We start from the raw sequence: 56,496 nt of genomic DNA, 5'->3' as shown, positions 1-56,496 counted from the left end.
AAAAATAGTCAGGAAAACGTGTCGGGTATTCTGCTTTTTAACGGCACCCACTTTTTTCAGCTATTAGAAGGACCTGAAGAGAAGGTTGAGGAAATTTACCGTCTTATCTGCGCAGACCCGCGGCACCATAACCTCGTGGAGCTGCTCAGGGATCATGGACCGATGCGGCGCTTTGGTAAAATTGGCATGGAACTCTTTGATTTACGAGAGTTTGACCGCGATGAAGTGCTGCAGGCTGTGCTGGATAAAGGGACCACAAAATATCAGCTCACCTATGACGACAGAGCGCTCCATTTTTTCCGTACCTTCGTCGAAGCCACGGAAAAGGAAAACTATTACGAAATTCCTGAGGCTGAAAGCTGGGAGTTTGTGATAGAAGACGCTGCCTGCTACCCTGAAACTCCGCTGCAAGAGGCCGAATGCAGCTTTGCTTTTCAGCCGGTCATCGATCCGTTTGCCAAAGAGGTCGTCTCCTACGAAGCGCTGCTGCGCACGACTTCCGGTGATTCGCCAGCGGTCTATTTTGACGGACTTTCGCGAGAGGAAATCTACTGGACGGATCTCCACAGCAAGCGCATTGCCTTCGCCATGGCGGGACTTTTGCACCTCCGTGGACGCACGTTGTCGATTAATCTGCTGCCCATGACGCTGGTGAATGTTCCCAACGCTGTCGAATTTCTGTTAGCGGAAATTGAAGCCAGCGGTTTGATCCCTGAGCAAATTATTGTGGAATTTACCGAAAGCGAAGCCATTTCCCGTCTTGATGAATTCACCGATTCCGTACGTAAGCTCAAGTCTGCGGGAATTCGCGTGGCTATCGATCATTTTGGCGCCGGGTTTGCCGGGCTGTTGCTGCTGGCTCAGTTTCAGCCGGACCGCATCAAGATTAATCGCCAGCTGGTCAAAGATATCCATAAGCACGGCCCAAAACAGGCAATCGTTCAGGCGATTATTAAATGCTGTCATTCCCTGGAAATCGCCATTTCTGCGGTGGGTATCGAGCAGGCGGAGGAGTGGATGTGGCTGGAGTCAGCGGGGATTACGCATTTCCAGGGAAATTTATTTGCCAGTCCGTGTCTGGGAGGCATTCCGCCGGTAGCATGGCCAGAGAAAAAAGTAGCGTGTGAGCTTCTTTAAATTTTGACCCCGGCTCAGCGCAGCGTGTCGGTTAAAAAGCGGTGTATAACGGTAAAATAAGCCCTGTTTTTTTGCCCAGTATATCGGCGCCCGACCTGTTTATTTTAGCTGTACAAGAAAAGTTAATTGTACAACCAGGCTAAATTCGTTAATTTAGTCGGTAAAGTATTATCAGGTTAGAGGGCGCTAATGGCATATTACAGCATCGGTGAAGTTGCCGAACGTTGCGGAATCAACCCCGTGACTTTGCGTGCATGGCAGCGAAGATATGGTTTGCTAAAGCCGCAGAGAAGCGAGGGAGGACACCGCCAGTTTGACGAGGAGGACGTTCAGCGCATTGAGGAAATCAAACGCTGGATCGATCGCGGGGTCTCCGTGGGCAAGGTTAAGGCGCTTCTGGAAGGCCATCAACCTGAAACGCAAGACGCTGCCGTCCTGCTCCAGGAAGAGATGATGACGCTTCTGCGAGGTGTTCAGCCCTCAAAATTACGCACCCGCATCATGTCCCTCAGCCATGAATATCCCGTAGATAAACTGATTGACCGGCTCTTTGTCCCCGTCCGCAGTAAGCTCAATCTCGATCCGAACACCTCCATGGCGATTATCAGTATGCTGGACGGTATCCTGATTGATTGCGTAGCGTCCATTCTTGCGGAATCGCGCAAAAAGGTGGGGAAAGAGACGCTGTTGGTGGGGTGGGGTAATGAAGACCGTACCCGTCTGTGGCTGGAAGCGTGGCGTTTATCGCAGCGCGCCTGGCACGTCAACGTGCTGGCGGAGCCGCTGGATTCTCCTCGCCCGGAACTGTTTCCTGGTCAGCACATTTTTGTCTGGACCGGCCGCGCGCTGACCCCCTTGCAGGCAGAATTACTTAGCCACTGGCAAAGCCAGGGCTTCACCATTGAGTTTCACGGAGAGTAAGCGTCTTAGAGGGTTAGCAGCGGAACATTTTTAGAGATGTTATTCCGCCGCTTGTCTTCCTGAAGCATGGCAACATGCGCTGGCAGGTAAATTATCAGAAATTGAGCTGGGTCCAGGCTTTAAACGTTTCGCTGCGGCTAATATTAAAAAAATCTGTCCGACCCGAGCAGCCGAGCTTTTTGATTAAGGTCAGGCGAATTTGATAAATTGTTTTAATATGTAAATTCAGCGACTTCCCTATATTTGCCATCGCTTCACCATCGTTCATCAGGCGAATCACTTCTTTTTCGCGATTGGTAAAAACGATACTTTCAGATTCCCGGTCAGGCTTCTTACCGAACAAGGTGGGGCGGAGAATAAACGATTTTATCTCAGCGGGCGTTGAGCGCGCTGGGATTCTGTACATTGGTATTTCGCTCAGGAAGTTCAAATCATTACCGTCGGTGAGCAGGACAAAACGAACTCTTTTGCGATCGTAATGATGATTAAGCACCGCATAATAGTTATCGCTGGTGAAAAAGACATATTTTCCATGAAAACAGCCTGGTGATAATGAATCGAGTACAAGCTGTAATCCTTGACGAAGAAGGTTATTGTTAATCCAAAGATCGTAATGATTAAAAAAGTGACCTTGCTTGTCGTTATTCATTTGTCCTCCGAGGTAGAAGTGTTAATAATGGCTCAATTTAACAAATCACATATCATGCTTAGTGATGGTTTTTACCACGTAGCACATGCAGCGTTTGGATATATAAATCGGCGAGTATTTCATTTTTCTCGAGATTCAGGCGCCGCTGAACCTCAACGATTAAACGCTCGTGGCTAACGGCTTCGCTCTCCGTCTGGGTCTGCACCATGTGTTCGATATTTTTCAGCAAAGCAGAGTTAGAAATAAACTCTGCAGGAATAGTATTTTTAATCTGCATGGTATATCTCGGGTTATGTTAGACAATAAATCAACAAACAAAGATGCGGGATAAAAATCATCTTTGCTCTACGGTTCTTCACCATTTCAAAGGAAATGGTGTGCATTTTTTTAAATCATAAGAATGCTGTAATGCAGAATTTAAAACTTACGTAATAACTATAGTCACGATCTTCAGGATGTACAATTTTTCCGAATTAATTTTGTACATTTAGTTGGTTTTTTTAACATTGACTTATAAGATATTGTTTTGTAGAGTTATTTTTTGTAAAGATAATGTGAAAAAGTTGTACAGAACGGCGTCTGTACAGGGATAACCTACAGGATGAGGGGATAGCGGTGAAGAAGCGGGAAGGGCACAGCGGGAAGAGAAAGAGACAAAGGGGGAATAGCTTCCCCCTTTTGGCGTAAGCGTTACTGCTTCGGTTCAGCGACGACAAAGCTTCCCACGCCGCGGTTGTTGTATTCCCACATGCGGTTGAAGTTAGCGTCATTCAGGTTACGCTGCGGGTTGCCTTTGGCATCCGCAGTACCGGTGTTGCCGCTAAACGGACGGTTTGAACCGACGGCATCAGCCCACGGTTTGGCAATATTAAAGCCTTCATTAATGACGCTATCGCGAATAACGACCTGGCCATTGGTGTTGCCGTCAACGTCCAGAGAGCGGCCCAGCTGCGCGACGTTATCGCCGGAAGCGGTAAAGCGGCTGTTAATCGCCAGGAAGCCGTAGGTCACGCTCTTCAGGGTCGCTGGCGCAAAGACGTAGCCCTCTTTCTGGGTGCGCGAGTTGACCACGCGGAAGTCGGTATTGTCGAACACGACTGCCCCACGACCGGAAACGATATCGACGTCGCCTTCAATATAGCTGTTGCTGACCAGGGTTCGGGTCTGACGGTTATCCTGCAGGCGGTTTTGTACGCCGCTGTTGGTCACGAAAAAGGTGTTCTGGCGACCGAGGATATTCACCTTGTTAATCTGTACCCGATCGCCATCGCTACGCAGCGCCACGGCCTGATGAGTGCCCGCGTCTACGCTGTCGCCGAGGTTGTTGGCGATAGTCAGGTTCTGTAGCTGGAGATCGTTATTCTGCGACCAGAATACCGCTGAGCACATCACGCCAACGGTGGCGGCACGTCTGCTCTGGCAGCTGTCGTACATATACCAGGCCGGTTTGCCCGGCATATATTTGCCGCCCGGATTAACCTGGTGACGCCAGGAGACCGGATCCATTTCTGAATCAATCGCTGCGCTGATTTTTACATCAATCGGCTTCTCACCGGTGCCGTACAGGGTCAGCGCGCCAGGCGCCGCCGGAACGTATACGGTGCCCGCATATTCACCCGGCATGATGGCGATAAACTGACGACGATTGGAGTGGCGGGTAATCGCTGCATCCACCGCGGCCTGAATCGTGGTGTGGGTTACCCCCTGGGTACCCGCAGGACCCACGACAAAATCCGGCTGCGCCGGGAGGCTGATGGCGGACGGGCTCCACGCCGCGGCGTTAGGATCGAGAGACTGGAAATAGCTCGCCGGTAAGAAGTTTTTCGCCTCATCGGCGGTTAAAACTGGACGAGAGGCCGTGCCCGGCGCTGTTTGCGTTGAGGGCTGTTGATCGGCAGGCGTCGAACTACAGGCGGACAACGTCACGCCAAAGGCCAGCGCCAGCGCCAGGCGGGAAACGGAATATGTGTTCATGTTGCTCCGGGCAAGAATAAATTAAGGGTATAGGTCCTTTAAAGCCTGCTGTTTTATACCAACTTAAGCGAAACGGGAAGACGTAGCGCAAAAAAGTTGTTTCTTTACATAATAAGAGCCGGAAACGAGCCGCTTTTGATCACAAATAAATAACATTTGCCGGGGGCTGAGTTGACATTTCTCGCGGAATCAAAATAAATGTCTATACAACCCATGACAAGTTGACCGCTATGACACACACACCTTCCGAACGCCTAATCTGGCGAAACGTCCGCCTGGCCACGCTCGATCCGCGTTTCTCTCAGCCGTATGGACTCGTGGAGCATCATGCGCTGCTGGTGCGCGATGGACGCATTGAAGCTATTGTGCCCGAAAGCGAGGCGCCCGCAGGGCAGAGTATTGACCTCGGCGGCAGGCTGCTCACGCCGGGGCTGATTGATTGCCACACGCACCTGGTCTTCGGCGGCAGCCGGGCGCAGGAGTGGGAGCAGCGCCTCAACGGCGTCTCCTACCAGACCATTAGCGCCAACGGCGGCGGCATTAACGCGACCGTGCGCGCCACCCGGGAAAGCAGCGAGACGGAGCTGCTGGCGCTGGCCCGGCAGCGGCTGGCTCGTCTGCTGCGCGAAGGGGTCACCACCCTGGAGATCAAGTCCGGCTACGGGCTGGATCTCGCAAACGAACGTAAAATGCTGCGGGTTGTACAACAGCTTGCCACAACGCATACCGTTGAGATTTCCCCCACGCTACTCTCCGCCCACGCCACGCCGCCGGAATATAAAGGCGACCCGGACGGCTATATCAATCTGGTATGCGAAATCATTCTGCCCACGCTGTGGGAAGAGGGGCTATTTGAAAGCGTCGATGCCTTCTGCGAAAACGTCGGCTTTACACCCGCGCAGACTGAACGGGTTTACAGTACGGCCCAGGCATTAGGTATCCCGGTAAAAGGTCACGTTGAGCAGCTCTCTTCGCTGGGCGGCGCCGAATTAGTGAGCCGCTATAAAGGCCTGTCCGCCGACCATATTGAATACCTGACCCCAGAGGGCGTGGCGGCGATGAGCCGCAGCGGCACCGTGGCGGTGCTCCTGCCCGGCGCGTTCTATTTCCTTAACGAAACCCGCAGGCCGCCGGTTGAACTGCTGCGCGAATATCAGGTTCCGATGGCGGTGGCGACGGACTACAACCCCGGCACCAGCCCCTTCGCCAGCCTGCATCTGGCGATGAATATGGCCTGCGTGAAATTTGGCTTAACGCCGGAGGAGGTGTGGGCTGGCGTAACCCGTCATGCGGCGCAGGCGCTGGGCCGCCAGGCGAGCCACGGCCGGCTGGCGCCGGGCTTCGTTGCTGATTTTGCTATCTGGGACGCGGAGCATCCGGTTGAGATGGTTTACGAGCCGGGGCGCAGCCCGCTCTGGCAGCGCGTGGTGCGAGGAGAAATCGCATGAAGCTATGACAACCGACGGCCGCCGGGATTTGTCAGGGGCGCGACCACAGCGCGGAGGCGCGGCAAATCGCCCATTGGTGGCAGTAGCGATTCAGTATATTCTGGACGTTTCGCCGCCCATTCGCACAAGGAAGCCCGGCCATGTTCTCATCGCAACCTCGTTCCGCGCCTGCGCCTTTCTATGAAAAGGTGAAACAGGCTATTAGCGAAAAGATCCACAGCGGCGTCTGGCGTCCGCACGATCGCATTCCTTCGGAGGCGGAGCTGGTGGCGCAGTTTGGCTTTAGCCGGATGACCATCAATCGGGCGCTGCGCGAGCTGACCGATGAAGGCCGGCTGGTGCGATTACAGGGGGTGGGGACGTTTGTTGCGGAGCCGAAAGGGCAGTCGGCGCTGTTTGAAGTGCGCAGCATCGCGGAGGAAATTACCTCTCGTCATCATCAGCACCGCTGCGAGGTGGTGCTGCTGGAGGAAACGCAGGCGGATCTGATTCAGGCCGCGGCGCTCAACGTGGCCGCCGGTACGCGGATTTTCCATTCGCTGATGGTGCATTTTGAAAATGAGGTCCCGGTACAGATTGAGGACCGCTGCGTCAACGCCTCCGTGGTGCCGGACTATCTGCGTCAGGACTATACCGCGACCACGCCCCACGACTATCTGTCGCTGATCGCCCCTCTGACCGAAGGGGAGCACATTGTTGAGGCGGTGCAGGCAACGGCGGAGGAGTGCGCGCTGCTGCATATTCACGCGCACGACCCGTGTCTGCTGATCCGCCGCCGCACCTGGTCCACCACCCATATCGTTTCCCACGCGCGCCTGATTTTCCCCGGCAGCCGCTACCGTCTGCAGGGCCATTTTGGTTCCTGATCTTCCTGCGCGTCGGCAAAACGTGATTGCTGACGCAATATAACAAAAATGTATCTTTTGTGTTAAATCCTGGCTTGCGTATGCTTGTATAGACAAGTATATGTATCTATGTACACAACGTTAATTGTCAGGAGAAACCCCCGATGTCGCAAAGCAAATACCGCCAGCAGGACGTACGTGCACCGCGTGGCACAACGTTAAATGCGAAGAGCTGGCTGACCGAAGCTCCGCTGCGTATGCTCATGAATAACCTCGACCCGGATGTCGCCGAAAACCCGCATGAGCTGGTGGTGTATGGCGGCATCGGACGCGCGGCGCGCAACTGGGAATGCTATGACGCTATCGTGAAGGCGCTGAAAAACCTCGAGAGCGACGAAACGCTGCTGGTCCAGTCCGGTAAGCCGGTGGGCGTATTCAAAACCCATGAAAACTCGCCGCGGGTGCTGATCGCCAACTCCAACCTGGTGCCGCACTGGGCAACCTGGGAACACTTTAACGAGCTGGATGCCAAAGGGCTGGCGATGTACGGCCAGATGACCGCCGGCAGCTGGATCTACATTGGCAGCCAGGGCATCGTGCAGGGCACCTATGAAACCTTCGTTGAGGCAGGCCGCCAGCACTACCAGGGCAGCCTGAAGGGGCGCTGGGTGTTGACCGCCGGTCTGGGCGGCATGGGCGGCGCGCAGCCGCTGGCCGCGACCTTAGCGGGCGCCTGCTCGTTGAATATCGAATGCCAGCAGAGCCGCATCGATTTCCGCCTGCGTACCCGCTACGTTGATGAACAGGCGACGTCGCTGGATGACGCGCTGGCGCGCATCAAAAAATACACCGCCGAGGGCCGGGCAATCTCTATCGCACTGTGCGGCAATGCGGCAGAGATCGTACCGGAAATGGTCAAACGCGGCGTGCGCCCGGATATGGTGACCGATCAGACCAGCGCCCACGATCCGCTGCACGGCTATCTGCCGAAAGGCTGGAGCTGGGAAGAGTACCAGGCTAAGGCCGAGTCGGACCCGCAGGGCACTATCCTGGCGGCGAAACGCGCAATGGCCGACCACGTGCAGGCGATGCTGGCATTCCACGAAATGGGCGTGCCGACGTTTGACTACGGCAACAACATTCGCCAGATGGCCCAGGAGATGGGCGTTGGCAACGCGTTTGCTTTCCCAGGCTTCGTTCCCGCCTATATCCGCCCGCTATTCTGCCGCGGCATCGGCCCGTTCCGCTGGGTTGCCCTGTCCGGCGACCCGCAGGACATCTATAAAACCGACGCGAAAGTGAAAGAGATCGTTAAAGACGATAAGCACCTGCATCACTGGCTGGATATGGCCCGCGAGCGTATCAGTTTCCAGGGGCTACCGGCGCGTATCTGCTGGGTAGGCCTCGAATGGCGGCAGAAGCTGGGGCTGGCGTTTAACGAAATGGTCCGCAGCGGCGAAGTCTCCGCGCCGATCGTCATTGGCCGCGACCATCTTGACTCCGGCTCCGTCGCCAGCCCGAACCGCGAGACGGAAGCGATGCGCGATGGTTCCGACGCCGTCTCCGACTGGCCGCTGCTCAACGCCTTACTGAATACCGCCAGCGGGGCGACCTGGGTGTCGCTGCATCACGGCGGCGGCGTCGGGATGGGCTTTTCGCAGCACTCCGGCATGGTTATCGTCTGCGACGGTACCGATGAAGCGGCGGCGCGCATTGCCCGCGTCCTGCACAACGACCCGGCGACCGGCGTGATGCGTCATGCCGACGCGGGCTACGATATCGCGATTGAGTGCGCGACAGAACAAGGTTTGAATCTTCCGATGGTGGCAGCAACGCAGGGGCACGCTAAATGAACGCTTTAACACTGATTCCGGGTCAACTCAGCCTGTCGCAGCTGCGCGACGTCTACAGCCAGCCGCTGAATATTACGCTAGACGAAAGCGCGTTCGCGGCGATTGATGACAGCGTTGCCTGCGTCAACGCGATTCTGGCGGAAGGCCGCACCGCCTACGGTATCAACACCGGTTTTGGCCTGCTGGCGCAGACGCGCATCTCAACCGAAGATCTGGAAAACCTTCAGCGATCGCTGGTGCTTTCGCACGCGGCGGGGATTGGCGAACCGCTGGATGATGACCTCGCGCGTCTGATTATGGTGCTGAAAATTAACAGCCTGTCGCGCGGCTTTTCCGGCATTCGCCTGAGCGTGATTCAGGCGCTGATTGGCCTGGTCAACGCGGGCGTGACGCCGTGGATCCCGGCGAAGGGATCGGTCGGCGCCTCCGGCGACCTCGCGCCGCTGGCGCATATGTCTTTAACCCTGCTTGGCGAAGGGAAAGCGCGCGTGCGCGGCGGGGAGTGGCTGCCGGCGACGGAAGCGCTGCGTCAGGCGGGGCTTGAGCCGATTACTCTGGCGGCGAAAGAGGGGCTGGCGCTGCTCAACGGCACGCAGGCGTCGACGGCGTTTGCCCTGCGCGGCCTGTTCGAAGCCGAAGACCTGTTCGCTTCCGCGGTAGTTTGCGGGTCGTTAACCACCGAAGCGGCGCTCGGTTCGCGTCGTCCGTTTGATCCGCGCATTCACGAAGCGCGCGGTCAGCGCGGGCAGATTGACGCCGCGGCGCTCTATCGCCATCTGCTGACCGACGACAGCGCGATTTCCCAGTCGCACCATAACTGCACCAAGGTGCAGGACCCGTACTCTCTGCGCTGCCAGCCGCAGGTGATGGGTGCCTGCCTGACCCAGCTTCGCCAGGCGGCGGAAGTGCTGCTGGTTGAAGCCAACGCGGTATCCGATAACCCGCTGGTGTTCGCCAGCGAGAACGACGTGATTTCCGGCGGTAACTTCCACGCCGAACCGGTGGCGATGGCGGCGGATAATATCGCGCTGGCGATTGCCGAAATCGGATCGCTGTCGGAGCGCCGTATCGCGCTGATGATGGACAGCCATATGTCGCAGCTGCCCCCTTTCCTGGTCAAAAACGGCGGCGTTAACTCCGGCTTTATGATTGCCCAGGTGACGGCGGCGGCGCTGGCCAGCGAGAACAAAGCGCTGTCGCACCCGCACAGCGTGGACAGTCTGCCAACCTCCGCTAACCAGGAAGACCACGTCTCGATGGCCCCGGCCGCCGGCCGCCGCCTGTGGGCGATGGCGGAAAATACCCGCGGCGTACTGGCCGTTGAGTGGCTGGCCGCCGTGCAGGGTCTGGATATGCGCGAAGGCCTGAGCAGCAGCCCGCTGCTGGAAGAGGCGCGCCACCTGCTGCGCGAACGGGTGACCCATTACACCGAGGACCGCTTCTTCGCCCCGGACATCGAAAACGCCATTGCGCTCCTGGCGGCGCGTCATCTGACGCGGCTGCTGCCTGCCGTGCTCTGAGACCAACGCTAAACCATCGCTGTTCTCTGTACCTGCGCCGGGAGGATCTCTTCCTCCCGGCCACCCTACACGCATATTTGTCGTCGTATAAAAACTATCAGGACACTTGCATATGCAACAACAAAACAAGCCACACCTGCTGCGCGGGCTGAATGCCCGGCACATTCGTTTTATCGCCCTCGGCTCCGCCATCGGTACCGGGCTGTTCTACGGCTCGGCATCGGCGATCAAGGCCGCGGGCCCGGCGGTACTGCTGGCCTATCTGATCGGCGGCGCGGCGGTGTTTATCGTGATGCGGGCGCTGGGGGAAATGGCGGTACGCAACCCCGTTTCCGGCTCCTTCAGCAGCTACGCGCGCCAGTATCTTGGCCCGCTGGCGGGTTTTATTACCGGGTGGACCTACACCTTTGAGATGGTGATCGTCGCCCTCGCGGACGTTACCGCGTTCGGCATCTATATGGGGCTGTGGTATCCCGATGTTCCCCGCTGGATCTGGGTGTTGAGCATTATCTTTTTTATCGGCGCCATGAACCTGTGCAGCGTGCGTGTTTTCGGCGAGATGGAGTTCTGGCTGTCGCTGATCAAAGTGGTGGCGATTATTGCCATGATTGTGGCGGGCGGCAGCATCATTTTCTTTGGATTCGGTAACGCCTTTCCGGCAACCGGGCTGGAGAATTTGTGGAGCCACGGCGGCTTTGCCCCTAACGGCTGGGAGGGGATTATAGCCTCGCTCGGTATCGTGATGTTTGCCTTTGGCGGCGTCGAGATTATCGGCGTGACCGCGGCGGAAGCGAAGAATCCGCAGAAGGTGATCCCGCAGGCGATCAATACTATCCCGCTGCGAATCGTGCTGTTCTATGTCTGCACCCTGGCGATTCTGATGGCGATTTTCCCGTGGAACAGCTTCGGCGAGCGGGGCAGTCCGTTCGTGCTGATTTTTGATGGTCTGGGGATTCCGGCGGCGGCCACCATCCTGAATATCATCGTGATCAGCGCCAGTATTTCGGCGATTAACAGCGATATTTTTGGCGCGGGGCGCATGATGTACGGCATGGCGAAAGAGGGGCTGGCGCCGAAGAGCTTCCAGCGCATCGCCAGCAACGGGGTACCGTGGATGACGGTGGTGGTGATGGGCGTAGCGCTGCTGGCGGCGGTGGTGCTGAACTACCTGATGCCGGAGCAGGTGTTTGTGCTGATTGCCTCGCTGGCGGCCTTCGCGACGGTGTGGGTCTGGCTGATGATCCTGCTGGCTCACTTTGCGATGCGTCGCGGCCTGTCCGCTGAAGAGCGAGGCAATATCGCGTTTCCGGTGCCGTTCTGGCCGGTGGCGCCGCTGCTGACGCTGCTGTTTATGGGACTGGTCATCGCGGTGCTGGGGATGGTGGAGGAGACGCGGATTGCGCTTATCGCCGGTCTGGTATGGCTCGGGCTGCTGACGGCGGTGTGGTTTGCGCGGGTGCGCAAAAACGCCGTGCAGGCGGTGACGGAGTCGTGATTGTTTTGGTTTACCCGGGTTGCGGCTGACGCCTTACCCGGGCTACCCAATCGCACTCACCTGTAGCCCGGATAAGGCGTTTACGCCGCCATCCGGGGCTTAGCTAAATAGGGCGGTAATCGACGCGCTGCCGAGGCTGTGGAAATGGACGTTAAAGCCGACCATCGCGCCGCTCGCGCCCTCATCGACCGCAATTTTTTCGACGTCCAGCGCGTGGACGGTAAAGATATAGCGATGGGTCTCGCCTTTTGGCGGCGCCGCGCCGCCGTATCCGGCCTGGCCAAAATCGGTACGGGTCTGAATCGCCTCTTCGGGCAGTTCCGCCTGTCCGGAGCCGGCTCCCTGCGGTAATACGCGGGTATCGGCCGGAAGATTGGCCACCAGCCAGTGCCACCAGCCGGAGCCGGTGGGCGCATCGGGATCGAAGCAGGTCACCACAAAGCTTTTGGTTCCGGCCGGCACATCGTCCCACGCCAGATGCGGCGAGATATTATCGCCATCGTAGCCCATGCCGTTAAAGACATGACGATTGGGCAGCTTCTCACCATCCTGTAAATCATGACTGATTAATTTCATCGTCTCTCCTCGTAGTCATCCGCTGATTAGCCAGAAAGTGTAGCGCGAGAGAGGCGCCATTACCGTCGCTTATTCGCTAAAAAATGTTTCTTCCTGAACCGCGGCGTTTACCGCCCGCGTCAGGCGGCTCAGCTGATCCGGCGTAATGATGTACGGCGGCATCAGGTAAATCAGGCGACCGAACGGGCGGATCCACACGCCTTGTTCGACGAAAAAGCGCTGCAGGGCGGCCATATTCACCGGCCGATGCGTCTCGATCACGCCAATCGCTCCCAGCACCCGCACATCGGTAACCTGCGCGGATTCGCGCGCCGGCGCCAGCTCGGCGCTGAGCTGCGCTTCAATGGCTGCCACCTGCTGCTGCCATTCGCCGCTTTCCAGCAGGCGCAGACTCTCGGTCGCCGCCGCGCAGGCCAGCGGGTTGCCCATAAAGGTCGGGCCGTGCATAAAGCAGCCGGCTTCCCCGTCGCTGATAGTTTCTGCCACCTGACGGGTGGTGAGGGTGGCGGAGAGGGTCATGGTGCCGCCGGTCAGCGCTTTGCCGAGGCACAGAATATCCGCCGCAATCCCTGCGTGCTCGCAGGCGAACAGCTTACCGGTTCGACCAAAGCCGGTGGCGATCTCATCGGCGATCAGCAGGATGCCCTCGCGATCGCACATCCTGCGGATCCGCCTGAGCCACTCGGGGTGGTACATCCGCATTCCGCCCGCGCCCTGAACAATCGGCTCGAGGATCACCGCGGCGATTTCATGGCGGTGGGCGGCCATCAGACGGGCGAACGGTACCATATCCCGCTCATCCCAGTCGCCGTCGAAGCGGCTCTGCGGCGCCGGGGCGAAGAGGTTATCCGGCAGATAGCCCTGCCACAGACTGTGCATTGAGTTCGTCGGATCGCAGACCGACATCGCGCCGAAGGTATCGCCGTGATAGCCGTTGCGGAAGGTGAGAAAGCGCTGGCGCGGGTCGCCTTTCGCCTGCCAGTACTGCAGCGCCATTTTCATCGCCACTTCGACGGCGACGGAGCCGGAATCGGCGAGGAACACGCATTCGAGGCTTTCCGGGGTCATCGCCACCAGCTGGCGGCACAGGGCGACCGCGGAAGGGTGGGTAATTCCACCGAACATGACGTGCGACATCTGGTCAATCTGCGCTTTCATCGCCGCGTTCAGGCGCGGGTGATTATAGCCATGAATGGCCGCCCACCAGGACGACATGCCGTCAACCAGCTGCCCGCCGTCGGCGAGGGTTAGCTCACAGCCGTGGGCGGCCACGACCGGATAGACCGGCAGCGGCGAAGTCATTGAAGTGTAAGGGTGCCAGATGTGGCGCCGATCGAAAGCGAGATCGTCCGTTGTCATAATCGACTTGTAAACCATTTTGAAAACATTTAGGTTTACGAGTATAAACCGAACCAACAATTAACAAAACCCTTTGGAGAGGCTAATGGCTCACCACCCCCGCTGGACAATGTCGCAAGTTACTGAGTTATTTAATAAACCCTTTCTGGATCTGCTGTTTGAAGCGCAACAGATCCATCGTCAGCACTTCGACCCGCGCCAGGTTCAGGTCAGCACGCTGCTGTCGATTAAGACCGGCGCCTGCCCGGAAGACTGCAAATACTGCCCGCAAAGCGCGCGCTATAAAACCGGTCTGGAATCCGAACGCCTGATGGAGGTTGAACAGGTGCTTGAGTCGGCACGACAGGCGAAACAAGCCGGTTCAACCCGCTTCTGTATGGGGGCGGCGTGGAAGAATCCGAACGATCGCGATATGCCGTATCTTGAGCAGATGGTGAAAGGGGTGAAAGCGCTGGGGCTGGAAGCGTGCATGACCCTTGGCACGCTCAACGATAGCCAGGCCCAGCGTCTGGCCGGCGCCGGTCTGGATTACTACAACCACAACCTCGATACCTCGCCGGAATTCTACGGCAATATCATCACCACCCGCACCTACCAGGAGCGCCTCGATACCCTCGATAAAGTGCGCGATGCCGGAATTAAAGTGTGCTCCGGCGGTATAGTCGGGCTGGGGGAAACGGTCAAAGACCGCGCCGGGCTGCTGCTACAGCTGGCCAATCTGCCGACGCCGCCGGAAAGCGTGCCGATCAACATGCTGGTGAAGGTCAAAGGCACGCCGCTGGCGGATAACGACGACGTGGACGCCTTTGATTTTATTCGTACTATCGCCATCGCGCGCATCATGATGCCGACCTCGCACGTGCGCCTCTCCGCCGGTCGTGAACAGATGAACGAACAGACCCAGGCGATGTGCTTTATGGCCGGGGCGAACTCGATTTTCTACGGCTGCAAGCTGCTGACCACGCCAAACCCGGAAGAGGACAAAGACCTGCAGCTGTTCCGCAAGCTGGGGATTAATCCGCAGCAGACCGAGGTACTGGAAGGCGATAACGCCCAGCAGCAGCGGCTGGAGCAGGCGTTGATGAACCCGGATACCGAGGAATATTACAACGCGGCGGCGCTATGAGCTGGCAGCACCGCATCGAGCTGGCGCTGGCGGAACGGCAGGCGGCGGATGCCTTGCGCAGTCGCCTGCCGGTGACGCTGGGCGCAGGACGCTGGCTCAGCCGCGAAGGGCGGCGCTGGCTCAATTTTTCCAGCAACGATTATCTGGGCCTCAGCCAGCATCCGGCTATCGTCAAGGCCTGGCAGCAGGGTGCGGATCGTTACGGCGTCGGCAGCGGCGGCTCCGGCCACGTCAGCGGCTATAGCGAGGCGCACCGCGCGCTGGAGGAGCAGCTGGCCGGCTGGCTGGGCTTTCCGCGCGCGCTGCTGTTTATTTCCGGCTTTGCCGCGAATCAGGCGGTGATTGCCGCGCTGGCGGGCAAAGAGGATCGGATTGTCGCCGACCGTCTCAGCCACGCTTCGCTGCTGGAAGCCGCCAGCCTTAGCCCGGCGCAGCTGCGGCGTTTTCAGCACAACGACAGCCGCCATCTTGACGATTTGCTGGCGAAACCGCTATCCGGCCAGCAGCTGGTGGTGACCGAAGGCATTTTTAGCATGGACGGCGATAGCGCGCCGCTGGCTGAGGTTTCTCAGGCGGCGCGGGCGGCCGGCGCGCTTCTGCTGGTTGACGACGCGCACGGTATCGGCGCGCTCGGCGAAGAGGGGCGCGGCAGCTGCTACGCGCAGCAGGTACGCCCGGATCTGCTTATCGTCACCTTCGGTAAAGCGTTTGGCGTCAGCGGCGCGGCGGTGCTGTGCAGCGAGGCGCTGGCGGATTATCTGCTGCAGTTTGCCCGCCATCTGATTTACAGCACCGCCATGCCGCCGGCGCAGGCGGTGGCGCTGAGCGCCGCGCTGGCCGTGATTCGCAGCGACGAGGGTCAGCAGCGGCGGGAAACGCTGGCCGGCCATATCGCCGACTTTCGTCGGGGAATGTCCCACTATCCCGGCGAGCTCACTGATTCCGGCAGCGCGATCCAACCGCTGATCGTCGGCGACAACGCCCGCGCGCTGCGGCTGGCGGCGCGTCTGCGTGAGGAAGGCTGCTGGGCTACGGCCATTCGCCCGCCGACGGTCCCCGTCGGCAGCGCGCGGCTGCGCCTGACGCTGACCGCCGCGCACGAGTCTGCCGATATCGCCCGCCTGCTGGAGGTGCTGCATGACGGCGGTGAATAAGCGCGCCGTCGCGGCGGCGTTTGGCCGCGCGGCGGGACATTACGCTCAGCACGACGAATTACAGCGTCTTAGCGCCTCTCTGCTGCTGGAACAGCTCGATATCAAGACCTTTCCTGAGGTGCTGGACGCGGGCTGCGGCCCCGGCAGCATAAGCCGCTTCTGGCGCGATGCAGGGAGCCGGGTGACGGCGCTGGATCTTTCCGTCGACATGCTGGCGGAGGCCCGCCGCGGAAACTGCGCGCACCGCTACGTTGAGGGCGACATCGAAGCGCTGCCGCTGGCGGACGGCTGCGTTGATCTGGCGTGGAGCAACCTTGCGGTTCAGTGGTGCGACAATCTCGCGACCGCCATTGATGAGCTGTCCCGGGTAGTGCGCCCCGGCGGCCGCGTGGCGTTTAGTACGCTGCTGTCAGGTTCGTTACCTGAGCTCAATCAGGCCTGGCGAGCCATCGATGAGCGGCCGCACGCCAACCGTTTTCTCAGCGAGCAGGCGGTGCGTCAGGCGCTGGCCGGTCGCCGCGCCAGCGGCCACGTCCACGCCATCACGCTGCCGTTTCCCGACGCGCTTGGCGCGATGCGGTCGCTTAAAGGCATTGGCGCGACCCATCTGCACCACGGACGCAGCCCTGCGCCGCTCAGCCGCGGCAAGCTGCGGCAGCTCCAGCTCGCCTGGCCGCAGCAGCAGGGCCAGTGCCCGCTGACGTATCATCTTTTTACAGGAGTTATCGAACGTGACTAAACGTTTCTTCGTTACCGGCACCGACACCGAGGTGGGGAAAACCGTCGCCAGCTGCGCGCTGCTGCAGGCGGCCAATCGCGAGGGATTTAAGAGCGCGGGCTACAAACCGGTGGCTTCCGGCAGCGACTATACGGCCCAGGGATTACGTAATGAGGATGCGCTGGCTTTACAGCGCAATAGCCGCGTGGCGCTGCGCTACGAGCAGGTCAATCCGTTCACCTTTGCTGAACCGACGTCACCGCATATTATCAGCGCCGATGAAGGGAGGCCGATTGACGCCGCCGCGATTTCTGCTGGCCTGCGCGAGCTGGAAGCGCTGTCCGACTGGCTACTGGTGGAAGGGGCGGGGGGCTGGTTTACGCCGCTGTCAGAAACGCTGACCTTTGCCGATTGGGTAGAGGAAGAGCGGCTGCCGGTGATTTTAGTGGTCGGCGTTAAGCTGGGGTGCATCAACCATGCCATGCTCACCGCTCAGGCGGTGCTGCAGGCCGGGCTGCCGCTGGCGGGCTGGATAGCCAACGATATCCAGCCGCCCGGCAGGCGCCACCCTGAATATCTGGCAACGCTGAAGCGCGTGCTGCCCGCGCCGTTTCTTGGCGAGATCCCGTGGCTGGCGGAAGCGGCTCAGCGCGCGGATCTCGGTCAGTATCTCGACCTCAGCGCGCTGGATCGGGCGTCATCCACTTCGCCAGCAGCGGGGCATCCAGCTGGATAACGTCGCCCTGGGCTACGCTGCGTCCACAGTGCAGCAGACAGAAACGATCCGCCACCCGACGAATAAACGGCAGGTGCTGTTCGGCGATCAGCACCGTCAGGCCAATATCGCGGTTCAGGCGCATCAGTAAATCCCCGAGCTTGTGCAGGAAGCGCTGGCCGCCGCCGCGCGAAGGTTCGTCGAGGATCAGCAGGCGCGGACGGGTTATCAGCGCCCTGGCCAGCGCCAGCTGGTACTGATCGTCGGCGCTCAGGGTAATCCCTTTACTTTGGCGCAGAGCGTACAGCTCGGGGAACAGATCGTAAATCTCTCCGGCGACCGCTGACGCCGGTTCGCCGCCCGCCGCAAGGGCAATGTGCAAATTTTCCTCCACGCTCAGCTGCGAAAAGATCCGTTTATCCTGCGGTACATAGCCAATGCCGATGGCGCTGCGCGACTGCGCGGAGAGCGGCATCAGGTCATAGGGCGCCGATCCTCCGTCCTGCCAGGTGATAGTGCCGCTGGCCACCGGCAGATGACCGGTAATACAGTTGACGAGCGTGGTTTTCCCCATTCCCTGGCGCCCCATGACGCAAGTGCATTTACCGGGTTTGAGCTCAAGGTCAACATTCCACAGCGTGTGCTGGCTTCCGTAATAGTGGTTCACGGCGCGTAGACTCAACATAGACGTTTTCTCCTTTCCTGGGATAGCAGGCGACAAGAAGATTCTGCAAATCTCTTGCCAGGAAAAAGAACTCTCGGTATTTGCTGGTCAATACAGGTGCGACCGGGCGCAAGCGGACCGACCTTGCACTTTCCCGGTGCCCGCGCGCTGAAATGTGGTGCAAAAAATAACAAAAAATCTAGCCACTCTTCGCCAATAAACAGCAAAAAAAATTCAATTAATTTTTTTCGCGGCGGGTTTGGCCGGGGCGACGGGTTTTGTTCGGGTGGCTCGGGTCATGGGCTGCAGATAGTTATCCACTATTCCTGTGGATAACCTTGTGTATTAGAGTTAGAAAACTTGCGGTAAGCTAGAGAGTACGCGGCCTGCGGCCGAATTGGCGCGAAACCCGTCTTTTATTAAATTCTATTAAATATCAATTATTTAAATAAAATCAATGCCTGTAAGAAAAGTGTCACCGACTGCCATAAAACATTCATCCCCTCGCTTGACAAATGTTAAATGGCCATACTTTTTGGGGATAACCCTGAGGCGTGGTCGATTATCCCGTAAAGCGGTTTTTATTCGTCCATGTTGGCGGTAAAAAGCGCTAATTAGTCCGACTACGATAATACGGCACTGTTTTTATATCCAGTATTTTTTATTGGCAAAAGCTGAGCCGGCGAGTAGAATTAAACACCTGCCGTTCAACCCTTCTTCAGGTTCTGATTGATGAGTAAACCGTTCAAGCTGCATTCTGCTTTCCGTCCCTCCGGCGATCAGCCGGAAGCCATTCGTCGCCTGGAAGAGGGGCTGGAAGATGGCCTGGCGCATCAAACCCTGCTCGGGGTCACCGGCTCAGGTAAAACGTTTACCATCGCCAACGTCATTGCTGACCTCCAGCGCCCGACGATGGTGCTGGCGCCAAACAAAACCCTGGCGGCGCAGCTGTACGGCGAAATGAAAGAGTTCTTCCCGGAGAACGCGGTGGAGTATTTCGTCTCGTACTACGACTACTACCAGCCGGAAGCCTACGTGCCAAGCTCGGACACCTTCATCGAGAAAGATGCGTCGGTGAACGAACATATTGAACAGATGCGTCTGTCGGCGACCAAAGCGCTGCTGGAGCGTCGCGACGTGGTGGTGGTGGCCTCGGTCTCCGCTATCTACGGTCTGGGCGATCCGGATCTGTATCTGAAAATGATGCTGCATCTGACGGTCGGCATGATTATCGACCAGCGCGCTATTTTGCGCCGCCTGGCCGAGCTGCAGTATACCCGCAACGATCAGGCCTTCCAGCGCGGTACCTTCCGCGTGCGCGGCGAGGTGATTGATATCTTCCCGGCGGAGTCTGATGACATCGCGCTGCGCGTTGAACTGTTCGATGAGGAAGTTGAGCGCCTGTCGCTGTTCGATCCGCTGACCGGTCATATTGAGTCGACGATCCCGCGCTTCACCGTTTATCCCAAAACCCACTACGTCACCCCGCGCGAGCGCATCGTCCAGGCGATGGAAGAGATTAAAGTTGAACTGTCGGAGCGGCGTAAGGGACTGCTGGAGAACAACAAGCTGCTGGAAGAGCAGCGTCTGAGCCAGCGTACGCAGTTCGACCTCGAAATGATGAACGAGCTGGGCTACTGCTCGGGGATTGAAAACTACTCGCGCTATCTGTCGGGCCGCGGGCCGGGCGAACCGCCGCCGACGCTGTTTGACTACCTGCCGGCCGATGGTCTGCTGGTCATCGATGAGTCCCACGTCACGATCCCGCAGATCGGCGGTATGTACCGCGGGGACCGGGCGCGCAAAGAGACGCTGGTGGAGTACGGTTTCCGCCTGCCGTCGGCGCTCGATAACCGTCCGCTCAAGTTTGAAGAGTTTGAGGCCCTGGCGCCGCAAACCATCTATGTTTCGGCGACGCCGGGAGCCTATGAGCTGGATAAATCCGGCGACGAGGTGGTGGACCAGGTCGTCCGTCCTACGGGGCTGCTGGATCCGGTCATCGAAGTGCGTCCGGTAGGCACCCAGGTCGACGATCTGCTCTCGGAAATTCGCATCCGCACCGCGATCAACGAGCGCGTGCTGGTCACGACGCTGACCAAACGCATGGCGGAAGATTTAACCGAATATCTGGAAGAGCACGGCGAGCGGGTGCGCTACCTGCACTCGGACATCGACACCGTGGAGCGTATGGAGATTATCCGCGACCTGCGCCTCGGCGAGTTTGACGTGCTGGTGGGGATTAACCTGCTGCGTGAAGGTTTGGATATGCCGGAAGTTTCGCTGGTGGCGATCTTGGATGCCGATAAAGAAGGCTTCCTGCGCTCTGAACGCTCGCTGATTCAGACCATTGGCCGCGCGGCGCGAAATATCAACGGCAAAGCGATTCTCTACGGCGATAAAATCACCCCGTCGATGGCGAAAGCGATCGGGGAAACCGAGCGCCGCCGCGAGAAGCAGCAGGCGTACAACGAAGAGCACGGTATCGTTCCGCAGGGTCTGAATAAGAAAGTGGTCGACATTCTGGCGCTCGGTCAGAATATCGCGAAAACCAAAACCAAGGGGCGCGGCAAGTCTCGCTCACCGGTTGAGGCGGATGTCGTCGCGCTAACGCCGAAGGCGCTCCAGCAGAAGATTCACGAGCTGGAAGGGCAGATGATGCAGCACGCGCAGAATCTGGAGTTCGAAGAGGCGGCGCAAATTCGCGACCAGCTTCACCAGCTGCGCGAGCTGTTTATCGCCGCTTCGTAGCGGCGTTGCCAGATAAATATCGCCCGGGCCTTACCGGGTCTTCGGGCGATGGACGGGATGTGTTTTTCGTAGGTCGGGTAAGGCGCCAGCCGCCAGCCGACAGAAAAGCGGGCACATGAGCCAAAACGAGGTGGCCAGAACGCTTTGGTTATTTATTGCCCCTCTGTTGCGATTTTCCGTGATGCTTAATGTTGGCTTAATCTTGTTTGGCGAAACTATCCTCACTTTACTGAGGATAGCGCCATGCAAAAATTAACCTTCCGCGAATACCTGGCAGTCACCTGCGCGTTTGTTATCGTCGTTGCCTTTTTCCATCAGTGGGTGCTGACGTTCTGACGCGAAGCTTTAGGGAAGAGTACCCAGGCGCGAACGCCGGGCCCGGGCTGTCGATTATGTAAAAAGAACTGCGCGTCGTGCAGCTGGGCGATGCGGGTGACGATGCTTAACCCGAGACCAATACCGCCATAGCGGCTGTCCATGCGGACGAACGCTTTGCTTAGCTCACCGCTTTTAGCCTCATCAATTCCCGGTCCTTCATCCTCAACGGCCAGAATGGGCGTTGGGCCAGGCGCTATCGACACTTTAATCGTCGACCCCGTCGGGCTATAACGATGCGCGTTTTCGACCAGGTTACGTAAAATAACCTGCACCAGCGTGGCGTCGCCCGACACGATTGCCTCTCCATCCTTAACGTTGATCGCCAGCGTCTGCTGGCGCTGCTGCAGCATTGTCTCAAGCTCGCTCTGCAGCGGTTCGATTACATCCTCTTTCAGCGCAACCTGCTGATAGCTTCCGGCGGAGAATGACTGGCCAACGCGCGCCAGCTGAAGCAGCTGGGTAATGCTATTGGTCATTTGATCGAGACGCTGAATTAGCGGGTCCACGCTAACGCCATGCACTTTCGCCAGAAGCTCCAGGTGCAGACGCAGCCCGGCCAGCGGCGTGCGCAGCTCATGGGCGACGTCGGCGGTAAACAGACGCTCGCGATCGAGGGTTAAATTCAGGCGGGACACCAGCTGATTAATCGCGGTGGTCACCGCGGTGACTTCAGGAACCGATTCCTTCAGCGTGATAGGCTGCAGGTTGTCCGGGGTGCGGCTTTCCAGCTCGAGCTGCAGTCTGGAAAGCGGCTTTGTGATTTTTTTCACCGCCAGCAGGGAGATATACAGCGCCAGGCCGATAATCAGCAGGCTTGGGATCAGCAGGCTGGCTACCGCTTCGCGAACCTCATGCTCAATATGCTTCTGATTGTTATGCCCTTCAATGGCGCTGGCGACCAGCAGCTGAATCTGCTCCTGACTTTCATGCCACAGCCAGAACACGCTGATGAGCTGACAAACGGCCAGAATAGCGCCAATTGTCAGCAGCAGCCGATGACGCATAGTCCAGTTTTCACTGACAAAAAAAGCCATAGCGTTATTCGGTCTCCGCGTTATCAACCAGCATATAGCCAAAGCCACGGACGGTGCGGATGCGTGATTTGCCGACTTTATCGCGCAGATTATGGATATGCACCTCCAGCGTATTGGTGGCCGGTTCGTTGTCCCAGCTGTAAATGTCGTTGTAGAGAATTTCGCGATGCACCGGGCTGCCCGCTTTCATCATCAGGCGTGAAAGCAGAGCGTACTCTTTGGGCGTTAAATCCAGGGACTGCTCGCCGAGCCAGACCAGCCGCCGGGTGACGTTCAGGCGCAGATTGCCGACGGACAGTTCGTTATCGCCCTGATTATTGTGACGACGCAGCAGGGCGCGAATGCGCGCGTTCAGCTCTTCCAGCGCAAACGGCTTAACCAGGTAGTCATCCGCGCCGGTATCCAGGCCGCTGATGCGGTCATCCACGGTATCGCGGGCGGTGAGGATCAGCACCGGCTGGCTGAACTTCTCCCGTCGCATGCGCGCCAGGAAGTGCAGACCGTCTTCATCCGGCAGGCCGAGGTCGAGAACCACCAGGCTGTAGTGGTTGCTGGCCAGAGAGAGGGCGGCTTCGTGGGCGGTTGATACGCCGTCGCAAACGTAGCCCTCGCTTTGCATCGCCAGAATTAACCCTTGTAACAGGAGCGCATCGTCTTCAATGACTAAAATTTTCATCGGCCTGCCTCTCTACATGGCGTTAAAATATCGTCTGTTGCCTGGTACTCGCGGGTGCTGACCCCGAGCAGACCGAGCAGGGTGGAGAAAAGATTATCCTGCGAATACGCTTGCGTTTTCGCTTTTTGCTGCAAACACTGGCTGGACACGCCATAGCGCTGTTGATAATCCGCTGACAGCCACAGCAGCATCGGGACGTGTTTTTGCGTCTCCGGGGCGATGGACCACGGTAGCCCGTGTAAATACACCCCATCCTCGCCAAGCGACTCGCCGTGATCCGAGAGATACACCAGGCTGGTGGTAAATTTATCCTGCTTTGACTGCAGTAATTTTATCGCTTTGTCGACCACATAATCGACATACAAAATCGTATTATCGTAGGTATTGGTGAGCTGCTGCTGGGTGCAGCTCTGAATCTCGTTGGTGTCGCAGGTGGGCGTAAACTGTTTAAACTGCGCCGGATAACGATTGTAGTAGGTTGGGCCGTGGCTGCCGATAGTGTGCAGAACGATAATCCCGTCCTGCTGCAGATTATCGATATAGTTCTCCAGGTTATGGAACAGCACCTCATCGTAGCACTCGCCGTCGATGCACTGGCCGCTAAGCTTGAGATCGGTGACGTTCTGGTGCGGTACCCGGTCGCAGGCTCCTTTACAGCCGCCGTCGTTATCATTCCACTGAACCTGAATTCCCGCGCGCTGCAGGATATCCAGCACGCCTTCCTGATGGTGCGCCAGCTCTTCATCATAGTGGGCGCGCGGCATATTAGAGAACATGCACGGTACAGAAACCGCGGTCGCGGTGCCGCAGGACGTGGTGTCGGGGAAATAGATAACATTATCCTGTTTCAGGCGCGGGTTGGTCTCGCGGGCGTAGCCGTTCAGGGAAAAGTTTGCCGCCCTTGAGGTTTCGCCTAACACCACGATAGTCAGATTTTTCCGCGGTCCGCTGCGCATCTCCGGCTTCTGAACCGCGTCTTCGCCAATTTTGACCAGCGGAAGATTATCCATCCTGTTATGCGCATACCAGGAGTTCACGGCCACAATGCTGTTTGACGGGCTCAGGGACTTAACCAGCTCTTTATTATTGCGAAACAGCGAGGCGTAATCTTTATAGAAAAATGCCGCGACCAGAATAATCAGTAGCGCTGAAACCACGATGCTCAACAGCCTTACCGCCACGCTGCGCCACAGGGTTGCCGGTTTGCGGATTTTAACCCACCAGGCCACGACCACCGCCAGAATGCCGGAGAGTCCCAGGATCAGGACCATTTTTCCGGAGAGTAGCGCAAAGCTTTCGGCGGGAGTGGTATCGAGAATATTGGTGATCATCGCCCGATCGATAACCACGCCAAAGGTCCAGATAAAATACTGGGCCGAGGCGCTAAGCAGAATAAACAGGCTGATAACGAGGCGGTCAAGCTTAAGAAATGACGCTAGCGTGGTGATGATATTCATCACGCTGATAGCCACTATCGGCATACTGAGGAACACCAGCCAGTTATGCAGGCCGTTGACCGGCAGCAGGGTAAACGCCTGGCGATAGAAAGCGATGTTCAGCGCCAGGCCAATATAGCAGGCGAACAGAATCAAATAGACCGTACGGTTAAGCATTGGCCGACGTAAAGAAAATAACGACATAGCGAAGTCCATATAAAGAGATGTTCGCTATGCTGCCCGTTTTTTTTTAAGACAACCTTAAGATTTTAAGCCTGCCTGTTTTTGTCGCGAGGATAAGGCCACGTTGAGGATTAGCCTAAGGCCTGAATCGCTTTATCCAGCGCGCGGCGCAACAGCTGGCGATCGTGACGATAGGGCACATCGCTGGCGTCCAGCGGCGTCTGAATGACGACCCGATCCTTAATCCCTGCGATATCGGCTTTCGGGCCGACAACCAGCGCGTCAATCACCCGTTTACCAATCTGCTGCTCCATAATGGCGACCCTGTCCGCCAGCGTCAGGCTGGCTGCCGGGCTATGCTCTTTGCCAAGGTTATCGATAAACACCATTGGCGCGGGCGTGCGGCGCAGCGCCTTCGCCATCTCATCAAGCAGCAGAATCGGCATCAGGCTGGTATAGAAGCTGCCGGGGCCAATCAGGATTAAATCGGCTTCGGCGATGGCTTCTATCGCTTCACGGGTGGTGGGCACCGGCGGGGAGAGCATAAGCTCGCGCGGCACGCTGGCAAGCTGATCGATATTCACTTCACCGTAAACTTCGTGCCCTTCATGGTCGATGGCCATAAGATCGACCGGTTGTTCCGACATCGGGATCAGAAACGCGTCGACCTTAAGAAGATTCCTGATCAAATTGATCGCTTCAAGCGGGCGCACGCTCAGGTGATCCAGCGCCTTAAGCATCAAATTGCCGAGGTTATGCCCGGAAAGCTCGCCGTTGCCGCTAAAACGGTACTCAAACATCGCCGAGGCCACGCTGGGTTCGGCGATGAGCTGATTAATACAGTTGCGCATATCGCCCCAGGCGATGCCGCCTTCCGCGCGACGAATGCGCCCCGTAGAGCCGCCGTTATCGGTCGTGGTGACGATGCCGGTGAGGCGTGAACCGAGCGAAGAGAGGGATGACATTACCCGGCCCAGCCCGTGCCCGCCGCCGAGTGCCACCACGCGATCCAGATCGGCGAAAGTGCGATTGCGCATAAAAATCCCTTATAACCATTTATCGGGCTCACAGTAACCGATCTACCCCTAAAAGACGATGGGCTGAATCTGACAAACTGACCGACATCAATGCAAAAGCGTGGTTTTTAGCTATTCTGTAGCGAAAATACGCGATCGTATCGATATATACATTATTATATAACGAAACTGGAAATGGCATAACCGTTATTAAAGCGCTACTATTCGGCGTAACCCACTAACACTCTAGCCTCTGTGCCTGTGTCGAAAGATATGGTGCTTTGGCCGTGACAACCTCGGTTGCCACCAGGGCGCGAAAAGAAATGACCGCGTCTCCCGTATTTGGAAAGGTGTCTATGGCTTCACAGCTTACCGATGCATTTGCGCGGAAGTTTTACTATCTGCGTTTATCAATTACCGACGTATGCAACTTTCGTTGCACCTACTGTCTCCCCGATGGCTATAAGCCCGGCGCCGTCACCAATAAAGGCTTTCTCAGCGTTGATGAAGTTCGCCGCGTGACGCGCGCGTTCTCCGCCCTGGGGACGGAAAAGGTGCGCCTGACCGGCGGCGAACCCTCGCTGCGTCGCGATTTTACCGACATCATCGCCGCGGTGCGGGAAAACCCTTCTATTCGCCAGATTGCGGTCACCACCAACGGCTACCGGCTGGCGCGCGACGTTGAAAGCTGGCGCGATGCCGGGCTGACGGCGATTAACGTCAGCGTGGATAGCCTCGATGCGCGTCAGTTTCACGCCATCACCGGCCAGGACAAGTTTCATCAGGTGATGGACGGCATCGATGCCGCATTTGCCGCTGGCTTCGAAAAAGTGAAGGTCAATACCGTGCTGATGCGCGACGTTAACCATCACCAGCTCGACACTTTTCTGGCGTGGATCCAGCCGCGCCGCATTCAGCTGCGTTTTATTGAATTGATGGAAACCGGCGAAGGCAGCGATCTGTTCCGCCGCCATCATATCTCGGGCATGGTGCTGCGCGATGAGCTGCTGCGTCGCGGCTGGATCCATCAGATCCGCCAGCGTAGCGACGGCCCGGCGCAGGTGTTTTGCCATCCGGATTATGCCGGGGAAATCGGTCTGATTATGCCTTATGAAAAAGACTTCTGCGCTACCTGTAACCGTCTGCGCGTCTCTTCCGTGGGTAAATTGCACCTGTGCCTGTTCGGCGAAGGCGGCGTCGATCTGCGCGATCTGCTCGCCGATGAGCAGCAGCAGCCGGCGCTGGAGGCGCGCATATCCGAGGCGTTAACGCACAAAAAACAGACCCACTTCCTGCATCAGGGCAACACCGGTATTACCCAGAACCTGTCCTATATTGGCGGATAATTCATTTTAAGGAGCGATCAGATGAGCCAGGCCAGCGCTGAGTTTATCCCGACCCGTATTGCTATTCTCACCGTCTCCAGCCGACGTGGCGAAGAGGACGACACCTCCGGACACTGGCTGCGCGACGCGGCTGAGGAGGCGGGGCATGTCATCGTCGATAAGGCGATTGTGAAAGAGAACCGCTACGCCATTCGCGCCCAGGTGTCGGCGTGGATTGCCGGCGATGAGGTGCAGGTGGTGCTGATTACCGGCGGCACCGGTTTTACCGACGGCGACCAGGCGCCGGAAGCGCTGCTGCCGCTGTTTGACCGCGAAGTGGAAGGTTTCGGCGAGGTGTTCCGCATGCTCTCCTTCGAAGAGATCGGCACCTCGACCCTGCAGTCCCGCGCCGTTGCCGGGGTGGCGAACCGCACGCTGATTTTTGCGATGCCCGGCTCAACCAAAGCCTGTCGTACCGCATGGGACAACATTATTGCGCCGCAGCTCGATGCGCGCACGCGCCCGTGCAACTTTATCTCTCATCTTAAGAAGTAATTTATGACGCAGCTGACCCATATTAACGCCGCCGGCGAAGCGCACATGGTCGATGTCTCAGGGAAAGCGGAGACGGTTCGCGAAGCGCGCGCCGAGGCCTATGTTGAAATGCAGGCCACGACGCTGGCGATGATTATCGACGGTAGCCATCACAAAGGCGATGTCTTTGCCACCGCGCGCATTGCCGGGATCCAGGCGGCAAAACGCACCTGGGAGCTGATTCCGCTTTGCCATCCGCTGATGCTGAGCAAAGTCGAAGTCAATCTGCAGGCGCAGCCCGAGCATAACCGGGTGCGTATCGAATCCCTGTGCCGTCTGACCGGGAAAACCGGCGTTGAGATGGAAGCCCTGACCGCCGCTTCCGTCGCCGCGCTGACGATTTACGATATGTGCAAAGCGGTGCAGAAAGATATGGTGATAGGTCCGGTGCGCCTGCTGGCGAAAAGCGGCGGCAAGTCCGGCGATTTCAGAGTGGAAGATAGCCATGATTAAGGTTCTTTTTTTTGCCCAGGTGCGCGAACTGCTCGGCACCGACTCCCTGACGCTCGATCCGCAAGGCCTGACCACGGTTGAAGCCGTTCGCCAGCAGCTGATCGCCCGCGGCGACCGCTGGGCGCTGGCGCTGGAGGAGGGCAAGCTGCTAGCGGCGGTAAACCAGACGCTGACGACGTTTGATCACCCGCTGGCGGCCGGTGATGAAGTGGCGTTTTTCCCGCCGGTTACCGGGGGATAACATGACGCAGACGCGTATTATCGTCAGCCATGACCGCTTTAAGGTCGGCGACGAATACCCCTGGCTGGCCGAGCGCGATGAAGACGGCGCGGTAGTGACGTTTACCGGCAAGGTCCGCAACCACAACCTTGGCGACAGCGTCAAAGCGCTGACCCTCGAACACTATCCGGGGATGACGGAAAAGTCGCTGGCGGAGATTGTGGAACAGGCGCGCGAGCGCTGGCCGCTGGGCCGGGTGACGGTGATTCACCGTATCGGCGAGATGTGGCCCGGGGAGGAGATTGTCTTTGTCGGCGTCACCAGCGCCCACCGCGGTAGCGCGTTTGCGGCGGGGGAGTTTATTATGGATTACCTGAAGACCCGCGCGCCGTTCTGGAAGCGGGAGGCGACGCCGGAAGGCGAGCGCTGGGTCGATGCGCGAGATAGCGACCGTGAAGCGGCAGAACGCTGGTAGTGTGGTACGCTTAGAAGATAAATTTCGTTAATCAGGAGACAGTCATGGATAGATATCCTCGTTCCGGGTCGATCGTACAGGGTCGCAGCGGACTTCAAACTTATATGGCGCAGGTGTACGGCTGGATGACGGTCGGGCTGCTGCTCACGGCGTTTATCGCGTGGTTTGCGGCCAACACCCCTGCGGTGATGATGTTTGTCTTTTCCAGCAAAATAACCTTTTTCGGCCTGATCATCGCCCAGCTGGGGCTGGTATTTGTGCTCTCCGGCATGGTGCAGCGGCTGAGCGCGGGAATGGCGACCACTCTGTTTATGCTCTATTCGGCGCTAACCGGGCTCACCTTATCCAGTATATTCCTCGTCTATACCTACTCATCGATCGCCAGTACCTTCGTGGTGGCAGGCGGGATGTTTGGCGTGATGAGCCTTTACGGCTATACCACTAAACGCGACCTGAGCGGCTTCGGCAATATGCTGTTTATGGCGCTTATCGGTATCCTGCTGGCGTCGCTGGTTAACTTCTGGCTGAAGAGCGAAGCGCTGATGTGGGCGGTGACCTACATCGGGGTGATCGTCTTCGTCGGCCTGACCGCCTATGACACCCAGAAGCTGAAAAACATCGGCGAGCAGATTGACGTTCGCGATGCGTCAACGCTGCGCAAATACTCGATTCTTGGGGCGCTGACGCTGTATCTGGACTTTATCAACCTGTTCCTGATGCTGCTGCGCATTTTCGGCAACCGTCGTTAACTCGTTCCCGGATGGCGGCGCGATGCGCCTTATCCGGGCTACCAGACCGCAGAAAACGATGAACCTGTAGCCCCGGTCAGCATCCGCGACCGGGGCTTTTTTGACTACTCGCCCGCCAGCTTGCGCTGGTTTTTCTCCCGCAGATGCTTCGCCCGGCTCTCCAGAATCAGGTAGCCGATGGTCGCCAGCAGCAGCGGCAGGAAGTAGTACAGGGCGCGATAGGCAAGCAGGGCGGCGATAATCGCGCCGCGCGAAATCTCTTCCCCGGAAAGCATGGCGATAAATACCGCCTCAAGCACGCCAATGCCTGCCGGAATATGCACGATAACCCCCGCAATGCTGCTGACCAGCAGCACGCCGAGCACGAGAAAATAGTCCACCTGCGGGCCCAGCAGCAGCCAGATAATCGCCCCCATCGCCATCCAGTTCAGGCTGGAAACCGCCATCTGCAATAACGCGAAGCGCCAGGACGGCAGAACCAGCCGCTGGCCTTTTATCGTCAGATGGCGCTTTTTAGCAAAGGCGCAGGCCCACAGGTAAAACGCGGAAATCAGCAGTAAAACGACGCCCAGAATTTGCAGCGACGACTGGCTGATATACCAGCGCTCGGGCACCTTCACCATGCCGGAGCTAAAAATAATGCCGCCGAGCAGAATATAGCCCAGCCAGTTGGTGGTAATGCTCAGGGAGAAGATACGGGTAATGGTTGCGCCGCTCAGGCCGAGGCGCGAGTAGAGCCGATAGCGCATACCAATCCCACCCACCCAGGTGCTGAGCGTCAGGTTAAAGGCGTAGCAGATAAACGACACCAGCATCACCTGGCGTTTAGCCAGCTTGTGGCCGCAGTAAGCGCGCCCCAGCAGGTCGTAGCAGCCATAGATCAGGTAGCTGGCGATAACCAACCCGATGGCGCTGAGCAGCGCCGTACGGTTGTAATCGCGAATGACCTTCCACACGTCCTGCCAGTCGATTTTTTGCGCGTAGACCACCAGCAGAACGACGACGGCGATAAAAAAGAGCACCGTCAGGATTTTTTTCGCCATCCGCCAGCGAGGGTGAGATTTCGCCATCAGGATTTCACCTCCTGGTTTTCCGGGTCCACGCGGTCCTGGGTTTCTATTTCTGGCTGTACCGGGGGCTGAACCCGCGACAGCAGCGGCGTATGGGCCGGTAGCCATCCGACCCAGGCAGGGAAGTGGCGCAGGAAGTGGAACGCCAGCACGCTAATGCCGAGCCGCCACCAGGTTCGTTTCGACAAAATGCGCTTATCGACCTCGCGGCAGTCGTTAAGGATTAAGCCATTGAGATTATCGCGCAGCGTCTGGTTAAACTCGCGGTCGTGAATCACCAGGTTGGCTTCCAGATTCAGCGACAGGCTCAGGGGGTCGAGGTTGCTGGAGCCCACAGTGGCCCAGTGATCGTCCGCCAGCGCCACTTTGCCGTGTAGCGGACGGCGGCGATATTCGAAAATCTGCACGCCGCCTTTTACCAGATAGTGGTAGAGCAGGCGCGCGCCGAATTTGACAATCGGAATATCCGGCTCACCCTGAACGATGAGCTTAACGCGCACGCCGCGGCGGGCAGCGTTGCGCATAGCGTGCAGCAGCCGATAGCCGGGGAAAAAGTAGGCGTTAGCGATAATCACTTCCCGGCGGGCGCTGGTCAGCATCTTCAGATAGTGACGCTCAATATCATCGCGATGATCCTGATTATCCCGCCAGATAAACAGCGCCTGCGCTTCGCCGGGGTTGCGGTTGATTTCAGGCTTATGCCGACGCCGCTGCCACCAGCGTCGGGTCGCTTCGCTGGTGGGGAGGTTTTCGAGTTCAAATTGCAGAATATCGAGCACCACCGGCCCTTCGACTTGTACGGCGTAATCCTGTTTGGCCTCCGGACCGTAATCGGTCATGTGCTCGGCGGAGTAGTTAATGCCGCCGACAAAGGCGGTAACGTCGTCGATCACCACGATTTTGCGATGCATACGGCGAAATAAATTAGTGCGCATGCCGAGCAGGCGCGGGCGCGGATCGTAATAGCGAAAAATCACGCCAGCCGACGTCAGCTCGCCCACAAAGCTTTCGCTTAAATCCGGCGAGCCGTAGCCGTCCAGTAAGACCTCGACGCGCACGCCGCGCTGGGCCGCTTTTAACAGAACGGCATGGAGCTGTTTGCCGACGTCATCTTCAAACCAGATAAAAGACTCAAGGATCACCCGCTGCTGCGCGCGGCCGATGGCGGCAAACAGGGCCGGATAATAGTTATCGCCATTTTCTAATAGCCGAATGCGGTTTCCTTCCTGCCAGCTGCATTTCACAGATGTATCTCCACGCTAAGCGGTGCATGATCGGACAGATGACGCCACTGTTTTAACGCCAGCGCTCTGGGCTGGCTGGCGTGGGCGTTTTTTACGTAGATGCGGTCAAGTCGCAGCAGCGGAAAGCTGACCGGGAAAGTGCGCGCCGGGCGCCCTCTGGCGCGGGTAAAAATCTCCTCCAGCCCGGCCTGGGCTTTAAGCTGGCGGTTCGCCTGCTGCCGCCAGTCGTTAAAATCACCGGCTACCACCACCGGTTCGCCCGCGGGTAAACCGTTCACCCAGTCTGCCAGCATTGTCAGCTGGGCCTGACGTTGATGAGCGCGCAGTCCCAGGTGCACGCAGAATAAATGGATAGCGATGCCGCTTTCCGGCGGGACGATGCGGCAGTAGAGCAGGCCGCGCTTTTCGCTGTTGCCGACCGACACATCAAGATTTTGATAATGTTCGATGGGGAAGCGGGAGAGGACCGCGTTGCCGTGATGCCCTTCCGGGTAAACGGCGTTGCGGCCGTAGGCGTAATCGCTCCACATGGTATCGGCCAGAAACTCATAGTGGGTGGTATCCGGCCAGTTTTCGATATGCAGCGGATGAATTTCGTGCGCCCCCATCACCTCCTGCAGGCAAACAATGTCGGCGCTGACGCTGCGCACCGCTTCGCGTAATTCGGGCAAAATAAAGCGGCGATTGAACGCAGTAAACCCTTTATGGGTGTTAATTGTCAGCACGTTTAACGAAAATCGCGGCATTTGTTTGTCCTTATTTCTCTGGGCAATGTCACTTTCCTGTAGGAAATAGTGTAGTAGAGGTCACAAAAAGATGCGGTGATACGGAATTTTCCGTAAAGTGCGGTACTCTGAGTAGCAGAGAAAAATCCTTCAGGAGAGAAGCCATGAAGTGGCAACAACGTGTACGCGTCGCAACGGGTCTTAGTTGCTGGCAGATTATGTTGCATCTACTGGTCGTGGCAGTACTGGTGATGGGTTGGATGAGCGGCGCGCTGGTGCGCGTCGGATTAGGTTTGTGCGTGCTGTACGGCGTCACGTTAGTGTCGATGCTGTTTTTGCAGCGCCATCACGATGAGCGCTGGCGCGACGTCGGTGATTTCCTTGAGGAACTCACCACCACCTGGTACTTCGGTACCGCGGTGATCGTGCTGTGGCTGCTGTCGCGCGTGCTGCACAATAACCTGCTGCTGGCCCTCGCCGGGCTGGCAATACTGGCCGGTCCGGCGGTGGTTTCACTGCTGGCGAAAGATAAAAACAGATACGCTAAATCGTTCGGGCTACAACAAGGCGGCAACGCAGCGAATCCCCAGAAGCATAGATAACTATGTGACTGGGGGGAGCAAGGCGAGCCAGCACAGTTGCGGCTTGAACGATGACGAGTATTACGCGATCTTTCTTCGGAACATCGCATACGCCGCCGAGCCGGTGGTGGCCGCTATGACCAGTAGCGGCCACAAACTTCCCCACACGATTTCCAGACTCGCATCCTTCAAATAGATCTGCTTGGTGATATCGGTGAAATGACGAATCGGGTTCACCCACGTCAGGTTTTGTAGCCATACCGGCATATTTTCCACCGGCGAAACGTAGCCGGAGAGTAAAATCGCCGGCATCATAAAGACGAATACGCCGATAAACGCCTGCTGCTGCGTGGAGCACAGCGACGAAATCAGCAGTCCGAATCCTACCAGCGACAGACCGTAAACGATCATCGTGAAGTAAAACAGCAGCAGTGAGCCAGCGAAGGGAATCTGATAGGCCCAGATACCGATCCCCAGCACGATGGTCGCCTGCAGGGTGGCGACAATCAGCGCCGGGACCGCTTTACCGATAAAGATCTGCCAGGTTGCCAGCGGCGAGACCAGCAGCTGGTCGAGCGTCCCCTGTTCGCGCTCGCGGGCAACGGAGAGCGAGGTGACGATCATTACGCCGATGGTGGTGATCATGGCGATCAGCGACGGCACCACGAACCATTTGTAATCGAGATTCGGGTTATACCAGTTGCGTACCACCAGCTCGCTATTGTTCGGTTTGGCTTTGCCTTCCAGCAGGTCCTGCTGATAGCTTTTGACGATCTGCTGGAGGTAGTTGGCGGCAATTTGCGCGCTGTTGGAGTTGCGCCCGTCCAGCAGCAGCTGGAGCGGGGCGGTCTGGTTGGTGTCGAGGTTGCGCGAAAAATCCGCCGGGAAACGCACGACCAATAGCGCTTTTTGTTCATCGATGGTCGGTCTTATTTCCTGAGGACTTTTCAGTAACAGCACGTGGGTGAAGGCTTTGGCGCGGGCAAAGCGCTGGGTCAGCTCCACGGCGTGCTTGCCGTTGTCTTCGTTATAGATGGCGATGGTGGCGTTCGTTACCTCCAGCGTGGCGGCAAAGGGGAACAGCAGCACCTGAATGAGCACCGGCATAATCAAAATCGCCCGCGTCTGCGGTTCACGCAACAGCGACTGTAGCTCTTTGCGGATTAACGTCCATAAGCGATGAAACATCTTATATTCTCTCTTTATACTGCTTTGTATTCCCGGACTGCGCTTATCCTGGCTACCCAATCTGGCAGAAACGGTAGCCCGGGTAAGACGTTAGCCGCAACCCGGGGGGCACGCAGGCAAATTAATCCAGACGCCGTTTGGTTTTCAGCCACGTCAGGCCGATAAACATCACCGCCGAGGCGATTAAAAACATCACGTTCACCAGCAGCACCACCGGGATGTTGCCCGCCAGAAACAGGCTTTGCAGGGTGCTGACAAAATAGCGCGCCGGGATCACGTAGGTCACCGCGCGGATTATCGCCGGCATGCTGTCTATCTGAAAAATAAACCCGGACAGCATAATTGAAGGCAGGAATGCGGCATTCAGCGCCACCTGCGCGGCGTTAAACTGGTTGCGGGTAATGGTGGAAATCAGCAGCCCCATTCCCAGGGTGCTCAGCAAAAACAGGCTGGTGATAAAAAACAGAATCACCAGCGAACCGCGAAAGGGCACGCCGAGAATAAACACCGCCACCAGCATACACAGCAGCATCGCCAGCATGCCGAGGAAATAGTAGGGGATCAGCTTGCACAGCAGCAGCTCGGCGCGGGTAATCTCGGTCGACAGCAGCGCCTCCATGGTGCCGCGCTCCCACTCGCGGGCCACCACCAGCGAGGTCAGGATCGCGCCGACTACCGTCATAATGATGGTAATCGCGCCGGGGATAATAAAATGCTGGCTGATCGCGGCCGGGTTAAACCAGTAGCGCGTCTGCACGTCGATTAGCGGCTCGAAGGTTTCGCCGCGATCTTCCGCCCGCTGCTGCTGCCAGATTTGCCAGATGCCTTCGACGTAGCCCTGGGCGAAGTTAGCGGTATTCGGTTCGCTACCGTCGGTGATGAGCTGGATCGGCGCATCGTCGCCGGGGCGGGCCATCTTCTGGTCGAAGTCCACCGGCAGGGTTACCAGGGCGCGAATGCGTCCCGCCTGCATCATCTGCACCAGTTCCTGGCGGTTATCGCTGATGGTGGCGTCGATATAAGGGGAGCCGGTCATGGTATGGACAAAATCCAGCGCCTCTTCGCTCTGCTGCTCCAGCAGCACGCCCACCCGCAGCTTGCTGGAGTCGAGGTTAATCCCGTAGCCAAAGATAAACAGCAGCAGCAGGGGGATGACCACCGCAATCAGCCAGCTGCTGGGGTCGCGGACAATCTGCCGCGTCTCTTTCACGCACAGGGCGCGTACGCGCCGCCACGATAGCAGTTTAGCGCTCACCGGCGTTCTCCTTATCCCAGTCGTGAATGAGGGTGATAAACGCCTGCTCCATCGTCGGGTCAGGCTGTTCATCATCCGCCGCCAGCGCCTTCAGATCGTCCGGCGTGCCGCTGGCGATCAGTTTGCCGCGATAGACCAGGCCGATACGATCGCAATACTCCGCTTCATCCATAAAGTGGGTGGTGACCATCACCGTCACGCCTTTATCCACCATACTGTTGATATGCAGCCAGAATTCGCGGCGGGTGAGGGGATCGACCCCGGAAGTGGGTTCATCAAGAAACAGGATATCCGGTTCGTGCATCAGCGAGCAGGCCAGCGCCAGGCGCTGTTTATAGCCGAGCGGCAGATCGTCGGCGGCCTGCCGGGCGATGCTTTTCAGGCCAAACGCCTCGCTCATGCTGGCGATTTTGTCGTTCTGCGCCCGTCCGCGCAGGCCGTAGACGCCGGAGAAGAAGCGCAGGTTCTGCTCAACGGAAAGGTTGCCGTAGAGCGAGAACTTCTGCGCCATATAGCCCAGATGCTGACGCGCCTTGCCGGAGCTGACTTTCAGGTCCATGCCCAGCACCAGCGCTTTCCCGGAGGTGGGGACCAGCAGGCCGCACATCATCTTAAACGTCGTAGACTTTCCCGCGCCGTTAGGCCCGAGGAGGCCGAAAATCTCCCCGCGTTTGACCTGAAAATCAACGTGGTCGGTGGCGGCAAAATCGCCGAATTTCTTGGTCAGGGTCTGCGCTTCAATCACCGTGTCCTCATGGGAGCCTTCCACGGTGTGGATAATGTTGCCCAGCGGCGATTCGGCAGTACCGGCGCCGCCCAGCAGGTCGATAAAGGCATCCTCGAAGCGCGGCGCGGTTTCGGCGACCTCCAGCGGCGGCATATCGCCAGCCTTCTGTACATCGCTTATGCTGGCCTCTTTTTTAAGGATCAGGCGTACCGATTTACCCTGAATCACGCCATCGCTGACCTGCGGTAGCTTCAGCGTACGCTGGAGGAGGCGGCGGTTATTCTCCCGGGCGCTGGAAACCAAAAAGCTGCGTCCGGCCATGGTCTGCGTCAGCTCTTTTGGCGCCCCCTGGTAGAGCAGCTGGCCCTCGTTCATCAACAGAACGTCCCGGCACTGCTCGGCCTCATCAAGATAAGAGGTGCTCCAGAGGATCAGCATTCCGTCGCCCGCCAGTTCGTGCACCATCTGCCACAGTTCGCGGCGGGAGATAGGGTCGACGCCGACGCCGGGTTCGTCCAGTAGCAGGACTTTCGGTTCGCCGACGAGGGTGCAGGCCAGGCCAAGTTTCTGCTTCATGCCGCCGGAAAGCTTGCCCGCCAGCCGGCCGGTAAAGGGGCCGAGGGAGGTAAACTCCAGCAGCCTGGCGAAGGTTTTTTCCCGCGCCTCGCCGGTCACGCTGCGCAGATCGGCGTAGAGCGTCAGGTTTTCCATCACCGTCAGATCTTCATACAGGCCGAATTTCTGCGGCATATAGCCGAGCACCGCATGCAGGGCGCTATCGTCGGCAATCGGGTCGAAGCCGATCACTTTTGCGCTGCCTGCGTTGGGCTTCAGCAGCCCGGCGAGCATGCGCATCAGGGTGGTTTTTCCGGCGCCATCCGGGCCCACCAGACCGGTCACATAGCCGGAGTGAATGGTGCAGTCCAGCGGCGCGACGGCCGGGCGATCCATGCCGGCAAAGCGCCGGGTCAGGCCGCTCAGCGTAATCACGTCCTCGCTCATTGGCCGTTTCCGTGACTGAAGGTGACGGTGACCGGCATCCCCTGGCGCAGCGCGTCGTCGGCATCAGTGACCACAATACGCAGGCGATAAACCAGATCGGTGCGCAGGTCCGGCGTTTCCACGGTTTTCGGCGTGAATTCAGCGGTAGGGGAGACGAAGCCGATTTTGCCGCGGTAGGGTTTATCCGGGCGACTATCGGTGTAAAGCAGCACTTCGCGACCCGGCTGGGCCTGACCGAGGTTTTTTTCATCGATATAGGCGCGTACCCACACCGGATGGGTTAACGATAACGTCATCACCGTGCCGCCAGCGCTGAGCATGCTGCCCGGCTCGACGGCGCGGGTCATCAGCGTCCCGTCGGACGGCGAGGCCAGCGTGGTATCGTGCAGATCCAGCTTCGCCTGCGCCAGCGCGGCCTGCGCCTGTTCAAGGCTGGCTTTGGCCTGGGCGATTTCCTGCGGACGATTACCGGCGCGGTACTGGCGCAGCTTATCCTGCGCGGACTTCAGCGTCGCCTGGGCCTGATCGCGCGATGAGCGGGCGTTTTCCAGGTCGTTAGCGGAGATGGCGCTGCTTTTGCGCAGCCCCAGCTGGCGCTGGTAAAAATTCTGCGCATAGTCGTAAGCGGCCTGCGCCTGGTTGACCGCGGCGGCGGCCTGAGCGATCTCTTCCGAGCGATACCCCGCCATCATCAGGTCGTACTGCGCCTGGGCGGTGGAAACGTTGGCCTGAGCCTGCTGCAGGGCATTCTCGTAGGGCGCTCGGTCCAGCTCGCCCAGGGTCTGCCCGGCTTTAATCGCATCGCCCTCGTCGACGCTGAGCGACGCCAGCCGCCCGCCCACGCGGAAGCTGAGGTTGACGGTACGAATATCCACGTTGCCATACAGCGTGAGCGCTTTCTGCTGGCTGCTCTGGTACCACCACCAGCCTCCGCCAATGACAGCGGCCAGCAGGAGAAGCAGCACAACGACGATGAGCGGTTTTTTCATGACTCCAGACTCCTTTGCGATAATCCTTCCAGAACGAAATCAATATGGCAGGTGATAACCTCAATAATTTGCGCGGTTTTGTCCCGATCGAATTCAGCCCAGCCCGCGCGGCGCAGCACCGTTTCCCGACCAAGGCGAAAAGCGAGAACTTCGCCCAGCAGCGCGTGGGTGTGGAGGACCATTTCCGTGCTGTCAGCGTTAAGGCCGGTATAGGCGGCGATTAAGCGGGTCAGGTAGCAGTGTAGCGGAGCAATCACCTGATCGTGGATGAGCCGGTAGGCCGGCGTTGGCGACAGCTGCTCGCGGGAGATAAATTTGCTCAAATTGACGGTGTCGTCCTGGGTCAGCAGCAAAATCATATTCTGGCAGGCGCCCAGTATTAGGGTGCGCATGGCGGCTTTATCCGGAACAGGCTCAGCGCACAGCGCTTCCGCCGCCTGCGCGTGGGGGCGGAAATTGTGCTCGATAAAATCGGCAATCCACTGGGCGCAGGCGAGATAGAGATCGTCCTTGGAACCAAAATAGTAGGTAATGGCGGCGATATTCTGCCCGGCCTGGGCGGCAATATCGCGGGTTGTGGCGTGCAGGCCGTATTCGCCAAACTGGGCGATTGCGGCGGCGATAAGCAGGCTTTTCGCCTGCTCGCCCTTACTGGTCGTGGGAGTGGTTGTCATCGCGCGAGAAAAGTTAATCAATCGATTGATTAACTCTAGGCGCAGGTTGGCGGTTTGTCCACCGTTTGCTGCTAGATATGAAATCCTTCGCGACTCAGCTCTTCGGCAACCCAGGCAAAGAAGATCTTCACTTTCTCTTTTTGTTCATTCGGGTGCGGTAGAACGAAGTGATGCGCGTTAACCGGCATGCTGACGTCGCGGGTAAAGACGGGTTCCAGGTGGCGTTGGCTCACGCTCTGCCCGGCCAGCAAATTACTCTCAAGAATAATCCCCATTCCCATCCGGGCAGCCTCAATACTCATATAGGAGCGGTCAAAATTAAAAATAAAGTTTTTATTCCAGCCGCGAACCTTATGCCACGACAGCCAGTTGCTCCAGCCTATCAGCGTGCTATCGGAATGAATAAGGTCGCAGGCCAGCAGGTCTTCAATGGACTGAACGTCGCGGCCGGCTAAATAAGTCGATGAGCTAAAGGGGAGCACGCGTTCATTTTTTATGGTCTTGACCACCAGGGTTGGCCACTGTGAGAGCCCGTGGCGAATATCGATATCAATATTATCGCGGGAGAACTGGATGCTTTCATAAGAGCAGGTCAGGCTAATTTTAAGCTCCGGCCAGGCCTGGCGAAATTTATTCAGACGGGGCATCAGCCACAATAATCCAAAGCTCGGCGCGGAATGAATCCGTAAATAATCCTGGTGGATATCATTAATCACCTGGTTAGTGGCCTGACCAATAACATTTAACGCCCCGGAAACCTCTTTAAGGTATTTTTCGCCAATTGTGGTTAATACCATCCCTTTACTGCTACGGGAAAATATCTTTTTTCCCAGATACTGTTCCAGGCTGGCTATCTGATGACTTACCGCGGAGGCCGTAATATTAAGATTCTCTGCCGCCAGGTTCAGGCTGCCGGTATCAGCCACTTCAATAAAGGCCTGAATATTACGTAAGGATGGCATCGGCAAGCTTTTATTCTGCAGCGGCTGGTTCATGATTTCCTCCGGCGGGGGGAATAACGCAAGGCGGTTTTTTTACTCAGAAAGAAGGACGTCCAGCCGTTATCCCAGAAAATGATGGTCAGCATAGCACAGCCGGAAAATAAGTGATGGCGCAATCCGTGATGAAGTTAACAGTTTTAAATGCACAACTTTCGAAAAAAATAATTCACAGGAATTTGAGTGCAGTCACGAAGCAAATTTTTCTCACGCGCAATTGAGCTTTTTTGAATACTCTTTCTTTTTGGGATTGTTATATTGCAACTACAGGCCTGATAACAGGGCGCGATGCGGTAAGGGTCGCGACAAAAACATAAAAAAATAAAGAGGATACCCTATGTCACGTATAGATACTGTTGTCTGTACTGACGCCAGAAAAACAAAATATCGTTTCGTGGTTTTGACGATGATTTTCCTGGTGTATGCCATAAATTACGCCGACAGAACGAATATCGGTGCGGTACTGCCGTTCATTATTGACGAGTTTCATATCAACAACTTTGAGGCCGGGGCCATCGCCAGCATGTTTTTCCTCGGCTATGCGGTAAGCCAGATCCCGGCCGGTTTTTTTATTGCCAGACGCGGCACCCGGGGACTGGTCTCGCTGTCTATTTTCGGCTTTTCCGCTTTTACCTGGCTGATGGGCACCGTGAGCTCGGTATTTGGCCTGAAGATGGTGCGACTGGGGCTGGGGCTTAGCGAAGGGCCGTGCCCGGTGGGGCTGGCTTCAACCATTAATAACTGGTTCCCGCCGAAAGAGAAGGCCACGGCAACGGGCGTCTACATCGCCGCCACCATGTTTGCGCCGATAATCGTACCGCCGCTGGCGGTGTGGATCGCGGTTACCTGGGGCTGGCGATGGGTCTTTTTCTCCTTTGCGATACCGGGGATTGTGGCGGCGGTCGCGTGGTACCTGTTGGTTAAGTCAACGCCCGCGGAAAGCGGATTTGTTTCGCAACGCGAACTGGAAGAGATTAATGCCGGGCGTGAAACTGATAAAAACGCCGTCCGCGAAAATATATTAATTGCCGACCGCTTCACCTGGCTGGATAAAATTATTCGGGTGAAAAAGATGGCGCCTATCGATACGGCGAAAGGATTATTTACCTCGAAAAATATTCTTGGTGACTGTCTGGCCTATTTTATGATGGTCAGCGTGCTGTACGGGTTATTAACGTGGATCCCGCTGTATTTAGTGAAAGAGCGCGGTTTTGACGTGATGAGTATGGGCTTCGTGGCGAGTATGCCGTGCATCGGCGGCTTTATTGGCGCGATTGGTGGAGGCTGGATCTCGGATAAAGTGTTAGGCCGCCGGCGTAAACCCACCATGATGTTCACCGCGATTTCAACCGTGGTCATGATGCTCATTATGCTGAACATTCCAGCAAGCACCTTGGCGGTATGTATTGGATTATTCTTTGTCGGTTTTTGTTTGAATATTGGCTGGCCGGCTTTTACCGCCTACGGAATGGCCGTTTCGGACAGTAAAACCTATCCGATTGCCTCTTCTATTATTAATAGCGGCGGCAACCTTGGCGGCTTTGTCGCCCCGATGGCCGCCGGTTTTTTACTTGATCAGACCGGCAGCTTTAATTCTGTATTCACCTATTTTGGTATCTGCGCCGCAATAGGTCTGGTGGTGATTCTTTTCCTCGATGAGCCACAATAACGGCAATATTTCTGTTAATTAATATGACGTCATGTCATGGAGTGAAAATATGTTATTAAAAGATAAAGTCGCCATTATTACTGGCGCGGCCTCCGCACGCGGTTTGGGTTTTGCCACCGCCAAATTATTTGCCGAGAACGGCGCCAGCGTGGTCATTATCGACCTCAATGGCGAAGCCAGCAAAGCCGCTGCGGCGGCCCTGGGCGAAGGCCATCTTGGTCTGGCAGCGAACGTCGCCGATGAAGTTCAGGTGCAGGCGGCGATCGAACAGATTGTGGCGAAATATGGCCGGGTTGATGTGCTGGTGAATAACGCCGGCATTACCCAGCCGCTGAAGCTGATGGAAATTAAGCGTGCCAACTATGACGCGGTGCTGGACGTCAGCCTGCGCGGCACGCTGCTGATGTCGCAGGCGGTTATTCCGGCGATGCGGGCGCAAAAATCGGGCAGCATTGTCTGTATCTCATCGGTTTCCGCCCAGCGCGGCGGCGGTATCTTCGGCGGCCCGCACTACAGCGCGGCAAAAGCCGGTGTGCTCGGCCTGGCGCGGGCGATGGCGCGCGAGCTTGGCCCGGATAACGTCCGCGTAAACTGCATCACGCCGGGGCTGATTCAGACCGATATTACCGCCGGCAAGCTGACCGACGACATGACGGCCAATATCCTCGCCGGGATCCCGATGAACCGTCTGGGCGATGCGGTGGATATCGCGCGCGCCGCCCTGTTCCTCGGCAGCGATCTCTCTTCCTACTCGACCGGTATCACCCTGGACGTGAACGGCGGCATGTTAATCCACTAAGCGAGGCAATCAGATGAAGATGACAGAAACACAACAAGTTGCCGCGGCGGCGTGGCGTATCCGTCGCTATGCCCTGCAAATGGGCGAAGTCCAGGGGCAGGGCTATATCGGCCAGGCATTAGGCTATGCGGATGTGCTGGCCACCGCCTTCAGCCACGCGATGCGCTACCGTCCGGAAGATCCGCAGTGGGAAGGGCGTGACCGTTTTCTGCTCTCTCACGGTCATTACGCCATCGCCTATTATGCGGCGCTGCTGGAAGCGGGAATTATCCCGGAAGAGGAGCTGGAGACCTACGGTTCCGACGACAGCCGCCTGCCGATGTCGGGCATGGCGACCTATACGCCTGGAATGGAGATGTCCGGCGGCTCGCTGGGGCAGGGGCTCTCCATCGCCGTCGGGATGGCGCTCGGTCTGAAGAAAAAGGGCAGCGCATCCTGGGTTTTTAACTCTATGTCGGATGGGGAGCTGGACGAAGGTTCAACCTGGGAAGCGGCGATGTCGGCGGCCCACTACGGCCTGACTAATCTGATTAACCTCGTTGACGTGAACAAACAGCAGGCGGACGGCGATTCGCGCAAAATTCTCGGCTTTGAGCCGCTGCATGAAAAATGGGCCGCCTTCGGCTGGTACGTGCAGCGCGTGGACGGTAACGATCTGGCAGCGGTGGTGGCCGCCTTTGATAACGCGAAAAATCATGCGGGCAACCAGCCGCGGGTCATTTTATGCGACACGCTGATGGGCAAAGGGGTGCCGTTCCTTGAAACCCGCGATAAGAACCATTTTATCCGCGTCGATGCCGACGAATGGCAAAAAGCGATTGCGGTGCTGGACGCCAACAAACCGGAAGGAGTGCTGTAATGAGCCAGAGTAAACCACGCTTAAAAACGTCGGCGATGATCGCCTCCATTGCTGATGAAGGTCAGGCGACCGTTTCCGCGCCGTTTGGCGTCGCGCTCTCGAAGCTGGCGGCCCAGCGCCCGGAAATCGTCGGTATGACCGCGGACCTGTCAAAGTATACCGATCTGCATATTTTCGCCCAGGCCTTTCCGGATCGCTTCTTCCAGATGGGAATGGCGGAGCAGCTGCTGATGGGGGCCGCCGGGGGAATGGCGAAGGAGGGATTTATTCCCTTCGCCACCACCTATGCCGCTTTTGCCACCCGTCGCGCCTATGATTTTATCCATCAGGTGATTGCCGAAGAGCATCTGAACGTGAAGATCTGCGCGGCGCTGCCGGGCCTGACCACCGGCTACGGGCCGAGCCATCAGGCAACGGAAGATCTGGCGATTATGCGCGGCATTCCCGGCATGGTCATCGTCGATCCCTGCGATGCGCTGGAGATAGAGCAGGCGGTACCGGCGATTGCCGACCACGACGGTCCGGTGTATATGCGTCTATTGCGCGGTAAGGTGCCGCTGGTGCTCGATAAATATGATTATCAGTTTGAGCTGGGCAAGGCGAAGCTGCTGGAGGACGGTAACGATGTACTGATTATCTCTTCCGGGCTGATGACCATGCGCGCCCTCGAGGCGGTTGAAAAACTGCGGGCCGATAATATCAGCGCGGCGGTGCTGCATGTCCCCACCATCAAACCGCTTGATGAAAAAACGATCGTTGCGCAGGCTTCGAAGCCCGGCCGTCTGGTAGTGACCGCGGAAAACCACACGTCGGTCGGCGGGCTGGGGGAGGCGGTTGCCGCGCTGCTGATGCGTAAAGGCGTACGCTGCGAGCTGGATACCGTCGGTTTGCCTGACGAATTCCTGCTGGCCGGCGCGCTTCCGACGCTGCACGACCGCTACGGCATCTCCACCGCGAAGATGGTCGAAAAAATTAAGTATCGCCTGCGTTAATCGCTTTCGCCGCCGCGTTCTGCGGCGGCGTTTCTCCGCTTTTGTTCGCGGTTTCCCCGTCGAGGCATTAAACGGGCTATTTCGGGGACGCCTGGCGCGAAGCGCCATCGCCGATTCTCATCGACAGGACGGGGAACAGTGGTTTGTTAGCCGGAGGATTCTTTTCGGCAGATTTTATGCGGTTCGTCACAAAATCTGCTAGACTGCGCAGCTTCATGGCATTGTGGTTTTTGCCATCTCTTTCGCAATAATCTCCCTGAAAACTACGCCTGTGACGGGCCGGGGCGGTTCGGAGTTGTTATGTCTTTTGATTCCCTTGGCCTGAATCCTGAAATCCTGCGCGCCGTCGCTGAGCAGGGCTACGTTGAGCCAACCCCAATTCAGCAGCAGGCTATCCCGGCAGTATTACAGGGGCGCGATCTGATGGCCAGCGCTCAGACCGGTACCGGCAAAACGGCGGGATTTACGCTGCCGCTGCTTCAGCATCTGATCCAAAAGGAGCCGCATGCTAAAGGGCGTCGCCCGGTGCGTGCGCTGATCCTGACCCCAACGCGCGAGCTGGCGGCGCAGATTGGCGAGAACGTCCGGGATTACAGCAAATACCTCAACGTTCGCTCGCTGGTGGTGTTCGGCGGCGTGAGCATTAATCCGCAGATGATGAAGCTGCGCAGCGGCGTCGATATCCTGGTGGCAACGCCGGGTCGTCTGCTGGATCTTGAACATCAGAACGCCGTGAGCCTCGACAAAGTCGAAGTGCTGGTGCTGGACGAAGCCGACCGTATGCTGGATATGGGCTTTATTCACGATATTCGCCGGGTGCTGGCGAAGCTGCCGGCCAGACGTCAGAACCTGCTGTTCTCCGCAACCTTCTCCGATGACATTAAATCGCTGGCGGAAAAGCTGCTGCATAACCCACTGGAGATCGAAGTCGCCCGCCGCAACACCGCCTCTGAGCAGGTGAGCCAGCTGGTGCATTTTGTCGATAAAAAGCGCAAACGCGAGCTGCTGTCGCAGATGATCGGTGAAGGTAACTGGCAGCAGGTGCTGGTTTTTACCCGCACCAAGCACGGCGCAAACCATCTGGCGGAACAGCTCAATAAAGACGGCATCCGCAGCGCCGCTATTCACGGCAACAAGAGCCAGGGCGCGCGTACCCGCGCATTGGCTGACTTTAAATCCGGCGGCATTCGCGTACTGGTGGCCACCGATATCGCCGCGCGCGGTCTGGATATTGAAGAGCTGCCGCACGTGGTGAACTACGAGCTGCCAAACGTACCGGAAGACTATGTGCACCGTATCGGTCGTACCGGGCGCGCCGCGGCAACGGGTGAAGCGCTGTCGCTGGTTTGCGTTGATGAACATAAACTGCTGCATGATATCGAACGCTTGCTGAAAAAAGAGATCCCGCGTATTGCCCTGGCGGGCTACGAGCCGGATCCATCGATTAAAGCCGAGCCGATTCAGAACGGTCGTCAGCAGCAGCGCGGCGGCGGTCGCGGTGGCCAGGGTCAGGGTCGCGGTGGCCAGGGGCAAGGTCGCGGTCAGCAGTCCGCTCCGCGTCGTACCGATGGCGAAGCGCCGAAAGCGCGAACTCAGGACGGTAAGCCTCCTCGCCGTCGTCGCCCGCGCAAACCCGCCGCGGCGGAGTAACACTATCCCGTCACTCCTGTGGCGAGTGTCGCGATCGCGCGGCTAAGCCACTGATGGGTTGTCCGGGTAAGACTCCTTACCCGGACGCGCTTCGCTCAGCATAACCTCGAGCGTGATTCCAGTTTGCTCAGAAAGACGTTCCTTCCGACGGCTAAAAAATGGCACAATAGTGGCTGTTTATACAGTATTCAGGTTTTCTCATGGCTTTGACCGCAGCGCTGAAAGCGCAAATCGGCGCCTGGTATAAGGCGCTTCAGGAACAAATCCCTGACTTTATTCCCCGTCCTCCGCAGCGGCAGATGATTGCCGATGTGGCGAAGACGCTCGCCGGGGAAGAGGGGCGACATCTGGCGATAGAAGCCCCGACCGGCGTCGGCAAAACCTTGTCATACCTGATTCCCGGCATCGCCATTGCCCGTGAAGAACAAAAAACGCTGGTGGTCAGTACCGCCAACGTTGCTCTGCAGGACCAAATCTACAGTAAAGACCTGCCGCTGCTGCGCAAAATCATTCCCGACCTGCGATTTACCGCCGCCTTTGGCCGCGGGCGCTACGTCTGCCCGCGTAACCTGGCCGCGCTTGCCAGCACCGAGCCAACGCAGCAGGATTTACTGGCCTTTCTTGATGACGAACTCACGCCTAACAACCAGGCGGAACAGAAGCTGTGCGCGACGCTGAAAGCGGACCTTGATAGCTACAAATGGGACGGCCTGCGCGATCATACCGATAAAAATGTGGATGATTCATTATGGAGCCGCCTGAGCACCGATAAAGCCAGCTGCCTGAACCGCAACTGCCACTATTATCGCGAATGTCCGTTTTTTGTCGCCCGCCGGGAAATCCAGGAAGCGGAAGTGGTGGTGGCGAACCACGCGCTGGTGATGGCGGCGATGGAAAGCGAAGCGGTGCTGCCGGAACCGAAGCATCTGCTGCTGGTGCTGGATGAAGGCCACCATCTTCCGGAGGTGGCCCGCGATGCGCTGGAAATGAGCGCGGAAATCACCGCCCCCTGGTACCGCCTGCAGCTGGATCTTTTTACGAAACTGGTCACGACCTGCATGGAGCAGTTTCGCCCTAAAACCACGCCGCCGCTGGCGAATCCCGAGCGTCTGAATGGGCATTGCGAGGAGCTCTATGAGCTCATCTCCTCCCTGAATAATATCCTCAATCTGTACATGCCGGCCGGGCAGGAGGCGGAGCACCGCTTCCCGATGGGGGAGCTGCCGCAGGAAGTGATGGAGATTTGCCAGCGGCTGGCGAAGCTCACCGAAACGCTGCGTGGTCTGGCGGAGCTGTTCCTTAACGATCTGGGCGAAAAAACCGGCAGTCACGACGTGGTGCGTTTGCACCGGGTTCTGCTGCAGATGAACCGCGCGCTGGGGATGTTTGAAAGCCAAAGTAAACTGTGGCGGCTGGCATCGCTGGCGCAGTCCTCCGGCGCGCCGGTGACCAAATGGGTCACCCGCGACCTGCGGGATGGCCAGATGCATATCTGGTTCCACTGCGTGGGGATCCGCGTCAGCGATCAGCTGGAGAGGCTGCTGTGGCGCAGCGTCCCGCATATCGTCGTTACCTCTGCGACGCTACGCTCGCTCAATAGCTTTTCGCGTCTGCAGGAGATGAGCGGGCTGAAAGAGAAAGCGGGAGACCGCTTTGTGGCGCTGGATTCGCCCTTTAATCATGTCGAACAGGGTAAAATCGTCATTCCGCAGATGCATTACGAACCGCTTATCGATAACGAAGAGCAGCATATTGCCGAGATGGCCGCCTATTTCCGGGAACAGGTTGAGAGCAAAAAGCATCTCGGCATGCTGGTACTCTTCGCCAGCGGAAGAGCGATGCAGCGGTTTCTCGAACACGTTACCGATCTGCGCCTGCTGCTGCTGGTTCAGGGGGATAAGCCTCGCTACCGGCTGGTCGAGCTGCATCGTAAACGCGTTGAAGGCGGCGAGCGCAGCGTACTGGTTGGGCTGCAATCCTTCGCGGAAGGCCTGGATTTAAAAGGCGAACTGTTAAGCCAGGTGCATATCCACAAGATCGCTTTCCCGCCGATTGACAGCCCGGTGGTGATCACCGAAGGCGAATGGCTCAAAAGCCTCAACCGCTATCCGTTCGAAGTTCAGAGCCTGCCCAGCGCGTCATTCAACCTGATTCAACAGGTTGGCCGCCTGATCCGTAGCCATAGCTGCTGGGGAGAGGTGGTAATTTATGATAAACGCCTGTTGACCAAAAACTACGGTAAGCGTTTATTGAATGCATTACCCATATTTCCGATAGAGCAGCCAGCCGTCCCTGAGGTTATAGTAAAAACTAAAACAAAACAGACGCGTCGCAAACGGCGTTAGCGGTGCAATGTCGACGCGGTGAGAAGCTCAGAGGAGCCTGCAATGGACTACAGCAAGATCGTTAAAGAAGTCGGGCGCGGAAAAAACCACGCTCGCGACCTGGACGTGGAAACGGCCCGCGCGCTCTACTCGCGGATGCTTAACGGCGAGGTGCCTGACCTTGAGCTCGGCGGCATTCTTATTGCCCTGCGCATCAAGGGCGAAGGTGAAGCGGAGATGAAGGGCTTCTATGAAGCGATGCAGGAGCACACCATTAAGCTGACGCCGCCGGTCGGCAAACCGATGCCGATTGTGATCCCCAGCTATAACGGTGCGCGTAAACAGGCCAACCTGACGCCGCTGCTGGCCGTCCTGCTGCATAAGCTCGGCTTCCCGGTCATTGTTCACGGCGTTAGCCACGATCCCACCCGCGTGCTGACGGAAACCATTTTTGACCTGATGGGCATCCCGGCGACGCTTCACGCGGGCCAGGCACAGGCGCGGCTAGACAGTCACCAGCCGGTTTACGTTCCGGTTGGCGTATTTTGTCCGCCGCTGGAAAAACAGCTGGCGATGCGCTGGCGCATGGGCGTGCGTAACAGCGCCCACACCCTGGCCAAGCTGGCGACGCCGTTTGCCGAAGATGCGGCTCTGCGCCTGTCGAGCGTTTCGCACCCTGAGTACGTCGGTCGGGTCGCGAAATTTTTTGCCGGGATCGGCGGCCGGGCGCTGCTGATGCACGGTACTGAAGGCGAAGTTTACGCTAACCCGCAGCGCTGCCCGCAGATTAGCCTGATTGATGAGACCGGTACGCGGGTGGTTAACGAGCGTCAGGATGGCGCCGCTGCGCAGGCAGTCGCTCTGCCGGAGTCAAAAGATCCCGAAGTGACCGCGCGCTGGATCGAGCGCTGTATGGTCGGGAGCGAACCGCTGCCGTCATCGTTGAAAATTCAGCTGGCCTGCTGTCTTCTGGCCGCCGGCGTGGTCTTGTCTCTGGAGCAGGGGCTGGCGAAGGTGGCTAAGAGCTGGTAACTCTATCGCAGGATCGCAGGCAAAAAAAAGCCCGTCCAGTGGCATGGACGGGCAAGGCAAGGGTATTAAAGGATCTTACAGGGTTAAAAAACAGTGGCATTACAGGGTGTTGCTGTTGCTACAGGGATAACTGACGATTATTTATAGATAACCGCAGTACCGCTCAGTTTGTTGTTGCTGTTAGCGGAGGTAATGCTATAGCCGGTTGCACCAGCGGCCTCGGCTTTTTCAGCCAGTTTAGCTTCCAGTCCATCCAGCGTCGTCGCGCCTTCAGCGGAAACCACACCAATTTTGTTCATGCTCTCTGCCTGAGCCGATGTCACCGGCTGAGCGGCGAACGCGCCGAAAGACAGAGCGGAAAGGGCGATAGCGGCGGCAGCATATTTGATGTTTTTCATAGTTAATCTCTCGCAGGTTGTTCTGTATAGGGGACGATGTTCCGTCGATGTGATAAGTATCACGGTTTTTAGCGGGAGATAAAATCGAAGGAAATTAACAGTCTTCATCTAATTTTTTGAATGATTATTAATTTATTGAATATTAATAAATTATTTTAGCCGGCGGCGGCGAAACAGGTCGGGGCGGCGAACGGGGGGCTGGAAGGGCACATTTTGCCACGCCGTTTGCCAAAAAACGTGCGCGAAAAGATAACGCGATGTGCGTAATGAACGGTAAATATTGGTCAGCGAAGCTGGCTATCCTTGGAGCCTCTGCGATTATATCCTGAAAATGTATTGTTATGTAAATCTTTCTCCTGTTGGCATTTTACGCAGTATTTCACCCCCGCCACCGCCCGTCGGCGCGCCTCAGGAATCGGCTCTCCGCATTCTTCACAAAATTTGTTGCTTTCCCCCGATGACAGTTCGTTTCGCGCCCGAGCTATCGCGTCGTTGATGGTGCTGTCGATCTGTTCCTGCACCGCGTCATCATTCGCCCAGCCTGATGCCATAGTTCACCTCGCTATCTCGCCTCTCTTTAGTATAGAGAATATGGGGATAAAAAATGACCAGACAAGGCTCAGATCTCTGACCATTCGCGCAGCAGGTTATGGTAAAGATTAAGCAGAGACAGGACTTCGTCACTTTCGCCGTGGCGGCTTTTTAATTTCTGAATATTGCCATCCAGTTCAAACAGCATACTGCGGCGTTTATCGTCGCGGATCATTGACTGAACCCACAAGAACGAGGCGACGCGAACGCCTGAGGTCACCGGGGTGACGCAGTGCAGGCTGCTTGAAGGATAGAGCACCAGGTCCCCGGCAGGGAGCTTAACCGAATGCTGTCCGTAGGTATCGTTCACGACCAGCTCACCGCCTTCGTAGCTCTCCGGGGGGCTTAAAAAGAGCGTGGCGGAAAGATCGGTGCGCATCCAGCCTCCCTGCGCCTGGCTGCGCACCGCGCCGTCGACGTGGAAACCATAAGTTTCGCTCTGCTGATAACGATTAAACAGCGGGCTGGAAATCGCTTTCGGCAGCGCGGCGGCAAAAAACAGCGAGCTGCGATTCAGCGCCGCCAGTACGTTGCCCTGAAGTTCGCCGTAAAGATTGCTGTGGGTATCAACCTGCTGGTTATTTTTGACCTGGGCGCCCAGATCGCCGGTCGTCACGCGCCCGTCGACCCATTCCGCCTGCTGCAGCTGAGCGATAAAATCGTCCACTTCCTGAGAGCTGAGAACGGCGGGAATATGATACATCATCGTTTTATCTCCGGAGAAAACGGGGCGCAGCCGCCCCGGGGTGGATCAGAAGTGCATATTGGCGGTGAGCACGAAGGTTCGCGGTTCGCCCGGGTGATAACGGTAGCCGCTCTTGTTAATCGAGGCGACATAGTCAGTATCAAACAGGTTGTAGACGTTCAGCTGCAGGTCGAGATTACGGTTAATGCGATAGCCGACTTTGGCATCAGCCACCCAGTAGCCTTCGGTATAGGAAGGCGTGCCGACCGCACCGTCGCTGCCGCGATGCATGCTGCCGACGTATCGCGCGCCGGCGCCGACGGCGATCGCATCGGTGGCCTGATACTGGCTCCAGAGGGTAAACGCATGCTCTGGCGTATACGGCAGCGCGCTGGTGCCATCCTGGGCGGTATTCGCGCCTTCACGAACGCTGGCGTGCTGTTGGGTATAGCCGCCAATCACCTGCCAGTCGGGCGTGATATTACCGGCCAGAGAGATCTCATAGCCTTCAACGCGCTTCTTACCGTACTGCGAATAGCTGCCGTCGTCGTTCTGCTCGACTTCGTTTTCAATATCGGTGCGGAAGAGGGCGGCGGTCAGCAGCAGGCGCTTATCCATCAGCTCCCACTTGGTGCCGACTTCGCTGGTTTTGGCCTTCTGCGGTTTAAAGTCGGTTCGGTTGGCGCTGCTGCCGGTGCCGCTTTGCGCGAGGGTGAAGTTGCTCCCTCCCGGCGGCTGCTGGGAGACAGCGTAGTTGACGTAGAGGTTGCCGTTATCGGTCAGGTGGTACAGCGCGCCGGCCTTCCAGTTAACCAGGTTACCGCTGGTTGAGGTATCGACGGTGGTGACGGGGGTATTTTTCGCGACTCCGGTCGGGCAGGCGATGGCGCCGCGTCCGGTACCGCCGCACAGGCTGGCGCTATCGTATTTGGTCTGGTAGTTATCCAGACGGATCCCGCCGTTAAGTTCGACGTCCTGGGTTATCTGCAGCGTATCGAAAGCATAGACGCCGAAGGTATCCGTCTGTCCGTTAGCGTTGGCGCCGCTGCGGTTCAGGCCGCCGATGGAGATATCGCTGTTCGGATGATAAATATTCACCGCCGGAGGCGTGAGCGGATATACCCCGTAGTTGGTCTGGGTTTCGCGGGTAAATTCCACACCGGTGCTGACGTCATGACCGATGGCCCCGGTATAGAACGTCGACGTCAGGTTAGTCTGGTTGGTCAGGATCTTGTTGCTAATGTCTTTGGTATTCGCCAGGCGCGACCAGGTCCAGGTGCCGACATCGTTGGGGTTTGGCTGAGTGATGTTTGACGCGCCGCCCATCACCGCAGTCATCAGGTAATCCTGCTTCACGCGAGACCAGCGGGTGGTGTTGCGAATCGTCGTCGTGTCGCTCAGGTCGTGCTCGAAGCGCATCGTCACGGTATCGGTTGTGGAATCATCGTAGTCGGAGTCGGTGCCGTAGAAGTTTCTGGTGGCGACCTTGCCGGAGTGATTCAGCGCCGAGGTGCTGGCTCCAGGGGCGGAATAGCCCGGCAGACCGATGGTGGGAATGCCGCCGTCGGGCGTGTTGTGCTGGGTTACGTGCAGATAGTTAAGATACAGGCGGTTTTCGGTGCCGAGGCCAAATGCGGCCGATGGCGCGACGCCGTAACGCTCGTTTTTCACCTTGTCCCGGCCCGCATCGTGGGTTTTCTCGCCCATCAGATTCAGACGCACCGCGCTGGTTTCGCCAATGGCCTCGTTAATATCCAGGGTGCCGCGTCGGAACCAGGCGCTGCCCGCGCTGGCGGAGGCGTCGATGCCGGAATCGAGGCGCGGCTGTTTGCTGATCATATTGATTGAACCGGTCGGCGCGCTGCGTCCGTAGTCGGAGCCTGAAGGTCCCTTGATGACTTCGATCTGCTCGGTATTAAAAGTATCGCGGCTGACGCTGCCGATATCGCGGATGCCGTCGACGTAAATGCTGTTGGAAGTGTCCGCCCCGCGCATGTAAATCGCGTCGCCGGTCGTCGAGTTGCCGTTTTCGCCGGCAAAGAAAGCGCCGACGCCGGGAACGTTTTTCAGCGCGTCGGTGAGGTTAGTGACGCCCTGGTCCTTCATCACCTGCTCAGAGACCACGCTAACCGTCCGCGTCGTGTCGGCGATCGGGCGTGAAAATTTAGGATCGGCGGAGCGGGTCGGCGCGTACAGCGATGGCGTCTGCGCTTCGACCACCAGCGTTTCGCCGCTATTTTTTTCAGTGCTATCCGCGGCAAGCAGCTGGCCGGTCGGAGAAAGACTCAGGCATAAGCCGGTGAAGAGAGTGAGCGAGTGAAAACTGCTGAACGGCAAATTGTTATTTTTTTCCATATCAATAAGTGACTTATAATTTTAATTAGGCCATAACGACCGCAGACGAAGCGTTGCTTCGCCCCGACCACTGCAGGTGATTTTTTACAAAAGCAATGAGTTTGATAATGATTGTGATAATCATTATCAAACAACAAGCGAATTTCTATCACTCATTTATAAAAAAATAAATACATTTATTTACATTGGCTGCATTTTTTCTACATAAAGGCGCGCCGGGCAGGCGAGGTTGTCGCGGGAAATGGCATTCAGCTACCCGGCCTGGAAAACGGCGTTAGTACAGGCCGGGTGGGAGGGGTAGCGGGCGTCCGGACGAACGAGGTCAAAGCGCAGGCTTTCATCAATGCCATAATAGGCGCTGGGGCCTCCGGCGCGCAGAATCGGCTGGGCCCTGGCGGTCTGGTAAATTCCGTCTTCCAGCAGCGATTCATCGATATGCACCGCCACCACTTCGCCCAGCACCAGCCAGGTGTCAACCGCTCGCCCTTCTGCGGTCGTTAACTGGATGCATTGTGAAAGGCGACACTCGAAGTTTACCGGGCTTTCGGCGACCCGCGGCGCGCTGACGATGCGGCTGGGAGCGGCAGTCAGCCCGGCGCGGATGAATTCATCTTCATTATGGGGAAGGGTGGCGGAGGTTTCGTTCATCGCGACCGCCAGAGGCCGGGTGGCCAGATTCCAGACGAACTCTTTAGTCTCAGCGATATTCTGTACGCTATCTTTCCAGCCGCTGCTGGCAAAACCAATAATCGGCGGCCGATAGTTAAAGCAGTTGAAAAAACTGTACGGCGCGAGGTTACGCTGGCCGCTGTTATCAAGGGAGGCTATCCAGCCGATGGGGCGCGGCCCGATAATGGCGTTAAGCGGGTCGTGCGGCAGCCCGTGTCCGTGCGAAGGTTGGTAGAAATACATACGACACCCGTGACAAAAAAAGAGATAACCAGACTCACTTATTTACCGCGCCGCCGTCAACGGGTATCTTACGCGGCTGTTCAAAGGAGATTGCCATGAAAGCCCAGAAACCGGGGTTACACCCGCGTAACCGTCACCAACAACGCTACGACCTGCCCGCGCTGTGCCAGGCCCACCCTGAGCTCCAGGGCTTTATCACCCTTAACCCGGTGGGTGAGCAGACCATCGACTTTGCCAATCCGCTGGCGGTGAAGGCGCTGAATAAAGCGCTGCTGACGCACTTCTACGCGGTGAAACACTGGGATATTCCCGACGGCTTTCTCTGCCCGCCGGTGCCGGGCAGGGCTGACTACATCCATCATCTCGCCGATCTGCTGGCGCTGGATAGCGGGACGATCCCGGCCAACGCCAGCATTCTCGATATTGGCGTTGGCGCAAACTGCATCTATCCGCTCATTGGCGTGCACGAGTACGGCTGGCGTTTTACCGGCAGCGAAGTGAACGCCGACGCGTTCGCCAGCGCCCAGGCTATCGTCAACGGCAATCCCGGCCTGACTCGCCAGATCCGCCTGCGTCGTCAAAAAGACGCTAAAGCGATTCTGACCGGCATTATTCATAAAAATGAGACCTACGACGCGACCCTGTGTAACCCGCCGTTCCATGATTCCGCCGCCAGCGCGCAGGCGGGTGGTGAGCGTAAACGTCGCAACCTGGGACTGGGCGAGGAGAGCGTGCTGAACTTTGGCGGCCAGCAGCAGGAGCTGTGGTGCGAAGGGGGCGAGGTTGCGTTTATTACGCAGATGATTGCGGAGAGCCAGCAGTTTGGCCGTCAGGTGAAGTGGTTTACCTCCCTGGTTTCTCGCGGCGACAATTTGCCGCCGCTCTACCGTGCGCTGACCGACGTCGGCGCGGTGAAAGTAGTGAAAAAAGAGATGGCCCAGGGAAATAAGCAGAGCCGCTTTATCGCCTGGACCTTTATGGACGAAGCCAAACGTCGCCGCGCTTTATAACGTGGGCTCGGCGGGTGCCGGCGGTCCCGCCAGTGCCGGCATCGGCAGAACCTGGTAAGTTTGTACCGGCGCCCGCACGCCCGCGAGGTCAAAATGCCTTTTCACCTGAGTGTCGAGGGCGAACCTTACCGTCCACTGCTTCAACGGCAGGGTGGTAAAGGTGACGCGGAGGGTGAAGGAGGTATTGCTTAAGCCCACCAATCCAGCGAAAGAGGGCTCGCCAATGATCAGCCCGCGAATCTCTTCCTGCGCCATCACTTCCGCGACCGCGTCTTTCAGCGCCTGGTTGGCCTTATCCAGATCCTCCTGTCGATCAACGTCATAGTTGGCCACCACCGAGCCGATCCCGCGCACGAAGTTGGCGAAGGTGGTTATCGAAGACCACGGAATAATGTGATAAGCGCCAGTATCCTGGCGTACGCCGACGGAGCGAATCGACATGCGTTCTACCGTCCCGGTTAACGGCCCGATGGTCACCAGATCGCCGGTATTCATGCCGTTCTCAAACTGGATGAAAATCCCGGTAATAATATCTTTAACCAGGGTTTGCGCGCCGAACGAAATCGCCAGCCCCAGCGCGCCAGCGCCGGCCAGCAGCGGGGCAATGTTCACGCCCACTTCCGAAAGCAGGATCATGATAGTAATGGTGCTAATGACCACCGCCAGCGCGTTGCGAAACAGCGTCAGCAGCGTTCGGGCGCGGGCGCTGGGCAGCGGGCGGCCGTGAATATCCGATGCCAGCCGGTTCTCAATCAGGCTGGCGAGCAGCGTCCAGCCAATTGCCGAGAAGAAGAGGATCAGCGCGATACGAATCAGCACATCCACCGCTTTTTGCCCGCTGCCGTTATGCATCCACTGCCAAAAATCGAACAGCCCCCACGCGCTGAGCAGCAGCATGATCGCCACGCAGACCGTCAGGATACGCGCGGCTTTCAGCGACGCGGAGATCCAGCCGTTCAGCCGTTTTTGCAGTTCGGGGTAGTTGCGCTGGGTTTCCGGCGACAGGGTGATGGTTTTCGCAATCCAGCGCGACAGAATACCGGAGACCAGCGCGGCGGCGCCGATGATGGCCAGGCTGCGCAGCGTCGCGCCCATCATAAATTTCAGGCTGTTGCCGGGATCAAACAGGGAGAAGAAAAACAGCACGATAAAATAGGCGCAGGCCAGCCAGTGCCAGATCAGCGCAAAGGCGCGGATAAACAGGCTAAAGAAGGCCAGCGAGCGGTCGGCGAGATGGATAAGCCCTTGGGTAATCAATTTCTTATTGTGAAATATCAGGTACAGCGCCCAGAGCGTAATGCACAGCATAATCACCACGTTGGCCAG

52 protein-coding genes and 1 riboswitch (2 of these 53 running past the window's edge) are annotated in these 56,496 nt (G+C 57.7%); of the genes, 27 read left to right on the top strand and 25 right to left on the bottom strand.

The genetic code is table 11. From position 1 onward, the window contains the following. On the top strand, positions 1-1,137 hold the 3' portion of the coding sequence (locus ABLV30_RS04155; protein WP_064374985.1) for a diguanylate phosphodiesterase. Its footprint begins 87 nt before the window's first position; 1,137 of the gene's 1,224 nt are visible here — the last part of the coding sequence; its start codon lies off the left edge, out of view; the stop codon is at positions 1,135-1,137. Between the two features lie 189 nt (positions 1,138-1,326). Further along, entirely contained in the window at positions 1,327-2,058 is a 732-nt protein-coding gene (locus ABLV30_RS04150; RefSeq protein ID WP_014228475.1) for a MerR family transcriptional regulator, read from the top strand. A gap of 94 nt (positions 2,059-2,152) precedes the next feature. Here the strand turns inward: ABLV30_RS04150 and ABLV30_RS04145 are convergent, their stop codons facing one another. The 3 genes from ABLV30_RS04145 to ABLV30_RS04135 all read right to left on the bottom strand — a co-directional run bounded on the left by ABLV30_RS04145 (position 2,153) and on the right by ABLV30_RS04135 (position 4,681). Then, positions 2,153-2,707, bottom strand: a complete 555-nt coding sequence (locus tag ABLV30_RS04145; protein ID WP_004849021.1) for a LuxR C-terminal-related transcriptional regulator — start codon at positions 2,705-2,707, stop codon at positions 2,153-2,155. Between the two features lie 58 nt (positions 2,708-2,765). Then, positions 2,766-2,984, bottom strand: coding sequence for a hypothetical protein (locus tag ABLV30_RS04140; protein ID WP_014228477.1), 219 nt, complete (start codon positions 2,982-2,984; stop codon positions 2,766-2,768). 413 nt (positions 2,985-3,397) lie between these two features. Then, the gene (locus ABLV30_RS04135; protein WP_014228478.1) at positions 3,398-4,681 is read right to left on the bottom strand and encodes a putative acyl-CoA thioester hydrolase; all 1,284 of its coding nucleotides are present in this window, start codon (positions 4,679-4,681) and stop codon (positions 3,398-3,400) included. 176 nt (positions 4,682-4,857) lie between these two features. Here ABLV30_RS04135 and hutI point away from each other — a divergent pair, with 176 nt between their 5' ends. From hutI to ABLV30_RS04110, 5 genes are all read left to right on the top strand, one after another. Continuing rightward, positions 4,858-6,129, top strand: a complete 1,272-nt coding sequence (hutI, locus tag ABLV30_RS04130; protein WP_265801527.1) for an imidazolonepropionase — start codon at positions 4,858-4,860, stop codon at positions 6,127-6,129. Positions 6,130-6,269: 140 nt separating this feature from the next. Further along, positions 6,270-6,995, top strand: a complete 726-nt coding sequence (locus ABLV30_RS04125) for a histidine utilization repressor (RefSeq protein WP_025108120.1) — start codon at positions 6,270-6,272, stop codon at positions 6,993-6,995. A gap of 143 nt (positions 6,996-7,138) precedes the next feature. Beyond that, complete coding sequence (gene hutU / locus ABLV30_RS04120; protein ID WP_004849031.1) at positions 7,139-8,827, top strand: urocanate hydratase; 1,689 nt, start codon at positions 7,139-7,141, stop codon at positions 8,825-8,827. Continuing rightward, positions 8,824-10,347 (top strand): histidine ammonia-lyase, encoded by a 1,524-nt coding sequence (gene hutH, locus ABLV30_RS04115; RefSeq protein WP_025108118.1) that lies wholly within the window; start codon positions 8,824-8,826, stop codon positions 10,345-10,347. Before hutU ends, hutH begins: the two co-directional genes overlap by 4 nt. 112 nt (positions 10,348-10,459) lie before the next feature. After that, positions 10,460-11,842, top strand: a complete 1,383-nt coding sequence (locus ABLV30_RS04110; protein WP_004849033.1) for an amino acid permease — start codon at positions 10,460-10,462, stop codon at positions 11,840-11,842. A 99-nt stretch (positions 11,843-11,941) separates the two neighbouring features. Here ABLV30_RS04110 and ABLV30_RS04105 read toward each other — a convergent pair whose 3' ends face one another. Together ABLV30_RS04105 and bioA are read right to left on the bottom strand one after the other, a co-directional pair. Continuing rightward, the gene (locus tag ABLV30_RS04105) at positions 11,942-12,418 is read right to left on the bottom strand and encodes a kinase inhibitor (RefSeq protein ID WP_009653774.1); all 477 of its coding nucleotides are present in this window, start codon (positions 12,416-12,418) and stop codon (positions 11,942-11,944) included. Between the two features lie 69 nt (positions 12,419-12,487). Continuing rightward, the gene (gene bioA / locus ABLV30_RS04100; protein WP_046876466.1) at positions 12,488-13,777 is read right to left on the bottom strand and encodes an adenosylmethionine--8-amino-7-oxononanoate transaminase; all 1,290 of its coding nucleotides are present in this window, start codon (positions 13,775-13,777) and stop codon (positions 12,488-12,490) included. Between the two features lie 85 nt (positions 13,778-13,862). Here bioA and bioB point away from each other — a divergent pair, with 85 nt between their 5' ends. The 4 genes from bioB to bioD are packed head-to-tail and all read left to right on the top strand — an operon-like array spanning position 13,863 to position 17,511. After that, positions 13,863-14,903, top strand: a complete 1,041-nt coding sequence (gene bioB / locus ABLV30_RS04095; protein WP_014228484.1) for a biotin synthase BioB — start codon at positions 13,863-13,865, stop codon at positions 14,901-14,903. Next, positions 14,900-16,057, top strand: coding sequence for an 8-amino-7-oxononanoate synthase (gene bioF / locus ABLV30_RS04090; RefSeq protein WP_134899313.1), 1,158 nt, complete (start codon positions 14,900-14,902; stop codon positions 16,055-16,057). The genes bioB and bioF overlap by 4 nt, the downstream gene beginning before the upstream one ends. Continuing rightward, on the top strand, positions 16,041-16,796 hold the full coding sequence (bioC, locus tag ABLV30_RS04085) for a malonyl-ACP O-methyltransferase BioC (protein ID WP_049083907.1): 756 nt from the start codon (positions 16,041-16,043) through the stop codon (positions 16,794-16,796). Before bioF ends, bioC begins: the two co-directional genes overlap by 17 nt. Continuing rightward, on the top strand, positions 16,789-17,511 hold the full coding sequence (gene bioD, locus ABLV30_RS04080) for a dethiobiotin synthase (RefSeq protein ID WP_224322740.1): 723 nt from the start codon (positions 16,789-16,791) through the stop codon (positions 17,509-17,511). The genes bioC and bioD overlap by 8 nt, the downstream gene beginning before the upstream one ends. On the opposite strand, the gene ABLV30_RS04075 is transcribed toward bioD, so the two are convergent. Next, positions 17,453-18,175: an ATP-binding cassette domain-containing protein gene (locus ABLV30_RS04075; RefSeq protein WP_014228488.1), complete on the bottom strand. Its 723-nt coding sequence runs from the start codon at positions 18,173-18,175 to the stop codon at positions 17,453-17,455. The genes bioD and ABLV30_RS04075 overlap by 59 nt on opposite strands. 711 nt (positions 18,176-18,886) lie before the next feature. Between ABLV30_RS04075 and uvrB the strand changes: the two genes are divergently transcribed. Next, a complete protein-coding gene (uvrB, locus tag ABLV30_RS04070) occupies positions 18,887-20,902 on the top strand; it encodes an excinuclease ABC subunit UvrB (protein WP_004849041.1) in 2,016 nt (671 codons plus the stop codon). A 314-nt stretch (positions 20,903-21,216) separates the two neighbouring features. Here the strand turns inward: uvrB and pmrB are convergent, their stop codons facing one another. The 4 genes from pmrB to yvcK all read right to left on the bottom strand — a co-directional run bounded on the left by pmrB (position 21,217) and on the right by yvcK (position 25,646). Continuing rightward, positions 21,217-22,314, bottom strand: a complete 1,098-nt coding sequence (gene pmrB, locus ABLV30_RS04065) for a two-component system sensor histidine kinase PmrB (RefSeq protein WP_014228490.1) — start codon at positions 22,312-22,314, stop codon at positions 21,217-21,219. Between the two features lie 4 nt (positions 22,315-22,318). Continuing rightward, a complete protein-coding gene (pmrA, locus tag ABLV30_RS04060) occupies positions 22,319-22,990 on the bottom strand; it encodes a two-component system response regulator PmrA (RefSeq protein WP_004849045.1) in 672 nt (223 codons plus the stop codon). Next, positions 22,987-24,630: a phosphoethanolamine transferase EptA gene (gene eptA / locus ABLV30_RS04055; RefSeq protein ID WP_025108112.1), complete on the bottom strand. Its 1,644-nt coding sequence runs from the start codon at positions 24,628-24,630 to the stop codon at positions 22,987-22,989. The genes pmrA and eptA overlap by 4 nt, the downstream gene beginning before the upstream one ends. A gap of 110 nt (positions 24,631-24,740) precedes the next feature. Beyond that, positions 24,741-25,646, bottom strand: a complete 906-nt coding sequence (gene yvcK / locus ABLV30_RS04050) for a uridine diphosphate-N-acetylglucosamine-binding protein YvcK (RefSeq protein ID WP_004849048.1) — start codon at positions 25,644-25,646, stop codon at positions 24,741-24,743. A gap of 209 nt (positions 25,647-25,855) precedes the next feature. Further along, positions 25,856-25,994, top strand: a riboswitch (molybdenum cofactor riboswitch). Here yvcK and moaA point away from each other — a divergent pair. The 6 genes from moaA to ABLV30_RS04020 all read left to right on the top strand — a co-directional run bounded on the left by moaA (position 25,982) and on the right by ABLV30_RS04020 (position 29,441). After that, positions 25,982-26,971, top strand: a complete 990-nt coding sequence (moaA, locus tag ABLV30_RS04045; RefSeq protein ID WP_014837864.1) for a GTP 3',8-cyclase MoaA — start codon at positions 25,982-25,984, stop codon at positions 26,969-26,971. (Overlaps the previous riboswitch by 13 nt.) Positions 26,972-26,992: 21 nt before the next feature. Further along, positions 26,993-27,505 carry a molybdenum cofactor biosynthesis protein B gene (gene moaB, locus ABLV30_RS04040; RefSeq protein ID WP_009653795.1) on the top strand — a complete coding sequence of 171 codons (513 nt, stop codon included), beginning with the start codon at positions 26,993-26,995 and terminating at the stop codon, positions 27,503-27,505. Between the two features lie 3 nt (positions 27,506-27,508). Further along, positions 27,509-27,997 (top strand): cyclic pyranopterin monophosphate synthase MoaC, encoded by a 489-nt coding sequence (moaC, locus tag ABLV30_RS04035; protein WP_014228494.1) that lies wholly within the window; start codon positions 27,509-27,511, stop codon positions 27,995-27,997. Beyond that, positions 27,990-28,238, top strand: a complete 249-nt coding sequence (gene moaD / locus ABLV30_RS04030; protein WP_004849056.1) for a molybdopterin synthase sulfur carrier subunit — start codon at positions 27,990-27,992, stop codon at positions 28,236-28,238. Before moaC ends, moaD begins: the two co-directional genes overlap by 8 nt. A gap of 1 nt (position 28,239) precedes the next feature. After that, positions 28,240-28,692, top strand: a complete 453-nt coding sequence (moaE, locus tag ABLV30_RS04025) for a molybdopterin synthase catalytic subunit MoaE (RefSeq protein ID WP_004849058.1) — start codon at positions 28,240-28,242, stop codon at positions 28,690-28,692. A 44-nt stretch (positions 28,693-28,736) separates the two neighbouring features. Beyond that, on the top strand, positions 28,737-29,441 hold the full coding sequence (locus ABLV30_RS04020) for a Bax inhibitor-1/YccA family protein (RefSeq protein ID WP_025108111.1): 705 nt from the start codon (positions 28,737-28,739) through the stop codon (positions 29,439-29,441). A 104-nt stretch (positions 29,442-29,545) separates the two neighbouring features. Here ABLV30_RS04020 and ABLV30_RS04015 read toward each other — a convergent pair whose 3' ends face one another. Genes ABLV30_RS04015 through ABLV30_RS04005 form a run of 3 tightly spaced genes read right to left on the bottom strand, consistent with a single transcriptional unit; the run spans position 29,546 to position 32,501 of the window. Next, entirely contained in the window at positions 29,546-30,511 is a 966-nt protein-coding gene (locus ABLV30_RS04015) for a YbhN family protein (protein WP_025108110.1), read from the bottom strand. Beyond that, the gene (gene clsB, locus ABLV30_RS04010; protein WP_014837867.1) at positions 30,511-31,755 is read right to left on the bottom strand and encodes a cardiolipin synthase ClsB; all 1,245 of its coding nucleotides are present in this window, start codon (positions 31,753-31,755) and stop codon (positions 30,511-30,513) included. The genes ABLV30_RS04015 and clsB overlap by 1 nt, the downstream gene beginning before the upstream one ends. After that, positions 31,752-32,501 (bottom strand): endonuclease/exonuclease/phosphatase family protein, encoded by a 750-nt coding sequence (locus ABLV30_RS04005; RefSeq protein ID WP_014228498.1) that lies wholly within the window; start codon positions 32,499-32,501, stop codon positions 31,752-31,754. The genes clsB and ABLV30_RS04005 overlap by 4 nt, the downstream gene beginning before the upstream one ends. 143 nt (positions 32,502-32,644) lie before the next feature. On the opposite strand from ABLV30_RS04005, the gene ABLV30_RS04000 reads away from it, so the two are divergent. Next, entirely contained in the window at positions 32,645-33,082 is a 438-nt protein-coding gene (locus ABLV30_RS04000; protein WP_004130686.1) for a YbhQ family protein, read from the top strand. 60 nt (positions 33,083-33,142) lie between these two features. Here the strand turns inward: ABLV30_RS04000 and ABLV30_RS03995 are convergent, their stop codons facing one another. From ABLV30_RS03995 to ABLV30_RS03970, 6 genes are all read right to left on the bottom strand, one after another. After that, positions 33,143-34,249, bottom strand: a complete 1,107-nt coding sequence (locus ABLV30_RS03995; RefSeq protein ID WP_004849064.1) for an ABC transporter permease — start codon at positions 34,247-34,249, stop codon at positions 33,143-33,145. Between the two features lie 121 nt (positions 34,250-34,370). Beyond that, positions 34,371-35,504: an ABC transporter permease gene (locus ABLV30_RS03990; protein WP_038424238.1), complete on the bottom strand. Its 1,134-nt coding sequence runs from the start codon at positions 35,502-35,504 to the stop codon at positions 34,371-34,373. Further along, entirely contained in the window at positions 35,494-37,233 is a 1,740-nt protein-coding gene (locus ABLV30_RS03985; protein ID WP_038424239.1) for an ATP-binding cassette domain-containing protein, read from the bottom strand. Before ABLV30_RS03985 ends, ABLV30_RS03990 begins: the two co-directional genes overlap by 11 nt. Next, positions 37,230-38,222 (bottom strand): secretion protein HlyD, encoded by a 993-nt coding sequence (gene hlyD / locus ABLV30_RS03980; protein ID WP_014228502.1) that lies wholly within the window; start codon positions 38,220-38,222, stop codon positions 37,230-37,232. The genes ABLV30_RS03985 and hlyD overlap by 4 nt, the downstream gene beginning before the upstream one ends. Further along, positions 38,219-38,896: a transcriptional regulator CecR gene (gene cecR / locus ABLV30_RS03975; protein WP_038424240.1), complete on the bottom strand. Its 678-nt coding sequence runs from the start codon at positions 38,894-38,896 to the stop codon at positions 38,219-38,221. Before cecR ends, hlyD begins: the two co-directional genes overlap by 4 nt. A gap of 71 nt (positions 38,897-38,967) precedes the next feature. After that, positions 38,968-39,891, bottom strand: coding sequence for a LysR substrate-binding domain-containing protein (locus ABLV30_RS03970; RefSeq protein WP_032748826.1), 924 nt, complete (start codon positions 39,889-39,891; stop codon positions 38,968-38,970). A 340-nt stretch (positions 39,892-40,231) separates the two neighbouring features. On the opposite strand from ABLV30_RS03970, the gene ABLV30_RS03965 reads away from it, so the two are divergent. The 7 genes from ABLV30_RS03965 (at position 40,232) to ybiB (ending at position 49,219) form a co-directional block, all read left to right on the top strand. Next, positions 40,232-41,563, top strand: coding sequence for an MFS transporter (locus ABLV30_RS03965; RefSeq protein ID WP_032748828.1), 1,332 nt, complete (start codon positions 40,232-40,234; stop codon positions 41,561-41,563). 49 nt (positions 41,564-41,612) lie between these two features. Continuing rightward, positions 41,613-42,362 (top strand): glucose 1-dehydrogenase, encoded by a 750-nt coding sequence (locus ABLV30_RS03960; RefSeq protein WP_038424241.1) that lies wholly within the window; start codon positions 41,613-41,615, stop codon positions 42,360-42,362. Between the two features lie 13 nt (positions 42,363-42,375). Further along, on the top strand, positions 42,376-43,221 hold the full coding sequence (locus ABLV30_RS03955) for a transketolase (protein WP_014228507.1): 846 nt from the start codon (positions 42,376-42,378) through the stop codon (positions 43,219-43,221). Next, positions 43,221-44,213, top strand: coding sequence for a transketolase family protein (locus tag ABLV30_RS03950; RefSeq protein WP_014837873.1), 993 nt, complete (start codon positions 43,221-43,223; stop codon positions 44,211-44,213). Before ABLV30_RS03955 ends, ABLV30_RS03950 begins: the two co-directional genes overlap by 1 nt. Positions 44,214-44,513: 300 nt before the next feature. Continuing rightward, complete coding sequence (gene rhlE, locus ABLV30_RS03945; protein WP_038424242.1) at positions 44,514-45,863, top strand: ATP-dependent RNA helicase RhlE; 1,350 nt, start codon at positions 44,514-44,516, stop codon at positions 45,861-45,863. A 200-nt stretch (positions 45,864-46,063) separates the two neighbouring features. Further along, positions 46,064-48,208, top strand: a complete 2,145-nt coding sequence (dinG, locus tag ABLV30_RS03940; protein ID WP_265800473.1) for an ATP-dependent DNA helicase DinG — start codon at positions 46,064-46,066, stop codon at positions 48,206-48,208. Positions 48,209-48,250: 42 nt separating this feature from the next. Then, positions 48,251-49,219: a DNA-binding protein YbiB gene (gene ybiB / locus ABLV30_RS03935; protein ID WP_265800475.1), complete on the top strand. Its 969-nt coding sequence runs from the start codon at positions 48,251-48,253 to the stop codon at positions 49,217-49,219. A gap of 137 nt (positions 49,220-49,356) precedes the next feature. On the opposite strand, the gene ybiJ is transcribed toward ybiB, so the two are convergent. The 5 genes from ybiJ to ABLV30_RS03910 all read right to left on the bottom strand — a co-directional run bounded on the left by ybiJ (position 49,357) and on the right by ABLV30_RS03910 (position 54,160). Further along, positions 49,357-49,617: a DUF1471 family protein YbiJ gene (ybiJ, locus tag ABLV30_RS03930; RefSeq protein ID WP_004130722.1), complete on the bottom strand. Its 261-nt coding sequence runs from the start codon at positions 49,615-49,617 to the stop codon at positions 49,357-49,359. 284 nt (positions 49,618-49,901) lie between these two features. Further along, on the bottom strand, positions 49,902-50,168 hold the full coding sequence (locus ABLV30_RS03925; RefSeq protein WP_004130731.1) for a DksA/TraR family C4-type zinc finger protein: 267 nt from the start codon (positions 50,166-50,168) through the stop codon (positions 49,902-49,904). 68 nt (positions 50,169-50,236) lie between these two features. Next, positions 50,237-50,914, bottom strand: a complete 678-nt coding sequence (ybiX, locus tag ABLV30_RS03920; RefSeq protein ID WP_004849092.1) for a PKHD-type hydroxylase YbiX — start codon at positions 50,912-50,914, stop codon at positions 50,237-50,239. A 45-nt stretch (positions 50,915-50,959) separates the two neighbouring features. Continuing rightward, complete coding sequence (locus ABLV30_RS03915) at positions 50,960-53,248, bottom strand: catecholate siderophore receptor Fiu (protein WP_348865555.1); 2,289 nt, start codon at positions 53,246-53,248, stop codon at positions 50,960-50,962. 252 nt (positions 53,249-53,500) lie between these two features. Then, positions 53,501-54,160 (bottom strand): flavin reductase family protein, encoded by a 660-nt coding sequence (locus ABLV30_RS03910; protein ID WP_348865554.1) that lies wholly within the window; start codon positions 54,158-54,160, stop codon positions 53,501-53,503. Positions 54,161-54,255: 95 nt separating this feature from the next. On the opposite strand from ABLV30_RS03910, the gene rlmF reads away from it, so the two are divergent. Further along, positions 54,256-55,170, top strand: a complete 915-nt coding sequence (rlmF, locus tag ABLV30_RS03905) for a 23S rRNA (adenine(1618)-N(6))-methyltransferase RlmF (RefSeq protein ID WP_348865553.1) — start codon at positions 54,256-54,258, stop codon at positions 55,168-55,170. Here the strand turns inward: rlmF and ybiO are convergent. After that, positions 55,165-56,496: the 3' portion of a mechanosensitive channel protein gene (gene ybiO / locus ABLV30_RS03900; protein ID WP_348865552.1), read on the bottom strand. It continues 879 nt past the right edge of the window; the window shows 1,332 of its 2,211 coding nt (coding positions 880-2,211); the start codon falls outside the window, past its right edge; it ends in the stop codon at positions 55,165-55,167. The two genes, rlmF and ybiO, sit on opposite strands and share 6 nt — an antisense overlap.

The organism is Klebsiella sp. CN_Kp113, from assembly GCF_040064585.1.
GTDB lineage: Bacteria > Pseudomonadota > Gammaproteobacteria > Enterobacterales > Enterobacteriaceae > Klebsiella > Klebsiella michiganensis.
Note: the sequence above shows the minus strand (reverse complement) of the source record. Positions and strands in the feature narration are given on the sequence as shown.

What these genes read in the sequence shown, in the direction of transcription:
- ABLV30_RS03955 (WP_014228507.1), top strand. Translation starts at nt 42,376, where the DNA reads ATGAAGATGACAGAAACACAACAAGTTGCCGCGGCGGCGTGGCGTATC.
- yvcK (WP_004849048.1), bottom strand. Translation starts at nt 25,646, where the DNA reads ATGCGCAATCGCACTTTCGCCGATCTGGATCGCGTGGTGGCACTCGGC.
- moaA (WP_014837864.1), top strand. Translation starts at nt 25,982, where the DNA reads ATGGCTTCACAGCTTACCGATGCATTTGCGCGGAAGTTTTACTATCTG.
- dinG (WP_265800473.1), top strand. Translation starts at nt 46,064, where the DNA reads ATGGCTTTGACCGCAGCGCTGAAAGCGCAAATCGGCGCCTGGTATAAG.
- ABLV30_RS04075 (WP_014228488.1), bottom strand. Translation starts at nt 18,175, where the DNA reads ATGTTGAGTCTACGCGCCGTGAACCACTATTACGGAAGCCAGCACACG.
- bioC (WP_049083907.1), top strand. Translation starts at nt 16,041, where the DNA reads ATGACGGCGGTGAATAAGCGCGCCGTCGCGGCGGCGTTTGGCCGCGCG.
- ABLV30_RS04015 (WP_025108110.1), bottom strand. Translation starts at nt 30,511, where the DNA reads ATGGCGAAATCTCACCCTCGCTGGCGGATGGCGAAAAAAATCCTGACG.
- ABLV30_RS04105 (WP_009653774.1), bottom strand. Translation starts at nt 12,418, where the DNA reads ATGAAATTAATCAGTCATGATTTACAGGATGGTGAGAAGCTGCCCAAT.
- ABLV30_RS03960 (WP_038424241.1), top strand. Translation starts at nt 41,613, where the DNA reads ATGTTATTAAAAGATAAAGTCGCCATTATTACTGGCGCGGCCTCCGCA.
- rhlE (WP_038424242.1), top strand. Translation starts at nt 44,514, where the DNA reads ATGTCTTTTGATTCCCTTGGCCTGAATCCTGAAATCCTGCGCGCCGTC.
- ybiX (WP_004849092.1), bottom strand. Translation starts at nt 50,914, where the DNA reads ATGATGTATCATATTCCCGCCGTTCTCAGCTCTCAGGAAGTGGACGAT.
- hutH (WP_025108118.1), top strand. Translation starts at nt 8,824, where the DNA reads ATGAACGCTTTAACACTGATTCCGGGTCAACTCAGCCTGTCGCAGCTG.
- moaE (WP_004849058.1), top strand. Translation starts at nt 28,240, where the DNA reads ATGACGCAGACGCGTATTATCGTCAGCCATGACCGCTTTAAGGTCGGC.
- cecR (WP_038424240.1), bottom strand. Translation starts at nt 38,896, where the DNA reads ATGACAACCACTCCCACGACCAGTAAGGGCGAGCAGGCGAAAAGCCTG.
- ABLV30_RS03970 (WP_032748826.1), bottom strand. Translation starts at nt 39,891, where the DNA reads ATGAACCAGCCGCTGCAGAATAAAAGCTTGCCGATGCCATCCTTACGT.
- pmrB (WP_014228490.1), bottom strand. Translation starts at nt 22,314, where the DNA reads ATGGCTTTTTTTGTCAGTGAAAACTGGACTATGCGTCATCGGCTGCTG.
- ABLV30_RS03965 (WP_032748828.1), top strand. Translation starts at nt 40,232, where the DNA reads ATGTCACGTATAGATACTGTTGTCTGTACTGACGCCAGAAAAACAAAA.
- ABLV30_RS03950 (WP_014837873.1), top strand. Translation starts at nt 43,221, where the DNA reads ATGAGCCAGAGTAAACCACGCTTAAAAACGTCGGCGATGATCGCCTCC.
- ABLV30_RS04125 (WP_025108120.1), top strand. Translation starts at nt 6,270, where the DNA reads ATGTTCTCATCGCAACCTCGTTCCGCGCCTGCGCCTTTCTATGAAAAG.
- ABLV30_RS04150 (WP_014228475.1), top strand. Translation starts at nt 1,327, where the DNA reads ATGGCATATTACAGCATCGGTGAAGTTGCCGAACGTTGCGGAATCAAC.
- moaB (WP_009653795.1), top strand. Translation starts at nt 26,993, where the DNA reads ATGAGCCAGGCCAGCGCTGAGTTTATCCCGACCCGTATTGCTATTCTC.
- ABLV30_RS04000 (WP_004130686.1), top strand. Translation starts at nt 32,645, where the DNA reads ATGAAGTGGCAACAACGTGTACGCGTCGCAACGGGTCTTAGTTGCTGG.
- ABLV30_RS03995 (WP_004849064.1), bottom strand. Translation starts at nt 34,249, where the DNA reads ATGTTTCATCGCTTATGGACGTTAATCCGCAAAGAGCTACAGTCGCTG.
- bioA (WP_046876466.1), bottom strand. Translation starts at nt 13,777, where the DNA reads ATGACAACGGACGATCTCGCTTTCGATCGGCGCCACATCTGGCACCCT.
- ABLV30_RS03985 (WP_038424239.1), bottom strand. Translation starts at nt 37,233, where the DNA reads ATGAGCGAGGACGTGATTACGCTGAGCGGCCTGACCCGGCGCTTTGCC.
- moaC (WP_014228494.1), top strand. Translation starts at nt 27,509, where the DNA reads ATGACGCAGCTGACCCATATTAACGCCGCCGGCGAAGCGCACATGGTC.
- rlmF (WP_348865553.1), top strand. Translation starts at nt 54,256, where the DNA reads ATGAAAGCCCAGAAACCGGGGTTACACCCGCGTAACCGTCACCAACAA.
- ABLV30_RS03915 (WP_348865555.1), bottom strand. Translation starts at nt 53,248, where the DNA reads ATGGAAAAAAATAACAATTTGCCGTTCAGCAGTTTTCACTCGCTCACT.
- ABLV30_RS04135 (WP_014228478.1), bottom strand. Translation starts at nt 4,681, where the DNA reads ATGAACACATATTCCGTTTCCCGCCTGGCGCTGGCGCTGGCCTTTGGC.
- ABLV30_RS03925 (WP_004130731.1), bottom strand. Translation starts at nt 50,168, where the DNA reads ATGGCATCAGGCTGGGCGAATGATGACGCGGTGCAGGAACAGATCGAC.
- ABLV30_RS04005 (WP_014228498.1), bottom strand. Translation starts at nt 32,501, where the DNA reads ATGCCGCGATTTTCGTTAAACGTGCTGACAATTAACACCCATAAAGGG.
- uvrB (WP_004849041.1), top strand. Translation starts at nt 18,887, where the DNA reads ATGAGTAAACCGTTCAAGCTGCATTCTGCTTTCCGTCCCTCCGGCGAT.
- ybiB (WP_265800475.1), top strand. Translation starts at nt 48,251, where the DNA reads ATGGACTACAGCAAGATCGTTAAAGAAGTCGGGCGCGGAAAAAACCAC.
- pmrA (WP_004849045.1), bottom strand. Translation starts at nt 22,990, where the DNA reads ATGAAAATTTTAGTCATTGAAGACGATGCGCTCCTGTTACAAGGGTTA.
- ABLV30_RS03910 (WP_348865554.1), bottom strand. Translation starts at nt 54,160, where the DNA reads ATGTATTTCTACCAACCTTCGCACGGACACGGGCTGCCGCACGACCCG.
- hutU (WP_004849031.1), top strand. Translation starts at nt 7,139, where the DNA reads ATGTCGCAAAGCAAATACCGCCAGCAGGACGTACGTGCACCGCGTGGC.
- ybiJ (WP_004130722.1), bottom strand. Translation starts at nt 49,617, where the DNA reads ATGAAAAACATCAAATATGCTGCCGCCGCTATCGCCCTTTCCGCTCTG.
- ABLV30_RS04110 (WP_004849033.1), top strand. Translation starts at nt 10,460, where the DNA reads ATGCAACAACAAAACAAGCCACACCTGCTGCGCGGGCTGAATGCCCGG.
- ABLV30_RS04145 (WP_004849021.1), bottom strand. Translation starts at nt 2,707, where the DNA reads ATGAATAACGACAAGCAAGGTCACTTTTTTAATCATTACGATCTTTGG.
- eptA (WP_025108112.1), bottom strand. Translation starts at nt 24,630, where the DNA reads ATGTCGTTATTTTCTTTACGTCGGCCAATGCTTAACCGTACGGTCTAT.
- ABLV30_RS04140 (WP_014228477.1), bottom strand. Translation starts at nt 2,984, where the DNA reads ATGCAGATTAAAAATACTATTCCTGCAGAGTTTATTTCTAACTCTGCT.
- bioF (WP_134899313.1), top strand. Translation starts at nt 14,900, where the DNA reads ATGAGCTGGCAGCACCGCATCGAGCTGGCGCTGGCGGAACGGCAGGCG.
- bioB (WP_014228484.1), top strand. Translation starts at nt 13,863, where the DNA reads ATGGCTCACCACCCCCGCTGGACAATGTCGCAAGTTACTGAGTTATTT.
- hlyD (WP_014228502.1), bottom strand. Translation starts at nt 38,222, where the DNA reads ATGAAAAAACCGCTCATCGTCGTTGTGCTGCTTCTCCTGCTGGCCGCT.
- ABLV30_RS04020 (WP_025108111.1), top strand. Translation starts at nt 28,737, where the DNA reads ATGGATAGATATCCTCGTTCCGGGTCGATCGTACAGGGTCGCAGCGGA.
- moaD (WP_004849056.1), top strand. Translation starts at nt 27,990, where the DNA reads ATGATTAAGGTTCTTTTTTTTGCCCAGGTGCGCGAACTGCTCGGCACC.